Source organism: Pseudomonas sp. MIS38 (assembly GCF_019891575.1).
Classification (GTDB): domain Bacteria; phylum Pseudomonadota; class Gammaproteobacteria; order Pseudomonadales; family Pseudomonadaceae; genus Aquipseudomonas; species Aquipseudomonas putida_A.
In genome coordinates, this window is record NZ_JAFLXF010000023.1 from 57,672 (window position 1) to 112,936 (window position 55,265).

Genomic DNA, 55,265 nt, shown 5'->3' on the forward strand with positions numbered 1-55,265 from the left:
CCGGCGTCGGTCTGCTGCTGGTGGCGCAACAGGCATGGCTGGGCCTGCCGTGGCTGACCTACTTTGCCATGGCGGTGGTCTGCGGGTTCTTCTCCTATCACGCCATCGGCAAAGGTGGTTACACCGCCCTGCTCTCGGCGATCACCGTGTTCATCGTTGCCGGACATGGCGACAACCCGATCACCGATGGCTTGTGGCGCGGGGTCGACATCCTGATCGGCATCGCCCTGGCCCTGGCATTTTCCTTCGCCCTGCCGCTGTACGCGGTGTATTCGTGGCGCTACAACCTGGCCGACGCCTTGCGCGACTGCGCCACGTTGTACGGGCGGATCATCAGCGGTCAACCGGTCAGTGCCGATGAACATCTGAAGCTGATGGGCCGGGTGACCACAGTGATGGTGCAACTGCGCTCGCTGATGCCTTCGGTGTCCAAGGAAGTGAAAATCTCCATGACCGAGCTGGACGCGATTCAACGCAACCTGCGGATGTGCGTCAGTACCCTGGAGATCCTCGGCAACACACGCCCGGATGCCAACGACCCCGAAGCCATGGCGCACCTGCAATCGGCACTGCGGGCCGAGCACCGGGTGATCCGCATACAGTTGATCGGCATGGCCCGGGCCTTGAAGTCCGGTGCCACGCAACGCCTGCAGCGCCCGCTGGAGTTGCCTGACGCGAGCCTCGACACACCGGTCTACAGCACGCTGGACGGTTATCGGTTACTGACCCGACAACTGGCCGCAAACATTGGCGAGCTGCGCCAGCGTCTGGCGATGACTGCACCGCGCTGGAACATCTGAGCCGTCGGAAAAAACCCATGTAACAAAGCTGACATCATCACTACAATGCGCCGCACAACGGATGTGACATGGACGCATAAATGCAATTCAGGAAGAGTATCAACGCCCTGCGGGCACTGGCCGTGCTTTCGGTCGTGCTGTTTCATTTCAAGGTGCCAGGGTTCGAGGGCGGGTTCGTCGGCGTAGACGTGTTCTTCGTCATCTCCGGCTTCCTGATGACCGGCATCATCGTCCATGGCGTGCAGCAGCAGAACTTTTCCCTCCTCGGTTTCTACGCCTCCCGCGCCCGCCGCATCATTCCCGCCCTGCTGGTCCTGTGCGTTGCGCTGCTGATCTTCGGCTACTTTTATCTGCCGCTGGATGACTTGCGCGAAACCATCCGTACGATCAAGAGCAGTCTGCTGTTCAGCTCGAACTTCAGCTTTGCCCAAAGCGGCAATTACTTCGCGGCGCCGCTGCATGAAAACTGGTTGCTGCATACCTGGTCGCTGTCGGTCGAATGGCAGTTCTACCTGCTTTACCCCGTGCTGATCATGGGGCTGCACCGGTTCTTCGGCACCGATAAAACCCGCGTTGCCTTGCTGGCCGTGGCGCTGATTTCGCTGCTGGCGTCCATCATCGTGACCCGCGTCAACCCGACGTTCGCCTTCTACATGCTGCCCACCCGCGCCTGGGAAATGATCGCTGGCGGCCTGGTTTTTCTGTTTCCCCTGCGATTGAGCCAGCGCGGCGGCGCGATTTGCGAAGGGCTCGGTCTGCTGGCGATTGCCGTCAGCGTGCTGGTTTTTTCTGAGGCGGATCTGTGGCCGGGCTACCTGGCACTGGTGCCGGTGCTGGGGACGATGCTGGTGATTCACGGCAACACCCGGTCGATGTTCAGCGGCAATCCTGCGCTGCAGTTTGTCGGGAGCATTTCCTACTCGGTGTACCTGTGGCATTGGCCGCTGGTGGTAATGCTTTACCTGTGCGGGCTGTTGAGCAGCTGGCCGCACGTGATCGGCGCAATCATCGCCTCGTTCGCTCTCGGCACCCTGTCGTTCTACCTGGTGGAAACTAAGGTGAAGAAAGGTACGAGCGCTACTCGAACAGTGATCAAGTTCGCGTCACTGACGGTAGCGGTGGTGGCCGTGTCGGCAACGACGTCGTCGCTGGTCAAGCAACATCCCGACTGGCGCCCGGCACTGGTCGAACTTGGCCAGCCGGAATACACCAGCAAGCTGTATCCGCAGGAGTGCTACCCGAATGCCTATGCGGCGGCGGATTGCAAACTGGGCACGGGTGATGTGTCGGTAATTCTGTACGGCGACAGTCATGCGCAATCCACCGCAGCGGCGGTGCAGATGGACAACCCGCAAGCGGCGCTGTCATGGTCACGGGGCGGTTGCCCGACCCTGACGCACTTCGCCATGCACGACAAGACCGTCGAAAGCCAGTGCCGGGGCTTCAATCAGGAAAAGCTGCAACAACTGAAAACCGCGTACGCCGGCGTGCCGGTGGTGCTGTTCAGCCGTGCGGCGCTGTATGCGGATTCGGGCCGGGAAAACAGCTACCGGATTTCCTTTCCCGAGCGCCAGGCCACGTTTGCCGAAGCGTATACCGAAGAGTACGTCAGCACGGTCTGCTCGATCGCGGAAAACCATCCGGTGTACATCGTCAAACCGATCCCGGAGATGCCTTTCAGCGTCTACAAGGGCTTGAATCTGAATCAGCGTCTGTTCCGGCAAAACACAGACATTTCCTTGCCGTTGCAGGTCTATGAGAAGCGCAACCGCATCGCCATCGCAACCATCGAAGCCGCCGCCAGCCGCTGCAACGCGACGGTGATCGACCCGACGCCGTACCTGTGCCCCGACGGCAACTGCATGGGCTCCATGGACGGCGTGCCGCTGTACTTTGACGATAATCATCTGGTGGATGCCGGCAATCAGCAGCTCAAAGGCCTGTTCAAGGATCTGATCAAGCCGATTTGAGCTGGCGCCGGGCTTTCAGGCCCCAGCCCTGTTGCATCCCGGCGGCGGCCAGCAGAATTGCTGCCACCCCGATCCATTGCAGGATCTGCAGGCGATGGCCGAAGGCGAACCAGTCGACGAAAATCGCCGCAATCGGGTAGATGAAGGACAGCGCACCGGTCAGGGCAGTCGGCAGTTTCTGGATCGCGCCGTACAGCAGCACGTACATCAGGCCGGTGTGGACGATGCCCAGCGTCACCAGACTGGCCCAGGCTCCGTTGGTTTGCGGCAGGCCGTTGAAGTGCGCGAACGGCGCGAGCAACAGCACTCCGGTGCAGACCTGGATCAGCGCGATCAGATGCGGCGGCGTGCCGGTCAGGCGCTTGATGATCAGCGCCGCCATCGCGTAGAGCAACGCCGCCCCCAACGCCAGCGCAATCCCCAGCAGATATTCGCTACCGCCCTCGCCCTGCCCGCCATGGGCACTGACGATCGCCAGCATGCCGAGAAAGGAAATCGCCAGCCAGAACAGCTTTTGCAAGGTGATTTTCTCGCCGAGAAACAGCGCCGCCAAACCGACCAGCATGAACGGCTGCACGTTGTAGACCGCCGTGCCGATGGCAATCGAGGCGCGGGAATACGAGCCGAACAACAACACCCAGTTGCCGACAATCGCCACCCCACTGAGCACCGCGAGCAGGAACGTGGTGCGGGTCAGAATGCCCGGACGCAAGAAGCCGAACGCCGCGCATATCAGCAGCAAGGTGCCGGCGCCGAATACGCAACGCCAGAACACCACATCCAGCACCGGTTGCCCGGAGATCAGCACGAACCAACCGATGGTCCCGGAAATCAGCATGGCGGCGGTCATTTCCAATGAACCAGGGCGGATTGTGTTGTCCATCATCGATCTCCCTAAGCGTTTGACGAAAGCGTGGCGAAAGTATGCCAAGCCGACCACGAGCGCCTCCAGCGCAAAAAGCAGGCTAAACTCGATTTCTGCCTTTTTTATCGTGGGTGGTTTCCCTTAAACGCCTAATACCGGAGTTGCCCCATGACCGACGATATCGACCAGATCCTCATCAGCGCCTTGATGGACGACTCGCGTCGCTCGCTCAAGGCATTGGCGCAAATCAGCGGCCTGTCCTCACCCAGCGTGGCCGAACGCCTGCGCCGCCTGGAGGAGCGCGGCGTGCTCAAGGGCTACACCGTCGAGATCGACCCCAAATGCTTCGGCTATCAGCTCCAGGCGATCGTCCGGGTGCGACCACTGCCGGGTCAACTGCAAGAAGTGGAACGGCAGATCATGTCGATCCCGGAGTTCACCGAGTGCGACAAGGTCACTGGGGAAGATTGCTTCATCGCCCGCCTGCACGTGCGCTCGATGGAACAGCTGGACACCCTGCTCGACCGCCTAAATACGCTGGCCGAAACCAACACCGCGATCGTCAAGAAAACCCCGGTCAAGCGCCGGTTACCGCCGATGGCGTGAGTGCTTTTTGCGCCTGCTCGGCGTAGATTGAGGTTTTCCCGGCGAAAGGATTGGGCGGTAATGAGAATTCAGGCAGTGATGCTGACGGTGTTGATGCTCGGCGGGTGCGGGACGGTGCAGACCGTCGTGCTCAGCGACAAGGCTTCTGTGGACCAGCTGAAGACCAAGAAGAGCTACTGCGGCGCTGTTCCGCGCATTTACAGCGGTGCAACCTACGACTTCTGCATGCTGCACGCCGAAAAGCCGGATGACGTCGACGCGTTCAATTACAACAACGCCTCCCTTGGCCTGGTGGTCGATGCAGCAGTTTCGGGTGTGCTGGACACATTCTTGCTGCCCTACACGATTTACAAGCAACAGGCCGATGGCAGCATCGTGATCAACTGATTGAAAACCTCCAGACGCCGAGACGTCTGGAGGCTGCTGCACTTTACTCGAGCAATTGCTGCAAGCTTGGGTCACGCATGACTTTTTGCTGAGGCTGCGAATTGTCGTCGCCTGTCTTGAGCATTTTCAACTTGAGGTTCTGAACCTTGGCGCAGGCGTTCTTGCCATCGGCGTAGATCCCGCTCATGTCACATTTCCATTCGAAATAATTAACCAGACCGCCTGACAGTTGCAGACTGTAGTCCGTGCTCTTGGTCCCTGGCGTGAACGGATGACCCGCCGGAATATTCTGGAACCACTTCATCCATTCCGCAGAACCCGGGCTCGGTATTTTGTCCTTGGGCTGGAAGGTGGGATTCATGATCGCCACCTGTGGCGACTCCCCCGTGGCGTGGCAGCTCAGGCAGGAACTGTTGGGGTTGTCTACAGGCCCGTTGAGGCGACCGTTCCAGCCCAAGTGGGTGGGCGGCAGTTCTTTGGTGTTGGCGTTGATTGCCGTCTGCTGCAATGCCGGGTTGATTCTGGTTTCAGTCGGCGTCGGATTGGTGAAGTCATTGCCAGTTTCTTTCGGATCGTTACCCCACATGATCCCGACCGGAACGAGATTGTCCCAACCGGGTTTGCCGGTTTTAGCCCCGTTGTACTGGAAGGTGCCGAAAATCCAGCCTGTGTCGCTCATACGGGTATCACGCACGGCGATGTCCATCTGAATGAGCGCAACATCTTTGATCTTGCGATTTGCGGACGTGAAAGTTTCAGTGATATAGCCTTGCCACAACACCGGGTTGACGAGGAACGGTACGGTGGTGCGATCAATATCGGCAAACAATGCCTTGCAGACTACGGTGCCATTGGCAAAGCTTTTGGGTTGCGAAGTGAAGCCAGGATCCGGGTTGTTCGGATCTTTCCAGACCTCGCCAATGGTGTAGGCGCCAATGTCGTTGTAAATGCCCACGGCGTAGGTCTGGCCACTGGCGATCTGCGTCTGTGCCAGTTGTTTGACCGGAATCTGCGCTTCCTTGGTCAGACCATGAATACCTTCACGCCCCAGCGGGCCATAGTGCTGCCAAGGCATGTGGTACCACTGACGCAGCTTGTTCTTCTGTACATTCCAATCAACCTCGACATTGCCTTCCAGGCAATAGTGCTTCACCTCCTCCATGTAGGCACGCCAGGTTTCAAAGTTGTTGTCGGGTTTGGCCGGGAGTTTTTTGAAAAAATCCGGCAGCGCTCCTTGGGGAGCTTGGGTCGGGTAACTCTGGCTAAGTTCGAACAACGGGCCTGAATATTGGCTGGCGGGTGGCTGATAGCCAAAATCGGGGTAGACACCGGCAAGAGTCGAGGCACTGAACAGTGCTGTCGCGATAGCCAATACGGCACGCTTTCCTTGGGGCTGGTTCATCGATGATCTCCTTGATTGGGACAACGCCTGCAGCGACCCATGAATCGAGTCCGACCACCAGGGCCTCCATTATTTTTTTGATAATCAGGGACTCGGCTTGCGGGCCGAGAGCAACTCACGGTTGAATCTGGGTAGGCTGGTTTGGAGGACCTCCTGTTTTCCGGATGAACGAATACGACAACCCGGGCGACGCTCCGGGCTTGAACAGAAGAAGAAAAATGGGATGCGGGGGCTGTAGAAGGTGTTACTGCATGCCGACTCCTGTCGACCGCCTGCCGTTCTTCCTTGTCTTAGGTGTAGGCCAATTCCATAAAGGCGCCATGATTTCTTGAAAAAATGTCGGCGAAAGGCCACTACGTTTTCGCACGGGCAACAAAAAACCCGCCGAAGCGGGTTTTTTGTTGATTCACAAACAGCGATCAGTCGTCGCGGCTCATGATGCCGAAGATCTGCAACAAGCTGATGAACAGGTTGTAGATCGATACATACAGGCTAATGGTTGCCATGATGTAGTTGCGCTCGCCACCGTGGATGATCGCGCTGGTCTGGAACAGAATGCACACCGACGAGAACAGCACGAAACCGGCGCTGATCGCCAGTTGCAGGCCGCTGATCTGGAAGAACATGCTCGCCAGCGTTGCACCCAGCAACACGAAGAAACCGGCGGTGATGAAACCACCGAGGAAGCTCATGTCCTTGCGGGTGATCAGCACGTAGGCCGAGAGACCACCGAACACCAGCGCGGTCATCGCGAATGCCGAACTGACCACTTCAGCGCCGCCCTGCATGCCCAGGTAACGGTTGAGGATCGGGCCGAGCAGGAAACCCATGAAACCGGTCAGCGCAAAGGCGGACACCAGGCCCCACGCAGAATCACGGAGTTTGTTGGTGAGGAAGAACAGCCCGTAGAAACCGATCAGCACCACGAAAATGTTCGGATAGCCGACGCGCATCTGCTGGGCCACGAAAGCCATCACACCGCTGAATGCGAGGGTGAGCGCCAGTAGACCGTAAGTGTTGCGCAGGACGCGGCTAACCTCTAGCTGCTCAGCCTGCACGCTGTTGTGAACTGCGTAATCCTGTTCGCGCATGGCGACACTCCTGTTGGTTTGAAACGTTCAGTGGCAAAGATCATAACAGACGCTCTGTAACAAGCCATGCACAGAGTTTGACAGTGTGTTTCATTCAGGTATTATGGCGCCCGCAACGCAAACGGAGGTGTGGCCGAGTGGTTTAAGGCAACGGTCTTGAAAACCGTCGACTGTAACAGGTCCATGAGTTCGAATCCCATCGCCTCCGCCATCTTATGTACGACAAAGCCCTGATTATTCAGGGCTTTGTCGTTTCTGGGGGTTGAGGAAATCAATCGGCCGTCTCGTTTGGCACGGAAGCATTCTCTGGGAGGCGTAAATGCCCTCCCGCCAAGCTTAACCAGCAAATAAAGATCTGCCGAATTAAGCGGCATACGGAAAAACACGGATGACTTCTTTCAGAAATGCTGGTTTCTGGGGCAAAGTTTGGGCTTGTGCCTGGGCAATGTTTCTGCTGCTGACTTCCGGTGATTCCGGCGCTAACTGGATGGATATAAGCTCATCCGGCCGCAAACGCGTCTTCAGTCCTGGCTTTCTCGTGCTGTGCGTTTTTGTAGCTGTGATTGAGTTGATACTGCTCAACCACTTCTACGGTGCGCAAATGAACTGAAGACGAGATAGAGCATTCTTTCCACGCGGCTCGGCGTCATCACGCGGTGTTGCCTTCCTGATGCGGCAGATTTATCAGGCTTCAGTTCTTCCTGTTTTCACAGCAGCGTGAAAAACTGTGCGTTCTTTGTCACCCATTTTTTTGCCTGCATTGATGGAACGGCCGATGGACATCATGGATACCCAGCAAGAAAACACCCTCGAAAAGTCACTCAGACTGGCGGCGGATGAACCCGCCCACCGACCTGATTTTTTCAAGACACTGCTGAATTCGGATATCTACGTCCTAGGCACCACCGGCACTGGCGAAGGGCAAGTCAATCTTGAGGCAGGCAGCAACATCAGCATTGCGCACTGGCAAAAGCCCGACGGCTCCGCTGTCATCCCGTTTTTCACTTCGTTGCATACACTACGAAGATCCATAAACAGCGAGGAGTCCTATATAGAGATCCCGGCCAGATCGCTGTTTGAAATCACGCTGGGCACTCCTCTTTTCCTCAATCCGAAGTCTCCCTACGGGAAAGAGTTTTTCCCCGAGGAAGTGCGCTACCTGCTCTCCGATGAGATCGGCCAGAGACCAGTGCAGCGCACGGTCGAAAAGGACACTCAGGTACTGCTCGGGCAGCCGTCGCAATATCCCTCGAAGATGGTCCATTCGCTCAAGCAACTACTCGCCAGACATCGCAATGTGAAGCGCGCGTTTCTGGCATTGATGCATGACGCTTCGTCTGACCAAAAGCCTCATCTGATCATCGGGATCGAAGCGGACGGCGATTTTGAACAGGTCATGCGCGAAGCGGGCAGCGTTGCCGCGGACTTGGCTCCGGATGGCGAACCCGTTGACCTGTACCGCGTTCATGACGCAGATTCAGGCCTTAGCGATTACTTGCTCAAGCAAACCACGCCCTTCTATGAACGGAAGTCGGCAGGCTGGCTGCGTTCATTGTTTGGTTTTGACAAAGCATGAAGGAAGTCCAATTGCACGACTCCAAATATCTGGAAGACCTCCGTTCCCGCTTCAACGCTGGTGAGGAGCTGAACTATGTCTTTTTCTGGGGACACCAGCGAAGCAGGCACGGAGTCAGCGCATCGTGCTTCAGCCAGTGGTTCGAAGCCGAATTTGTTGTCGACGGGCAACGCTACGCGACTGCCGAACATTTCATGATGGCAGAGAAAGCAGCCTTGTTCGGCGATCAGGACATTCGCGCTCAAGTGCTAACGGCGCCTACGCCCAACGCGGCCAAGGCGCTTGGCCGCAACGTGCGTGGATTCAACGAACACGATTGGTTGCAACACCGGTATGCAATTGTCGTCCGGGCCAACCAAGCCAAGTTCTCGCAAAACCCGGAGTTGAATGCATTCCTCAAGAATACCGGTTCTCGCATCATCGTTGAGGCCAGCCCGGTTGACAGCATCTGGGGCATCGGACTCGCCCAGGATCACGTAAACGCGAATAACCCCAACCTGTGGCGAGGCCTGAATCTGCTGGGGTTCGCGCTGATGCAGGTCCGCGACGAAACATGATTCGCCCACGTCGCGGTGGCGAACACCGCGACGGGCGTACCGCACAGAAGCCGGGCAACTTACGCGACCGCCCTCTCATGCTCGCTTTTCCTTCGGGACGCTCTAACAATGAATGGGGGCGGACGCAGTTCCTGACGCGAAGAGTGCACCCTTTAACCAAACAGCAGAGCCACATCACATGCATTTCGTCCGCCACGGAGAGTACCTTGCCGCTTCACGTACTACTGGGCCTCGGCATAATCTCCTGCAACTGCGCCTAGGAGTTGGTGAGCAGCATGAGCCGATCTGTGAGTGTCTCCCGCCGCAGGGGGCATGTAATCACGAACCATTAGTTGAGGCTGTTATCGTTGCAAGCGTACTCGAAGGAACATCGGAGGCGAATCGACGCTTTGGCACCTCACATGTCGTTACCCACATCCGGTACGCCCGAAATGACACCAAGCCTGAAGTAGTCTATGGCCTCTTGGCTCTCAAAATACTTGAGCAGTTGCATGTCGGCGGCACATTCGTTGAGGGCAGCAATACTATTTAGTCCTTACCTCAAGCAGACTTCTGGGCAGGTAGTTAAGAGGACGAGTACAGCGCGGCCCTAGAGTGGGGTTGCATTGAGTCGTCCCCAATTTCAGAGAGCCTCTCAGGCCTCAAGAATGTCTATCAAGATACTGTGAGAATGTCAGCTTGTGGCCGATTGCTGCCGTTCGCGACCGTCGGCTTTCGGCCAAAAGCGGACATTGGCACGCGACTGCTGACGGCCAAAAGCGAGACTTTGCGAATACTTTAAATAAATCTGTGCCCTTATCGCTGTTTCGACGTCGACGCTCGAAGGGTTAGCAAACTGCCTAGTGCGCACCTGCTCGTCGTGTTTACGCAGCGCCTCGGTATCGAGCTTAGCCGTCCGGGCATTGACACGTTGATTTGACTCCATCTGCTCAGCTACGTGATACAGCAACCGACGGCATTCCTGCCCCGACGAGCATAGCCCTCTCCAGGTAACGATATTCCCAGCGTTGCAATGAACTCTCGAAGGCCTGTCACTAGATCTGGCTTCATCCCATCACTTTATCCATGGCAAAAGTGAATTCGCGTCCTTCACGCATTATTGGTTTTTTTGAGAGTTCTACTAGACAACCAGCATTCACCCATCTAGCTTCTAGGTAGTGGCTTTTTGCCAAAAAAATTTGCTACAACGTCATTTGATCAATCGAATTAACTGCCTCAATTTCAGATAATAGAGGCATTTTGCCAAGCTGGATTTTTTTGTATTTGAGGAGCGAAGATTGAAAAAAATTGACCTCCATATGCATACTATCTCCACAATCAGCGACTCATACTTCGAATTCTCACTAGAGAAACTTAAAGAATATGTTGAAATAGCAGAGTTAGACGCTATCGCCATAACGAATCATGATATTTTTGATCTTGCTCAGTTTAATGAAATTTGTGAAGCAATAAACTGTGCTGTCTTTCCCGGTATTGAGATAAACTTAGACGCCGGGCACCTGCTTCTAATTTCAGAAAACCATGACCTTGAAGGCTTTCAACTTAAGGCGAATGAAGTAGCCAAGAACGTGGTAGCAATCGGCGACTCAATCAATGTCGATGATTTGATACGAATTTTTGGTGATCTTAACAATTATTTGCTGATCCCCCATTATGAAAAGAAGCCAAGTCTTCACGCAGAAACTATTAAAAGACTTAAGGACGTAATCTCTGCAGGTGAGGTCGACAGTCCTAAAAAATTTGTTCGTATGTCAAAAGATGAAACCGAACTTACACCAGTAATCTTCAGCGACATGCGATTTCACGTGGGGATGACTAAATTCCCAACAAGGCAGACTTACATAGATTGCGGGGATATATCATTAAAATCGTTGAAGTTTGCCTTGCGCGATAGGAACAAGGTGTCTCTTTCAAAGCTTGAAGGTAATTCAATTTTCCAAGTATTTGAGGATGGGCAATGTCTCTCAACTGGCTTAAATGTAATTCTTGGCGCTAGATCTTCGGGAAAAACCGAAACCTTAACCCAGATAAACAATAGCTGCGAAAACGTAAAATACATCCCTCAATTCTCTCTTGTACAAAGAGACGATGCCAACTATGAAAAAGAATTCAATGCAGATGTAACACGCAAGAAAAGTATTTTTTCAGACAAGCACCTGGCTCCCTTCAAAACGGTATTAGACGACGTATTGAGCATCGATACTGAAACCAACAAACGAAGAGTCGCAGATTACTTAGACACTCTAATGAAATCGGCCGAAGAGGCACAGAAATTTGATTCATTTTCCAAAGCTTCGTTATTCAATGAAACCTTATTCGATCTAGGTGAACACACATTGCTCAACGATCTTGTCGGCTCAGTAAGGCAGTTGATAGAAAATATTGAATTTAGAGATGTCATAGATAGGTATATCGATACAAACGCCCTAAAGGCACTGGCCTGCGAATTAATAGTCATCTTGTGGTCCAAAACCTACGAGAGAAAAAAGAAAAGCTTGGTGAATGATATTATTCGCGAGATTAAAAGCAAACTCCAACTAAAGACCTCAGCAACTCAAATCAAAGATGTTGACCTTTATCGAGTCATGTTCGAGCACAAGAAACTTCTGAAGTTTAGCGAAGTCGCCAAGCTGCTTCAGGAAGAGAAAACAATATATCAAGAAAACTTTCAAGGGTTTAAGATCGTCTGTAAACAACGTGCGTTTCAAGGTCCAGGTGAAATCAAAAATGTTAGCGGCCAAAAGGTTGCTTTTAGTGATGCATTCAGAGATTACGCACATCCGGCAAAATACCTCTCCAGCTTGAAAGCAAACGAAGCATTCACTCCTTCAGAATTTTATAAGTATTTTGCATGCATTGAGTATGAAATTTTGAATAAAGATGGCTTTAGGGTTTCTGGCGGAGAGCGCTCTGAATTTAGACTATTGCAAGAAATAAAGGATGCTCAAAACTTTGACTATTTACTTATCGACGAGCCAGAGTCTTCATTTGACAACCTCTTCCTAAAGGGTGAAGTCAATCAGATGCTCAAAGAAATATCAAAAAGCATGCCGGTAGTTATTGTAACTCATAATAGTGTCGTAGGTGCATCCATCAAAGCCGACTACATAATCTACACTGCCAAAGAACTTGAAGAGGAAAAGATAATATACAGAAGATATTCTGGACATCCTTCGAGCAGAGAGTTAATTTCAACCGACGGTAAAACAATTAATAACTTTAAAGTCACCATGGACTCTCTGGAAGCAGGTGAATCCGCTTACATGGAAAGGAAGGCAGGATATGAAAATATTAAAAATTGAAAACAGCCAAGGATACTATCTAGACGCCGAAGGAAGTTACGAAGCCATTGATAAAATTGATAAGCCTGTCTTATTATCACTCGTCAACCTAGCTCTTTCCGACGATTTTGAAATTGATGAGTACAATGAAGAAAATCTAAAAAACCAAGCTCATCAAATAATTTACAAAAGCATTAGCAGTAAACTAATAGATTTGCATCAAAGGCGAAATCAATTTCGCGACGAGTCCGAGCGACTATATCTAGAAGAGTACGAAAAATACAAGGCTTAATCGCGCCAGATTTGTCTCATTGCAAAGTTATCTCATTTTTTACAAAGCGCGGCGCTATGCGCCGCCACTCCAATAGAGGCATTGCAGTAAAATTACAGGTTTGTATCTTCTGGCTATAAAGAGCAAGCTCCATGTTTAGGACTTATTTTGTTCTTCGCCTATATCTTGGCCCACCCGCTGCCTCGCAAGCTCATGCAATACCTCACCAAGGAGGTTCTGGATCGCACCGAAGATAGCCCTCTTGCGCCTCTTCGGAATTAGGACGACGTGACACTTACTGTCCCACTTCGTGTAAGCAAGGCTCCATTTCGTTTAACCGATCTCTCAGTAGTGACAGAAGGTTTCCGATGACCGCATCACACGATCAAATCTCAAGAAGTACCGCGGCTTGGCCGGGGGATTTTTATGAGTTTGCAGTTCGCTTCTGGCCGATTGCTGCTGCAACTGACCATCAGCAGAAGGGCGGCGTCCGACTCTCGTCTCTTCCCTCGCACACGGTATTTTTTCATTGCGTCGCTAGAGAATGCCTTCTCCAGTGTCCGCATATCAGTGGCGACCAAGTCTCACATTCTGTCAGTTGAATATCACCACGCTTAAGAATTCTGCCTTACAGATTGGCAGTTAATTTGCTCTATGCGGAAAAGTGAACTACAAAAGAAGGAGACACATTCCGAGAATGATCATACGGCCGCGATGGCGCTGGAATTAATGTTTTCGAATATGAAACACCATAAGAGTCATAGGTATGGATCACAGTTACGGTGGACTGCATGCAGCAATTCGCAATAATGGCTATGTTTCTTTAAATGCTAGACCTTCCATGTCAATTTCACAGACTATGCAGGAGCTCGCCTTGTACATGGGAGGTTCGGTTGTAGCCGGGCGAAATAGAAAGGTTTTAGAAACGTTGAAGACGCTGAGAGCCGATGAAGCTCCTCTAAGCTCGTTAAGTCGCTTTTCTGGAGCAGATGCTCAGCCTTGGCATGTTGATGGATCACATCTGCTGATACCACCACGGTATTTGATTTTAGGCTGTCACTCGATTAGCGGAGGTGGAGCACCTCCAACGCAGCTTTTGAAAGTCAAAGATGCAGGGTTACCACTTCTCGCAAGTCGCCGCGAAACTTTCACAGTAAAGAATGGACGTTCAAGCTTTTATTCCACGATAGCCAATACTGATCGAACGTGGATTCGTTTCGATCCAGCTTGCATGACTGCACATACAGAAGAGGGGCGTACTATATTCGAGGGATTAGAGTCACATTCAATTCAAACGTCTTTGAATCTGGAGTGGACAGTCGGTGTAATTCTTATCGTTGACAATTGGACGGTACTTCACCGCCGGGGTAATGCCTCTGGTATCGGTCATCGCACCCTTTTGCGCATATCATTGAAGGATTGGATATGAATACAACTAGACGTGGAGCGACACGAACGATTCCGCCTGCACTTTCAGATGATGCGCTTTATGGCAAAGCAGCGCTGTACGCTCGGCGCGCGCTTGAGGCTAAGGAAGTTGACGCGGAGGATGCATACCAACTATGGGCAACTTTGGCTCTTGAGTTTCTTGGTAAGTTCGCACTGGCAAGGATCCACCCGAGCCTGGTCGTGGACCCTAAAAACTCTAATAGCATGTTGGAAGCTTGCGGTATATCGACGGCTACGGCTGTTCGAACCATTGATGCCAATGAAGTGTTTCTGCGCCTTAAACATGTCATTCCAGGATTCAACTCCTTAGCTTATAACTCATGCAAAGATTTGGCCGATCGCCGCAATTCCGAACTTCATTCAGGGCACGCTGCATATATTGGGATTAGCTTGGAAGTGTGGGAGGGGAAGTTGTGGCATGCAGTGCGATTAATTTTACAGGCAGCAAATAAAGATCTTGAAGATTTCATTGGCGGCGCGGCTGCCGAGAAAGAAGAACTCATAAACCATTTGTCTCATCTCAAGTGTCAATCTGCATTGCAAAAAATTGAGCATGCGCGAGACAAATTTAGCAAAGACGCCGATGGCAAAAGGCGGGCTCCAAAAACATTGGAAGATCAAAGATCTCAATCCGGGGAGCGCTCTTGGTGGCATCTTTATCGCCTAACAAGTGGAAGGTACGCTCGATATTGGACTCGCCAATGTCCAGCTTGCCAATGCACTGCAGTGTTGGGCGGGGACAAAGACTATGAAGAGCTGACGGATGATCAGGAGGAAGTGAGTCCTGGTTATGAAGAGGTTGAGACAACTTATTCTCCAGTTGAATTCATTTGTGATCAATGCAATTTGCACCTTGTGGGCACTGATGAGCTTTCAGCTGCCGGTTTGAGTGAGGAAATTGTTGAAGTTGACGAGCGTGAGATTAGCTACGAACCAGACTATGGAAATGACTGACGCTTGTCTCCTGCGTCTACTGGGAGCGGTAACCATGAACGGCTGCTTTTGGCCGAAAGCCGACGGTCGCGAACGGCAGCAATCGGCCAGAAGTAGTCATTCGATGTATCTATGAAAACTCAGGGCAATTCATCAAGCGAGTCAGGTGCGTATCAACTCTGCGTCAAACCAAACGTCTTCAAAATTATTGCCGTCGATGTAAAAACGATAGCCTGGCGGCAAATCGAGATATCCGACAACTTCCGGTAGATAGTCCGTGATGTGCGCTACATGAAGGGGTGAAAAAAAATCGTCAGCCTCAGACCACTCCATACCGCACCACAGGTACCAACCATTCGTACCGTTTTCCGGATTAACCCTTAACCCATTTATGGGCTGAAGCCCCAGGGTCCCCAACGCTATTCCGATTTTTGACCCCGATTGTGGTCGATCTGGGGTAACTCCCTGCCATTCACAAATGCTTTGCTCCTTCCTTACTCGCATGGCGATTTTCTCCAAAGATTGAGGTGCCATACAGTTCGCACTCTCATGGCTGGGGTGTTGGGTATGGGCCGATTACTAACTGTAACGACTGGCCCGAAGGAGTCGATGTCGGTCAATCATAACAGGCAGAAATCCACCATTTTCAGTCTTTAGCGAACGGCTGCAATGGGTCGGAAGCGGTCACTCATGAGCGTCCGCTTCTGGCCGTTTCCTGCCTCTCGCGAGGGGCAGAATACAACCCACGGCAGACATAAAATCATGAACCACTCGTCTGGATAAACCAGGCTATGAACACTGCGAATGGCGAGAGCAAAATCAGCCCTCCGACGACAACGGCCCATCCCCAAGCAAAACCACTATCTCCCTTGAAACGGCCGCCACTCAGCAAGCCCAGTACAAAAACTCCAATACGATGAGCTATCAAATCGATGATGAAGTCCATGACCCTTTCTCGCTGTCGTTTTTCCCTAGGAACGTCAGTATGTCCGCTATTGGCCAACAGCGGTCGCTTGCCGATGTCCGCTTCTGGCCGATTTTTGTCTGTCGCCACCGTCAGCTTTGGGTCGAAAGTCGTCGTTCACTACTGTGAGTAAGGCGCGTTATCTGCCGACTGATGCCAAATAGATCCATGGGCTCGGCAGAGCTCAACGGAATATCTGTCGCACAACATTTCGATGGCGGCTTTATCAAGTGCCTGATCTGAAGAGGAGATTGACCCACCACAGGTCAGGTACAAGTACAACGCAGCCAGGGCGTCCAGCCTCGACGAGTCGGACTGCACGGTAAACCTTGAGACATCTACCTCGCTCGCATGGATTTCGATGTAAGGGTCATCGCTCTCTCTGTCCTTCACATACAGGTATGTCCAAGAGCGGCTGTTCACAGGGTATGAATCACCATCCGTGTCTACGTTTCGCCCAGGGCCATAGAGCAAATCCAGAAAACATCTGAAGTCGGGCCGTTCGCTAACGACGGTCACTGTGTACATAGGTTCTCCGTATTGTCCGCTTTGGGTCGATTTTTGCCTGTCGGAACGGGATTAATCGGCCAAACCTGGCGGTGGTAGGTGGCCGAAAATGGCAGATCCAGGCAGGCGCCCTGTAGTGAGAACTTAATGCACGGATAGAACGGACTATTTCGACAGAAATTGTGAGGTGTCGTCCGCTACGTAGTAGAGAATGTACCCGGAATACACTAGAGAACCGGCAGCAACTTCCGCTTTGAAGCACTCTGTGAGTGCATCCTCATCAGCAAAACCGTATTCCGACAACTTGTCACCTGCGAAACTAGCAAGTCGCCACGCGTCGAAGCCACCGACCTCACCATGAGCCCCAAAGTCAAAGTCTACTGTACCTGTGGGGAGACTAACCGCGCAGCCATAGCCGTGCTTGAAGTAACGAACTCCGCCTTCTAACTCTCCGCGCTGAGGAATGTCAGTGCCCACCCAATCCATATTGGTCAAGGGCCGCGGAATACCAGACCGATGCATCATGTCCACAGCGGTGCCAACACTTGCTTGGTAGTCGCTGATCAAAATGGCGAGTTGGTTATTCATAAAGTCTCACGTTATAAGCAGCACTGAGTCCAGAGACCGCAGAGAGTAGCAGTCGACGCAACTGATGGGCAGCTCTTGGCCGTTTTCTGCCCTCCACGAATGCCACAGATCGGCCATTAGCCGCCACTCACAAGCAAACTCGCTTTTTTGTAGCAATCAAACCAATAGCGATCTCCTTCAACAGTGCGGCCATGGCCTGGGACGCCTTCGCCGCCTGCCTCAGTTATACCCTCCTGTCCACTGGAACCAACTGGCGATTCAAGGATGCTGATGTCCCGATTTCCGAACGACTGCGTGTCAACTCGCCTGAGGCGATACGTGAGTATCGTCAATGCAGGGTTGGGCATCGCGCAGGGGTCGGGGGCGAGCGAAGAAGAAATCAGTCAGCGCCTGCATCCTTCACGTCGATTTGCGTAATACCCACCAGACTGGCCTGCTCCAGTATCTCTTCAGCAGTCGAGTCATCTGTTGGCATGATCAGACTGTTCTCAGCATCCCCAAAATGCAGTTCCAGCAGATGCATGGCAGCGTCGTGAATGGAGAGCTTCGACTGCTGCAACGCGAGTTGATGCGTACGGGACTCGCCGTTGAACAGATACTCGATGGTGTAGTTGCGCATTGATAACCTCAAAATCAGAGTGGCAGATAACTACCCTGACTTACCGGTCAATCGTTAGTTCAAGCGGATAAATGTTCTGCAGCTCAACTGCGAGAAAGCGTTTTCAGCCGCTCGACCAAAGCCGCTTCAAAAATGACGTACAGCCTTTCAGCATCGCCGGCACGCAGAACCTCGCTGGTTTCCAGCCCAAGCACGAAGCCATCCGCACGAGCCCCCGCCTTCACGGCGATGATCATCGAGTCTGCCCGGACAATCTGCGCCAGGAGCCGATCAGCTTCACGTTGCATCTTTTCGCTCAACACTACGCCTTCCACTTTCCTCACCTTTCATTCAATGCGACATCCAACATTTATGAGATCAAAGCTACGCCGCCGATAACGGCGCCTCAAGCCGCACGCCAATGACGCTTCGCTATTGCAGCCATCAGGAACCTTTGATGTGAACGAATCCATTTTGTTTAGTATCAAAATGGGCAGTTTCAAAAGCGTTTAGCAGTCGCCAACTTAAAAAATCATGACCGGAGAACAATGCATGCCCCTCAGTGACACCATTGACAGAGCGTTGCTAAGCGCAGAGGAACGTTCCTCTATCGCTGAAATTGAAGCTACAACCAATATTCTGCAGCTTGTTACACGCATGACCGGGACGCGGTTCGCGGCGATCGCGAAATTCACCGAGACTGACTGGATCGTCTGTTCCGCCTACGATCCGATCGAACTTGGGATCAACTCCGGCGACACGCTGGAATTGGAAACCACGCTGTGCAGTGAGTTTCGCAGAGACCCTCAGGTGCTTTTCGTGCCGCAGATAAGTCGCGACGGCAGGTTTTCCACACGTCCCGTGGTGAAGCAATATTTGATTGAAAGCTACGCAGGCGCGCCCATTTTCCTTCCTGACGGACAACTTTGGGGCGCGCTGTGTGCGTTGGACTCCAGGGCGGTGATTTTCGATGACCCGGATCTGGCAGACACGTTAGGCCTGTTCGCGAGACTGATCGGCTGTATCTTTTACGCGAATCTGACGGAGGCCGGCAGCGGCTACAGCAAGAACGTTTCAAGCGTTATCGGATAAACAAGAAACAGCCCTGAATATTCAGGGCTGTTTCATTTGTGGCCTGTGAGAATTTTGCTCCACCCTGCTACAAGGTGTAGGAAACGCCGACCTGCACGGTTCGCGGCGCCCCCGGGTAGGCATAGACGTTGCCGAATGCGCCCTCTTCATAATCTCGGTCAAAGAGGTTTTTCACGTCGAGATTAAGCCGCACCTTGTCATTGATCTTGTAGAAGCTGAGCAAGTCGACAACGGTATAGCTGCCCATCGAAAACGCGGTGTTGGCAGTTTGACCAGCGCGCTCGTCGACGTACTTGAGGCCAGTGCCCAGGCCCAGTCCCTTGAAGGTGCCGTCCTGGAACTCATACATGTTCAGCAGGCTGAAGCTGTTCTTCGGGATGTTCATCAGCCGCGTGCCAGAGCGCAGCACATTGTCCTTGGTCACTTCGGCATCGACATAGGCGTAGCCACCCATCACCCGCCATTCGGGCGTCAGGTTGCCGGCCACGTTGACGTCGAATCCACGGCTGCGCACCTCGCCGGCCGCAACGCTGAAGGTCGAGTCAACCGGGTCGGTGGTCAGCACGTTACGTTTTTCGATCTGATAGATCGCCGCGTCGACGCTCAACTGCTGATCCAGCGCTTCCCACTTGAGTCCCATTTCATAGGACTTGCCCTTCTCTGGCTCGAACCCTCCGCCCTGGCGACTGGCGCCGGTGTTCGGCTTGAAAGAGCGCGCCGTGTCGGCATAGATCGCCAATGTCTCGGTCAGGTCATAGGTCACGCCGATGCGCGGAGTCACCGCGTTGTCACTGGCCTGCCAGCTCTTGCCACCGGGCACGTAAGTTTCGTAGTCATGTTCGAAGCGCTCGAAACGCGCCCCGGCCAACACCTTGAGTTTATCGGTCAACGCCACCTGATCCTGCACGAACGCGGCATACGTCTTGAGGTTTTCCTTGTCGTGCGTCGGCGTGCGGGTGAGTGCCGGGCGCGGCTGGCCGTAGACCGGGTCGAAGATGTCGATCGGGTACGCACCGACGGCGCCGCTGGAGCGCTGGATGATCGACTTGTAGTCGTAATCCTCGTACTCGATGCCGGTGAGCAACGTGTGCTGCAAACCCGCGGTATCGAAATGCCCGGTCAGGTTGAGCTGGGTATCCTTGTCGGTCCACTCCAGCTTGCGGTAGTTGAAATTGCGCCCGAGGGTGCGGCCGTCATCGGCAATGCCATTGGCCTCGATTGCGTTGCCCTTGAGCGAACCGTCGAGCCACTGGAAACCGCCGCCCAGGGTCCAGTCGTCATTGAGCATGTGCTCGAAACGCATTTGCGCCATGTTGTTGTCGTTATGCAGTTTGCCAGCGTCTTTTTCGCCGAAAAAACTGTCGCGCGAAGCGGTTCCCGTCTGTTTTGCGTAACGGGTAAGGCCGCGATCCAGCGGCGCGTTGTTGCGCATGAAATCGCCTTCGAAAATCAGCTTGGTCGCGTCGGTTGCCTGCCAGGTGAGCACCGGTGCGATGCCGTAGCGCTCGGTTTCGACATGATCGCGGAAGGTGTCGCCGCCCTCGCCCACAACGTTCAAGCGATAGGCCAGACGCCCTTCTTCGTCGAGCGGGCCGGAAGCGTCCAGCGTGCCGCGTTTCATGCCCTGATCGTTGAGTTGGCTGCCAAGGGTGACGCTGCTTTCAGGCAACGGCTGCTTGGACACCACGTTGAAGGTGCCGCCAGGATCACCCCGACCGTAGAGCATGGTGGCCGGGCCGCGCAGCACTTCGAGGCGTTCGATTGTGTTGGCATCCGGCATGTTCGGATAGCCGCGGTTGATCGGGAAACCGTTGCGATAGAACTCGCCGGTGGTGAAGCCACGCACGGTAAACGTGGTCAGGCCCTGACCACCAAAGTTGTTCGCCCGCCCCACGCCGCCGGCGTAGTCCAGCGCGTCCTGCAAACGGGTGGCGCCCAGATCTTCGACCGCATCCTTCGAGACCACGCTGATCGATTGCGCAGTTTCGTGGATCGAGGTGTCGGTGCGCGTGGCGCTGGCCGAGCGCGTCGCGCGATAACCCTGCACCGGGCCGTCCGCCCTTTCGTAATTCGCCGTACCGATGACATCGGTTGCGTCCAGCTCCAGCGTTGAGGGAGATGCCCCCGTTTGATCAGCCCATGAGGCAGGCGACAATGCTTGCAGCACACAAATGGAAAGCAGGGTTCGACGCATGGAGAGGGAAACCTTTACGAATAGGCCAATGCAGGGGGTGAATCCGCCAAAAAACTCCCGCGCATGCTATACAAAATTATTCGCAATTAATACATATTCCCATTAACGGCGTTATCCCTGGTAAGGGAGACACCGTCGCTCTGCACCCTGCCCCGCGAATTTTTATGTTCCGCCCGAAAGCCCCTCGGTGGCCTGGACGAACCTCGCCCCGGCCTTGCGCACCAACTGGCGCCATTCAGTTGCTGTAATCAGCCTTTGCTGTTCCATGCTATCGGCCATTTTCAGCAACTCGTCGTATTGATCCTCGGCGTCCATACGGATCGCTGGCTCTTCCAGTAATTTTCGCCAGGCGGCCAACGCCTGCTCTTTCCCATCGTCGCTCATGGTCATTACCCCGGGTGACTTGTAAGTCGGTAGAGGGCTGCGGTTCTAGAGTGTTCAGCGGCGGCTACTGATGGCGCGACGGATGGTTTTCGTTGCGGCCTCGACAAATGAAGCGGCCAGTCGGACTCGACGACGCCCGGGCACACCACCGTGACGCGGATCTTGTCCGTTTTCTGGCGCAAATCATCCGAGATAGCGCGGGCTGCGAGCTCGGCGAAGGGCTGGATGTGGCGAGTGCCTGCCATCGAGTGGGCTACGAAAGCCCGTCGCAATTCAGTCGCCAGTTTGGGGGGCCGCCATCAAAAGACACCCAGCGGGTTCCCGCCCGGCATGAAAGTCAGCCTGACGGCGATCTATCGGATTAACGCCCACCGATCACTTCACAAACCGGTTACGCCCCAGCGTCTTGGCGTTATACAGCGCCTGATCGGCGACCTCGATCAACCCTTGCAAGGATTGCAGTTGCGCCCCCGAGGCCGTAGCGATGCCGATACTCACACTCAGCCGGCCGAATGGGCTGGACGGGTGTGCGATGTTCGCTTGCTCCAAGCGTTCGAGGATCAACTGCGCGACCACTGCAGCACCGTCACTGTCGGTGGCCGGCATGATCACGCTCAGCTCCTCGCCGCCGTAACGCGCTACCAGATCCGACGGGCGCCGCACACAACCTTCGAGGATTGTGCCGACCTTCTGCAGGCAGGCATCGCCGGCGACATGCCCGAACGAATCGTTGAACAGCTTGAAGTAATCGATATCGATCATCAGCAACGCCAGCGTCGTGCCGTCACGTTGCGCGCGCCGGGCTTCCATGGCGAGGCTCTCATCGAAGCAGCGCCGGTTGGCCAGACCGGTCAAGGCGTCCTTCATCGCCAGTAACTCAAGCTGACGATTGGAGGAAAGCAACTGCTGCTGCGTCCCGCGCAATTGATCTTCAGCCCTGGTACGCCTGCGAATATCGAGAATCAGAAACCAGCCGATGAGCCCGGTAAGCCCCAGCAGCCCCGTGACCACCACTGCCGACAGCCAGGCTTCCATGCGCCACGCAGCAAGGGCTTCGCGTTTGCCGAGGGCGACGGTGGTGATCAGCGGCAGCCGGTCACTCTTGCGGAAAGCGTAGAGCCGCTCGACGCCATCGAGGCTGGAGGTAAACGAAGCGGTACCGACGGATCGATCGACCAAATACTTCGCATAGATGGGCGACTTGGAAAAGTTGCGCCCCATGTCCTGCTCACGGAAGGGATAGCGCACCAGCAACGTGCCGTCGGTGTAGGACAAGCCGATGGCCCCCTCCTGCCCGACGTCGATCTTGCCGAACAGGCGCAGGAAGTTTTCGATTCCCAGGGTCACCGCCACCACACCGGCAAACTCGCCGTGCGCGTCATTGAAACGGCGACTGACGGTGATCACCCACTCCTGATTGGAGCGGCTCTGGATCGGCGGACCGATAAAGGTCTCGCGGCTCGGGTCGTCACGATGATGGGTGAAGTAGACGCGATCACTGCTGTTGGCCCCGGCCGGAATCGGTCGGTTGGACGACATCAGCCAACGGCCCTGGTTGTCGTAGATGGTGATGCCGCTGAGCTGCGGCATCAGCGGTTCCTGACGATTGACCAGTGCGCTCAGACGCTGGATCTGCGCGGGGCCACTGCCTTCGGTTTCCAGACGTTCGACGATCCCGAGCAGCAGCAACGAACTCTGGCGAACGATCCCTTCGGAATAAGTCGCCAGCGCCTGGGTCAGGTTCAAGCCATGAACGTTGACTTCCTCCAGTGCGCGCTCTCGAGAGGCCAATACTTTCCACACCGTCAGTGACCCGAGGGAACAACCGATCACCAACAACAAAAGCACAACCAGGCGGGTATCACGCTTCACATTACTACCTTTGGGAAAGTCCGGTTTCCGTTCCTGCGGCGGGTCGACCGACTCGATGACTGCAGCCGCGTGTCCTTGTCGCGCGCAAGGATACAAGCAGCACTGGCTTGCTGCAGCAACAGATTATGTCGCGCAAAAAAGACATACTTCCGATTTGCGCTGCGTCGTCCGGAAAAAGCGTGCTAAAGACTTCAGGACAGGATTTGCGCTTGGCGAAACAGCGACAAGAATGCCAGACCAAACCATCGCCAGGCTTTCAGAATCCGCTTGGCGCCACACGCCTGAAGCCAACTTTCTGACGCCTGTTTCACGACCCTTTCGTGATGTGTTGCCAAGCATAAAATTTTGGCACTTTTGCACAACAAGTTGACATCCAAAAGCATGCCACGGGCCACCGATATCATTAGAGTATGCGCCCTTAAAAAGGAAAGGACTCTTGATGACTCAGTCACTCTCACGGCGCGTTGTGGCGATTACCGGCGCCCTGGGGAATCTCGGCGAGACCCTGGCGGACATGGCCGCAGCCCAGGGCGCGGATCTGGTGCTGATCGATCAGGCGACGATGGCGATGCCCAGTTCCCACAATCGACTGGTCCTGTCCGGCATCGATCTGACCTCCCTTGCCGATTGCCAGGCAGTCGCCCACCAGATCAATCGCTATTTCGGACGCCTCGACGCCCTGGTCAACGGCGCCGGAGGCTATGCGTGGGAGCCGTTGCTGGGCAGTGCGATAGAGGCCTGGGATCGGCTCTACTCGCTGAACCTTCGAACCGCATTGAACGCCAGCAAAGCCTTGCTGCCATTGCTGCTGCAATCCTCGGCGGGACGCATCGTCAATATCGGATCGAGCATGGCGGCGAAGGCCGGGCTGGGCATGGGCGCTTACGCCGCGTCGAAATCCAGCGTTTTGCGCCTGACCGAAAGCCTCGCCGAAGAACTCAAGGACATGAGCATCACGGTCAATGCCGTGTTACCGAGCGTGCTCGACACCCCGCAAAACCGTGAAGCCATGCCCGACGCCGAGCATCAGCGCTGGGTGACGCCCGCTCAACTGGCGGCGGTCATTCTGTTTCTGATCTCGGAACAAGCGTCGGCCGTCACTGGCACCGGTATTCCGGTGATCGGGCGCATGTAGGGTCTATCGACGCCGCGCGCCTTGGCGACGTCGCTTTCTTCACCTTTCGGAAAAGCAAGATCACCGGATTACCGGACTTCCCCTCCCCCCATGCGACCCGCCACTTCCAGCGCTGCCTTCGTGAACCACGTCCTTGATGTCGCCGAACAATACGGCTGCGATGGCGACTGGCTGTTGCAGCAGACCGGACTCTCACGCGAGCAGTTGTCCGACTCGATCGTGCGCATTCCCATGCGCCAACTGCGTGCCTTGCTGGAACTGGCGGCGCTCAGCAGCAACCTGCCGCATTTCGGCCTGCTGGTCGGCGCCGCCGTACGCCCGGGCACCTACGGCGTGCTGGGTTATGTGCTGATGACCAGCGCGACACTGGGCGAGTCGCTGAACATGATTCTGCGTTTCGGCAAGATCGTTTACGACAGTCCGTCCAGCCAGACCCGAATCGTCATCGGCGACGGCCGCGTGACTCTCGAAGATCAACGTATCAGTGAACTGGAGCCCTATTGCGCCCTGCATCAGGAAGCGCTGATGGTCGGCTGGGCAGCGTTCGGCCGCTGGTTGATCGCGAGTCATCAGCCGATGCTGGAAGTCCGGATGATGCATTCGGCGGTGGGCGAACCGGCGCTGTATGAACACTTCTTTGGCTGTCCGGTGCAGTTCGAGGCCGGTTGCAATGCACTGGTGTTTGCCGAGTCGACGCTCTCGACGCGGATCCAGGGCGCCGACCCGCGCATGCATCGCAGCATGCTGCTGGAGGCGGACTGGCAGTTGTGCCTGTCGTATCCGGCGTTTTCGGTCACAGATCGATTGCGCGCGCTGCTCACCGAGCAATTGCCGACCGGTGATTTCAGCCTGAAAAGCCTGGCCCGACAATTGGCGATTTCGCCGCGCACCTTGCAGCGCAAACTGGCCGCCGAAGGGGAAAACTTCAATCAGGTGCTGGAAACCATGCGCATGGAACTGGCCGACCATTACCTGCGCCGCACCGAGACCAGCATCATGAACATCGCCCTGATGCTGGGTTACTCGCAGGCCAGTTCTTTCAGCCATTCCTTCCGTCAGGCCCGCGGGATTTCGCCGGTGGATTACCGCAAGTTGCTGCGCGCCCGATGATGCGGGACTGGCCTATAGCTTGATTGGCCTGCGCTAAGCCAGTGGCTCTGACACCACCCAATTAAACCTGTGGGAGCGGGCTTGCTCGCGAAGGGGCCGCGTCAGCCAATTCATATGCTGACTGACACACCGCCTTCGCGAGCAAGCCCGCTCCCACATTAGCCTGCGCTGAGCCAGTGGTTCTGACACCAACCAATTAAACCTGTGGGAGCGGGCTTGCTCGCGAAGAGGCCGTGTCAGCCAATTCATATGCTGACTGACACACCGCCTTCGCGAGCAAGCCCGCTCCCACATTAGTCTGTGCTAAGCCAGTGGTTCTGACACCAACCACAGGGGTCGGTCTGTGGCTGGCAGTAGAAACAGCGCGGGTTATTTGACCAGGCGTTTTTCCTTGGACGGTCGGTAGCCAAAGAACGCGCTGTAGCACTTGCTGAAATGGCTCGGCGAAACGAAACCGCAGGCCACCAGCACTTCCATCTGCGACAGCTCGGTGTGTTGCAGCAGGCGCCGGGCTTCGGTGATGCGCAATTCCAGATAATAGCGCTGCGGTGTGGTGCCGAGTTGCTCCTTGAACAAACGCTCCAGCTGCCGCCGCGAGCGACCGGCATACACTGCCAGTTGCTCCAGCTCCAGCGGCTCCTCGAGGTTGGCGTCCATCAGTTTGACCACCTCGCGCAACGGCGCGCTGACGCAGAGGTTTTCATCCGGTTTGATCCGCCGGTACCGCGACTCCTCGAACGCCAGAATGTCCTCGATGCCTTCGACCAGCGCCTTGCCGTGCAGGCTCTTGATCCAGTCCAGCGCCATATGGAAAGCCCCGGACGGGCTCGATGCCGTGAGCCGGTCGCGATCGATCACATAAGGTTCGCTGCTGACCTGAGTGGCTTTGGCAATTTCCGTGAGTGCGGGACGGTGTTCCGGGTGGATCGCGCAACGATAACCATCGAGCAGTCCGGCGCGGCCGAGAAACCACGCACCGTTCCACAAACCGGCCAGACTGACCCCGCGCTCCGCCGCCGAGCGCAGCAGGCTGTTCAACTCCTCGCTGGCCTTCAGCTCAGTGCGGTAGCCGCCGCACACCACCAGCAAGTCCAGATCCGCAAGGCTGGCGGCGTCAATCCGCGCATCCGGGCGAATCACCAGCCCCAGATCGCTGATCACTTCACCCTCACCCAGCCCGAACGTGCGCGAGCTGAACAGTCCGGCGCGCAACAGGTTGGCGGTGATGATCGTGTCCAGCGCCTGAGTGAAGGCCGGCAGTGAGAAGTGTTCCAGCAACAGGAAACCGGTGCGGGTGATGCGGGTCTCGGCGGCTTGCTCATTCAGATAGCGGAGGTTTTTGCCCTTCATGCCTCCGCTGAATTGACGTCGTTCGATCAAGGTCTGGCCCATCGGTCATGTTGTTATGCGCCGATAGTTGGCTTGCCGGGCCAAAGAGTCAATCACGCTTGCGGCTGATGACTGGTCACGCAGTGAATCCCGCCGCCGCCGGCAGCGATCGCATCGATGTTCAGCAGCTCGACTTTGCGCTCCGGGTACAGCTTCGACAGCAGGTAATAAGCCTTTTTATCCGCCTCCTTGTCGCCGAACTCCGGAGCGATGATCGCGCCGTTGATCACGAAGTAGTTGATGTAACCCGCAGCGAAGTCCGGGTTGTTCTGGTTGAACTTGCTCTTGCGCGGCTTGAGTGGCGGCGAAATCGTGTGGATCTGCAGCGGGCGACCATCAGCGTCGGTGGCTTTCTTGAGAATTTCCAGGTGCGCCAGCGTGACCTGGTGATCGTAGGATTCAGGGTCGCTGTCGAGGTTGGCGATCACCACACCGGGCTTGATGAACCGTGCATAGAAATCGACGTGGGCGTCGGTGATGTCCTTGTCCTTGATCCCCGGCAGCCAGATGATTTTGCGCAGGCCCAGACGTTCCTTCAATTCAGCCTCGACATCGGCCTTGCTCCAGCCGGGATTGCGGTTGCTGTTGATCCAGCTGCTTTCGGTCATGATCCCGGTGCCGTGGCCATCGACTTCGATGCCGCCGCCCTCGCCCACCAGTTCACTGCGCAGGTACGTCGCCTGTGCATCGGCGGCCACCCGTGCGGCGATTTTCGCATCCTTGCTGTGCCGCTGTTTGTCGCCCCACCCGTTGAAATTGAAGTCCACCGCGCCGAGGCCGCCCTTGTCGTCGATGACAAAATTGGCGCCGATATCGCGCATCCAGATGTCGTCGAGCGCGGCGGTCACGTAGGTGACGTTGCGGGTGCCGCAATATTCTTCGGCGAGGCTGCGTTCGCCACTGCGACACAACACCGTGACTGGCTCATAGCGGGCGATGGTGCGGGCGATGCGACCCAGTGCTGCCTGCACATCGGCGGTGAAATCTTCCCAGATCGCATCCTGTGCGCCGAAAGCAATGAAGGCGCGTTCGTGCCTGTCACCCTCGTCAGGCATGAACCAATCTCCCGTGCTGGCCGCCAGAAGTCTGCCGGGTGCCAGGCCCAGCCCCACGAACGCAGCACCGACACCTGCAGCGACCGATACCTGTTTGATGAATTCACGACGTGTCGACATCTCTGGTTTTCCTGAAAAGGGCCGGCGACCGGGCGCCGGCCGTTGAATCATGGGTGGGTGGCGGTTTTGAATTTGGTCCAGGTGCGCATCCGTGCGCGCATGTCGGCCTGGGGGATGTCCTTGCCCGGGATCAATCGAGCATAGGTCGCCTCGTCGAGGTAGATGTCCGGGTTATTGCGCATCGCGGCATCGACGCCGGCCCGCGCCTTGGCGTTGGAAGTCGGGTAACCGGTGAAGTTACTGATCGCCGCCATGTTCTGCGGGCGCATCACGAAATTGATGAACGCGTAGGCGTACTCCGGGTGTTTCGCATCGACCGGGATCGCCATGGTGTCCATCCACACCGTGGTGCCTTCGCGGGGGATGCGGTACTCAAATTTCGTGGTCTTGCCGGCGCTGTCCGAGGTGCGCTGGGCCTGGGTCATATCGCCGCTGTAACCCAGCGACAGGCACAGGTTGCCGTTGACCAGATCGGTCACCGGTTGCGACTGAAACTTGCGCACGTACGGCCGCAGCTTCATCAGCACCTCACTGGCCGCCGCCAGATCCGCCGGTTTCGCGCTGCGCGGATCGCGGCCCAGATAATTGAGCACCACCGCCAGCACTTCATCCGGCGAGTCGATCAGCGAAATGCCACAGTCGGCGAACTTCGCCGCCAACTCCGGTTTGAACAGCATGTCCAGGCTGTTGACCGGCGCGTCGGCCATGCGTTGCTTGATCTGCGCCGCGTTGTAGGTCAGGCCGATGGTGCCCCAGGTGTAAGGCACGGTGGCCTGGCTGGAGTGTTCGTAATGGCTGCGCAATTTCTGCAAGCCGGGTTCGATGTCGGCCAGCGCCGTCAGCTTCGATGGGTCCAGCGGCAACAGGCTGCCGGCGCGCATCAGGCGCTCGGCCACGGTGTCGCCGGGGAAGATCAGGTCATAGCCGCTGCCACCTGAAAGCATCTTCGCTTCGAGGGTTTCGCTGCCGTCCATGACGTCGTAGATCACCTTGATCCCGGTTTCGGCGGTGAAGCGGCTCAGGGTGTCTTCGGCAAAGTAATCGGCCCAGTTGTACAGCCGCAGAGTTTTGTCCTCGGCATGCAGCGCCGGAATCACGCAGGTCAGCGCCAGGCCCAGAACGCCGAGCAGTCGTTTGTGATGCGTAGCCATATCAAACCCCTTGAGCGTTCCAGCGTGAATGAAGGTGGCGACCATCCTGACTGAGCAGCGCGCCGTACATGTCCGGCCGGCGGTCGCGGTAAATGCCCCAGCTCAGGCGTTCTTCGCGCATCGCGTCGAGATCGAGGCGGTGCACCAGCACGCCCGTGCTGTCGCGGTCGGCTTCGGCGAGCAACTGGCCTTTGTGATCGCTGATAAATGACGAGCCGTAGAAGCTCATTTGCAGCGACGAATCAGTGGTTGCCACTTCACGACCGACCCGGTTAGCGGCTACCACCGGCAGCAGATTGGCGGCAGCATGGCCGCGCATGGTCATCTGCCAGTGATCGCGCGAATCCAGCGCCGCGCAACCCGGCTCAGAGCCGATGGCCGTGGGAAACAGCAACACTTCAGCGCCCATCAGCGCCAGACAACGCGCGGTCTCGGGAAACCACTGATCCCAGCAGATACCCACACCGAGGCGGCCGAACGCGGTTTCCCAGACTTTGAAGCCGCTGTCGCCGGGGCTGAAATATTCCTTCTCCTGATAACCGATGGCGTTGGGGATGTGGGTCTTGCGATACACCCCCGACAGACGCCCGTCGGCATCGGCCACGCTCAACGAATTGAAGAAGGCGTTGCCGGCCCTCTCGAACCAGCTCAGCGGCAACACTACGCCCAGCTCTTTTGCCAGCGCAGCGAAACGCTGCAGCACGCGGCTGTCGCGATACTCCTCGGCCAGCGCCAGATGTTTGTGGCTCTGTTCGATGCAGAAATACGGCGTGGCGAACAACTCCTGCAACAGGATCACCTGCGCGCCCTTCTCGGCGGCCTCACGCACCAGTTGCTCGGCCTGATCGAGGTTGCGCGGCAGATCCCAGGTGCACGGCATCTGGGTGGTGGCGATGGTCAGATGGCTCATCACTCAACCCTCCACCGGCCAGGCGGGTTGCTGCTGGGTGATGCAATGCACCCCTCCGCCGCCATGGGCCAGATGATTGATGCGCACCGGCACCACTTCGCGTCCGGGGAACGCCTGCGCCAGCACTTTGGCCGCCACCTCGTCGGCCTCGATGCCGTAGGCCGGCATGATGATCGCGCCGTTGGCGATGTAGAAATTGGTGTACGAGGCGCAGAACACTTCGGCGTCGCTGTCCACCGCTTCGCTGGCTTCAAACAGTTCAATCAGCTCGAACCGGCGGCCTTGGGCGTCGGTCGCCAACTCCAGCGCACGACGGTTTTCGCGGACCACTTCGGCGTACACCGAGCTTTGGTCGTGGGTCGCATCCACCAGCAACACGCCGGGACGGGCGAAGGCGCAGACGCCATCAACGTGACCGTCAGTCATGTCGCCGGTGACGTAGTCCGGGTCGCCCGGCAGCCAGATGGTTTTCTTCACGCCGAGCAAACGGCTGAAAATCTCCTCCATTTCGGCCTTGCCAATGCCCGGGTTGCGATTGGGGTTGAGCAGCACCGACTCGGTGGTGATCAGCGTGCCCTCGCCGTCGACATGAATCGCCCCGCCCTCGTTGCTCAACGGCGTGCCGAAGCATTCCAGCCCCAGATGATTGAGTGCGCGCCGCGCGAGGCTTTCGTCCAGCTCATGCGCCGACTTGCCGCCCCAGGCATTGAAGCGCCAGCTGACACCGGCCAGCCCTTGTTGCGGGTGGCAGACAAAGCTCGGGCCAGAGTCGCGGCACCAGCTGTCGTTGACCGCCAGCGGGATCAGCTCGATGTTCGGCCCGCACAGGGCTTTGGCGCTCGCTAGCGCCGACGGATCGACGACCATTTTCACCGGTTCGAAGCGGGCGATGGCGTTGGCGACCCGGGCGAAATCCTCCTGCACCAGCGGCAAAGTCACGCGCCAGCCTGACTCCCACAGCGCCTTGTTGTGCGGCCAGACCATCCAGGTCGCGGCATGCGTCACCCATTCAGCAGGCATCATCCAAGCGTTGTTGTTATTCTCGTTGCGCGGCATGACAAGCACCTCTCGATTAAGCCATTGTGTTCAATGGAAATTGCCGTGATTTGGCTTGAGGTGAATGCTACGGCGCTGAAATCGCAGCAACAAACGATGGATTTAGCGCACAACTGATTAGAGGAACTTATCGATATGCTCAAGCACTGGCCGCCGCTCAGCTCCCTGCGCGGCTTCGAAGCGGCTGCGCGCCTCGGCAGTTTTCACAAGGCGGCCGATGAGTTGAGCCTTACTCAATCGGCGATCAGCCAGCAGATTCGCAGCCTCGAGGCGTACCTCGAACAGCCACTGTTCTTTCGCAACGGTCGCAGTGTCGCGCTGACCGATGCCGGCCACGATCTGCTCAGCACCACCCAGGCGATGCTGCAGCAACTGGCGGTCGGCATCCGCCGTCTGGGGCAATATCAGAAGCCCAATCAACTGGTGCTCAACACCACGCCGGCGTTTGCCCGGCACTGGTTGCTGCCGCGTCTGGCGGATTTTCGGCGCCAGCATCCGCAAGTCGATCTGTGGATTTTCAGCACCGATGAAGTACCGGACATGGCCACGCAAACCATCGATCTGGCGGTGCGCGACGACATCAGCTCCCAGGCTGAATGCAGCTTCAAGGTGCTGCATGCCGACCGCCTGTTTCCGGCGTGTCATCCCAGCGTTTTGGCGCAACCTGCCGCGCAGCGCACCACCCTGCACGGTGAGCGGGAAATGGACTGGAGCCACTGGGCGGTGGAGGCAGGCGTCGATGTCGGGCAACAGGAACAGGGGCTGAATTTTTCCGATCCGGGCTTGTTGCTCGATGCCGCTGCGGCGGGGCTGGGGATTGCGCTGGTCAGTCAGTTGCTCAGCCATCAGGCGCAGGAAAACGGGCTGTTGCAGCCCTTGGTGGAGCAAACCATTCGTGGCCCGAACTGGGCGCTGCTGACCCATCGCGACAGCGAGAATGACCCGATGGCGCGATGCTTCAGTGAATGGCTTTCAAGCCAACTGGCGGGACCTGATCCGCACGGTCAGACGACCGTGAGATAACCCGCACCGAGCCGGCCTTCCAGACGACCGAACAGCACGTAATGCTGATAACCGCTGGTGAACGCGCCCGTGGAAATCGCGTTTTTGACGTCCTGGTTCATATGCAGGTATTGCGCTTCGTCGAAGTTCTCCGCACTGACTTCGCCGATTCGCCCAAGCTTTTCGCTTTCGACCGGCAGCCCCATGATCGTGCGCCGCTGGAAGTCGATAATGCGGTTGACAGCGTGACTTTCCAGCGGCCCCCGATTGGATTGGGTCGAGTAGATGTGCAAGCCGTTTTTTGCGCAGCGACTGCACATGTCGACGCAATTTTTCTGCGTGGACTTCAGGCCGGTCAATTGGGCCAGAGGCATGTCCAGATACTTGCCGACCTGGTATTCGGTCTGATTGAAAACGGAACAGCACAAAACGGTATTGCCGTTGCAGTCGAGCACCAGCCAGTCATCCTTGAGCGAGCACGCTTGCTTGGGATATTGACGGACCAGATTGACCAGATCGTCGAAGGGCGGCAGCGCCAGCCTTTTCAGGGTTTCATGATCGGTATCCGTCACCGAAGGGTCGCGCTCGATCAGCGCCAGCGTTTTCTCCAGCGGCATCATCACTGAATACCCGGTGGAGAACTCGAAACCCAGACTCTGGCTGAATTCGCGCATCAGCCCTTCTTCTTCCATGTTGTCCAGATAACGGTGGTAGTAAACCTCGATGCGCGTACTCAAGCCATGTTGCTGCTTGAGTTCATGCAGTTTGATCATGTTGGCTTTGACCACTTCAATGTCGCCGCCCACGTGCCCCTGCCGGTAAGTCTCCTGGTAAAACCCGGACAACGAAATACGGAAGAACCACGGGTTGGCAAGCATGGCGGTTTCCATGTTCTTGGCCAGGTTCAAGTTGGAACTGATACCGCTCTGCAAACCGGCGGCATTGATGATCTCGACAAACTCACCGATTCGCGGGTGGATCAACGGCTCGGTCCAGTTGTACAGAAAGATCGTCTCGACCCCTTCGTTGCGGGCCTTCTCGACGATCTTGCGGAACATGTCGACTTGCATGGCTTTCTTGAAGTTGACGTTTTCCGAGTTGCCCATCGGGCACGAAGGGCAGCTTAAATTGCACGCACCGACAATATCGATATACATATTCATGACGGGTGACGCTCCTTGAGTGAATAGCGGTGCATCCAGAGCAAGCGACTGTCATGGTTGGCGTTATTCGTTAGTTATTTGACAGTCCCGGAGCGCGGCTCAGCAAGTTCCGGGCCATTGCCATGGTGCGCCATCAATTCCACGATCCAATTGATAAATACCCTTAGCTTTTGGCTGATATGCCGGTTCGGCGGGTACGCCACGTAGAGCGGCATCGGCTCGAGTTGCCAGTCCTCGAACAGCGCCACCAACTCGCCCCGAGCCTGATGCGCGTGCGACATGTACCTGGGCAACCACAGCACACCCATGCCGGCCAGACCTGCCGCAAGGTAAGCGTTGCCGTCATCGACGGCGAGCACGTGGCGGCCCTTGATCTGCAGGTGTTCGCTGCCATTGTGCAAGGCGTAAGGCACGGGTTTGCCGGTGCGCGCCCAGAGAAAACCGACCACCCGATGATGCGAGTCCTCCAGCTCGCGTGGATGCTGCGGCGTGCCGGCGCGGGCCAGATAATCCGGCGCGGCGAAAACCCCGAGCTGAAGATCGGCCACCCGCCGCGCCATCAGTGACTGATCAAGCAATTCGCCGCCGCGCACCACGCAGTCAACGTTCTCATCGATGATGTCGACGATGCGGTCGCTGACACCCATGTCGATCTGAATGTCCGGATAACGCGCATGAAACTCAGGCAATGCTGGCACCAGAATCAGCCTCGCCAGCGGGCTCGGCACATCTACGCGCAAGCGTCCTCTGGGCAATGCCGACGCGCCGGACAGACCGGTTTCAGCGTCGTCCATATCGGCCAACAGCTTGATCACTCGCTCGTAGTAAATCGCGCCATCGGCAGTGACGTTGACCTTGCGTGTGGTGCGGTTGAGCAACCTGACCCGCAGCCGTGCCTCCAGTTGCTGCACGAGTTGGGTCACGGTGGTCTTGCTCATGTGCAAGGTCTCGGCGGCCTTGGTAAAACTGCCCGCCTCGACCACCCGGGCGAACGCCTGCATTGCATCGAAACGGTCCACTTTGCGCCCTCGGATTGTTTGGAATCTGCAAACAGTGAGCGCCAAGCTTGCGCGTTTATCGCCACTGCGCAAGTCCCTACAGTCACTCCTTCAACAACCACCAAACAATGATGGAGACACCCATGACCCAGCGCGACGTCGTGTTCCCGCCAGCCCGCCATGCGCTTTACGAGCGCCATCGTTATTCGCCAGCGATTCGTTCCAACGGTTTTCTGTTCGTCTCGGGGCAAGTCGGCAGCCGTGAAGACGGTTCGCCCGAACCGGATCTGCAGAACCAGGTGCGCCTGGCGTTCAATAACCTCAATGCGATTCTCGACGCCGCCGGTTGCAGCTTCGCCGATGCGGTGGACGTCACGGTGTTCATGATCGATCCACAATCGACCTTCGAAACCATCTGGGAAGTGGTGCCGGAGTACTGGGGCAGTGCGCCGTATCCGACGATCACTGCGGTGGGCGTGACCTGGCTGGCCGGGTTTCAGTTCGAGATCAAGGTGATTGCCAAACTGCGCGAAACGGCCTGATCGTCTGGCGGATTTGCACCGGGGGTCGGCAGTCTTCAGACTGTCCGGCCCGCTTGCCTTTGCTCGACAACCGCCATGTCAGACCTGTTATTGAAGCCCGCCCTGCCCGGTATCGCCCTGCGACGCTGGCGCCTGTTGCATCGCGTCAAACAGACTCACGCGGCGCAGTTGTTCAACGTCACCCAGTCGACCATTTCCCGCTGGGAAAGCGTTGTGCAGGCGATGGAACCTGCCGCGCAACTGCAACTGGAGCGTTTGCTGACTGCGCGCCTGGACAGCGCCGCCGATCAGGTATTGGCGCGTCTGATCGGGGAAAGTCAGCGGCCGATGCACCTGATCTGCGACCTCACCCATCGCCTGCTGGCCTGCTCTCCTGCGCGTGCTGCCGAGTTCACCCGACCCTTGAGTACGTTGCTGGGACAATCGCTGTGGCGCTTCGCAACGCCGGAAATTGTGCTCAGAGAGTCGGCCCTGGCAACCAGCGGTTGGCACGAAATTCAGGCGCCGCCAGCCGTGGAATTCAGCACCGGCAGCAATGCCTCCGACCTCGTGCCGATCCGCGCCGGCCGATGCCGCTGGACGCGCATTCCACTCTCCGACGGCAGCGCCGCGCGGCTGGTGGAAACCCTCTGAACGCATATTTTATGCGTGGACGCCAAGCCCCTACGGTTCCAGGCTGAGCTTTTCGGCGTAATCAGCCAGGCAGACACATGAACCTCGAAATGATCAAAGGCCGCCTCGAATTCCTGCGCGAAGCAGAAAAACTCAAGGACGTGCTGCGCAGCGCGCACACCTCCAGCGGCCGCACCGAAAGCACCGCCGAACACAGCTGGCGCCTGTGCCTGATGGCGATTGTATTCGCCGATCAACTGGCCGGCCTCGACCTGCTCAAGGTCCTGAAGATGTGCGTGATTCACGATTTGGGCGAAGCCATCAATGGTGACATTCCAGCGGTCAATCAGGCCGCGTTCCCCGACAAGGGTGAACAGGAACGCAACGACCTTCTGCTGCTGACCGGTGCGCTCGATGAGGCGCTGCGCAGCGAAATTCTGGCGCTGTGGGACGACTACGAAAATGCTCAGTCCGCCGAAGCCAAAGCGGTCAAGGCACTGGATAAACTGGAGACGCTGCTGCAACACAACCAGGGGCTGAACCCGGCGGATTTCGATTACGGTTTCAATCTGGGCTACGGCAAGAAATACACCAGTGCCGACCCGGTCTTCGCCACCCTGCGTGAGCTGATCGACCAAGACACGCGACAGCGCATCAGCGACGGCCAAAACGGCAACGAGCGATCCTGAATCGGCCGATTCATCTCGGATCAATCCACTGGCAAGAAACGTGGAGCAAAACATCACCGAGCACCCGCGCTGGTCATTGACAGCGCGGCTGCGTATAACCTCGCCGTTTCGTCTAACCTGATTGAGCGTCCGCGCGCGACACCGCGCCCGGTGGCGCTTAGAATGCGACGCTCATGAAACGGAGATTTCCATGCTCAAACGAACCCTGGCACTGACTGCTGCTCTGGCCCTGTCTTTTTCTGCTCTGGTGGCGCATGCCGCCGATGTGTTGCGGGTCAGCGCGATTCCCGACGAAGCCCCGACCGAATTGCTGCGCAAGTTCGAGCCGCTCGGTGCGTACCTGGAGCAGCAGTTGGGCATGAAGGTGCAGTTCGTTCCCGTGGCCGACTATCCGGCGGTGGTTGAAGCGCTGGCGACCGACCGCCTCGACATGGCCTGGCTGGGCGGTTTCACCTTTGTTCAGGCACGCCTGAAGACCGACGCCACCACCCCGGTGATCCCGCTGGTGCAGCGCGAGCAGGATGCGCAGTTCACCAGCAAATTCATCACCGCCGACCCGAACGTCAAGAGCCTGGCCGACCTCAAGGGCAAGACCTTTGCCTTCGGCTCGGTGTCGTCCACCTCCGGCAGCCTGATGCCGCGTTACTTCATGCTGAAGAACGACAACATCAAGCCTGAAGCCTATTTCAGCCGCGTTGCCTATTCCGGCGCGCACGATGCCACCGTGGCTTGGGTTCAGGCGGGCAAGGTCGATGCCGGTGTGCTGAACGCCAGCGTCTGGCAGAAACTGGTAGACGCCGGCAAGGTCGACACCAGCAAGGTCCACGTGTTCGCCACCACCCCGGCCTACTTCGATTACAACTGGACCGTGCGTGGCACCCTCGACCCGGCGCTGGCGGCGAAGATCAAGAAAGCTTTCCTTGACCTCGACCCGGCCAACCCCGAGCAAAAGAAGATTCTTGATCTGCAGGCTGCCAGCCGCTTCATCGACACCAAGCCCGAAAACTACAAGGGTATCGAGGAAGCTGCTCGCGCTGCCGATCTGTTGAAATGACCCTGAGCCTCAAACAAGCCCGCCTGCACCACGCCAACGGGGTCGATGCGCTACGCGGCGTCGACCTGCAGATTGGCGCGGGTGAGCAGGTGGCGATCATCGGCCCGTCCGGCGCCGGAAAATCCAGTCTGCTGAACTTGCTGGCCACCGCGTTGCGCCCCAGCAGCGGCGAAATCGAGGTGCTGGGCGAACGTCCCTGGCACCTCTCCACTCGTCAACGGCAACGCCTGCGTGCGCGCATCGGCCTGGTGCATCAAGCCCCACCGCTGCCGCCGCGCCAGCGCGTGGTAACGGCGGTGCTGGCCGGTAAACTCGGCCAATGGAGTTTGGGCAAGAGCCTGCTGAATCTGCTGCATCCCACGGATATTCCCGGCGCCCGTGCGGCCCTCGCCCGCCTGGATCTGGGCGACAAACTCTTCGCTTACTGCCAGCAATTGTCCGGCGGCCAATTGCAGCGCGTAGGCATTGCCCGGGTGCTGTATCAGGCGCCGGAGATTCTGCTGGCGGACGAACCGGTGTCGGCGATGGACCCAGTACTCGCCGGGCACACCCTGTCGATCCTCTCGCAGCATGCCCGGGCGCATAACGTCACGCTGGTGGCGAGCCTGCACGCGGTGGAACTGGCGCTGGCACACTTTCCGCGCATCATCGGCCTGCGCGACGGCCAGATCCTGTTTGACAGCCCAGCCGGACAGGTCAGCCGCGAAATGCTCGACACGCTGTACGCCAACGAGCAATTGCAAAGCCCGACGACGCCCAGTGCGCCGCTGATTGTGCAGATCCCGCGATGCTGAGGGCCGATTCACGCGACCCGGCGGCCGCGCCGCGATTACTGCTGACCCTGCTGGCACTTGCCCTGCTGTGGCCGGGCATCCAGCTCAGCGAACTGGACCTTGGCGTGCTGCTGCACAGCGACAGCCAGACCGAAATGGGCCGCTTCATCTCCGGATTCTGGCCACCGGCGCATGACCACGACTTTCTTCAGTTACTGTTCAAAGCGACCCTGCAAACACTGGCCATCGCCACCGCCGGTATGGCTCTGGCGCTGCTGCTGGCGGTGCCGGCGAGCCTGATTGCCAGCCGCGCGCTGTCGTTGTCCGCCGCGTCCCGCGGCGGCATTCCCAGTCGGGTCGGGCGCTTGCTGCGCTGGCCGGTACGCGGGCTGCTGATCTTCTTGCGCAGCGTGCCGGAGATCGTCTGGGCACTGCTGTTTGTGCGTGCCGTGGGCCTAGGCCCGGCAGCCGGTGTGCTGGCGATCGCCATCACCTACAGCGGCATGCTCGGCAAGGTCTACGCGGAAATTTTCGAATCCACCGACCAACGCCCGGCGCACGCCTTGATGCAGGCCGGCAGCGGACGACTCGCGGCGTTTGCCTACGGGATTCTGCCGAATGTCGCGGCCGAGCTGCTGTCGTACACGGTGTATCGCTGGGAGTGCGCGATTCGTGCGTCGGTGGTGATGGGATTTGTCGGCGCCGGAGGCCTCGGCCAACAGATCGACCTGTCATTGCGCATGTTCGCCAGCGGTGAAGTGGCGAGCATGTTGCTGACGTTCCTGATTCTGGTGCTCGGTGCCGACCAACTCAGCCGCCTGCTGCGCTGGAGGCTGACATGAATCGCCTGATCAATCTGTTGCTGATCGTCGGCATTGGCGTCTCGGTCATCGCCTCGTTCGGCTACCTCGAACTCGACCTCGGTGAACTCGGCAGCGCCACCAGCCTCAAGCAGATGGGTGCCTACGCGCAGCGCTTTCTCAGCCCGGACCTGAGCGCCACGCATTTGCAGGCGATCCTCAAGGGCTCGCTGGAAACCCTCGCCATGTCGGCCCTCGGCACCCTGCTCGCGGCGGTGTTCGGCATCCTCCTCGCGCTGCCCGCCGCCGGACGCTTCGGCTGGCCGCTGCAAAGCGCTTCGCGGCTGCTGCTTAACGGTCTGCGGGCGATTCCGGAACTGGTGTGGGCGGCACTGATGGTGCTCGCCGCCGGCCTCGGCCCGAATGCCGGCACCCTGGCGCTGGCCTTGCACACCACCGGCGTGCTCGGCCGGTTGTTCGCTGAAGCGCTGGAAAACACCCCGCCGGAACCGGCCGAAGCGATCCGCTTGCAGGGTGGCAACCCGGTGCTCGCGTTCTGCTACGGCACCCTGCCCAACCTTGCCCCGCAATTGCTCGCGTATTGCCTGTATCGCTGGGAAAACAACATTCGCATGGCCAGCGTGCTGGGCTTTGTCGGTGCCGGCGGTTTGGGGCAGATGTTGTATGTCAGCCTCAGCCTGTTTCAGGAAGCGCAGGCGAGCACGGTGATTCTGGCGATGCTGATTCTGGTGCTGGGCGTGGATTCGCTGAGTGCCTGGAGCCGGCAGCGTTGGGTCAAGGCCTGACGGGCAAGCCTCACTACCCCGTCGCCAACCGATACTGCCGCGGGGTAAATCCGGTCGACGCCTTGAACTGCCGGGTGAACGCGCTGTGGTCGGTATAGCCGCACTGCAGCGCCACTTCGGTTATCGGCAAGTCGCCGTGCAACAGCCGATGCGCATGCTCAAGGCGGACTTTCTGGATCATCTGCCGCGGCGTCAGGTGGAACACGCGCTTGCAGTAACGCTCCAGTTGCGCCACGGAAATCCCGGCGATGCGCGTCAGCTCGCTCAGGCTGACGCGCTGATTGAAGTTTGCCCGGATGTACTCGTCCACCGCCGCCAGCCGCTGATACGCCGGATGGGTTTCGCTGGCGGTCTGCAAGTCGACGGAAATTCCCGCCAGGCCGATGATCCGATTGTTGCGGTCGTACAACGGACGCTTGTGCGTCAGGCACCAGCCCGGTTCGCGGCTGCCGTACAGATGCAGCTCCAGCTGATCTTCCAGCACAAACCCCTCTTCCAGCACGCGCCGATCCTGCTCGGTGTAGCCCGGTCCCAGTTGCACCGGAAACACCTCGGCGCTGGTCTTGCCCAGTAACGGTCGCAGGTCTTTCAAACCGCAGCGCTGCACCAGCGTCTGGTTGGCCATGACATAGCGCGCCTGCAGATCCTTGATGAAGATCGCCGCGTTGGGAATCACGTCGAGCATGGGCAACAGCAGCGCCATGCTGGCGAGCAGATCGTCGAGGCTCTGCGGTCGACTCGCCTCGTTCTGCTGGCTCAGGATCGCAAACGCGTTCTGCGTCATGACTGTCACTCCCCACGGTGCGCATTGGCTTGCGCGCAGATTGCCCGATGGCCGACAGCCTGTCGAGCCGGGCCTTTGCCGTTGGCCATTGTGCTGATTTCGTCATCGCCACCGGCAAAAAACATCAATCGCCCATCGCCCGATGAGTTCACTGTAGCGCCACTGCACGCCCCTCCAACAACCAACAAGAAGGCGACGCTATGACAGGCCAAGGCAAGTTCAAGAAACAACTTTCACTGATAGACCTCACGTTCATCGGACTGGGGGCGATCTTCGGTTCGGGCTGGTTGTTCGCGGCCAGTCACGTGTCGGCCATCGCCGGCCCGGCAGGGATTTTTTCCTGGCTGCTCGGTGGTTTCGCCGTGTTGCTGCTGGGCATCGTCTACTGCGAATTGGGCGCCGCGTTGCCGCGTGCCGGTGGCGTGGTGCGTTACCCGGTTTACTCCCACGGCCCGCTGCTCGGGTACCTGATGGGTTTCATCACGCTGATCGCGTTTTCCAGTCTGGTGGCGATCGAAGTGGTCGCCTCGCGGCAATATGCGGCAGCGTGGTTTCCCGAGTTGACCAAGGTCGGCTCCAGCGACCCGACCGTGCTCGGCTGGTTCGTGCAGTTCGGGCTGTTGTGCCTGTTTTTCCTGCTCAACTACCGCAGCGTGAAGACCTTCGCCATGGCCAACAATCTGGTCAGCGTGTTCAAGTTCATCGTGCCGCTGCTGGTGATCGGCGTGCTGTTCACCTTCTTCAAACCGGCGAATTTCGAAGTGCATGGCTTTGCGCCGTTCGGTCTGTCCGGCATCGAAATGGCCGTGTCGGCCGGCGGGGTGATCTTCGCTTATCTGGGCCTGACGCCGATCATCTCCGTGGCCAGTGAAGTGAAGAATCCGCAACGCACGATCCCGATTGCGCTGATCCTGTCAGTGCTGCTGTCCACCGCGATTTACGTGTTGCTGCAAACCGCTTTCCTCGGCGGCATCCCGACCGAAATGCTCGCCAATGGCTGGGCCGGCGTCGCCAAGGAACTGGCCCTGCCGTACCGCGACATCGCTCTGGCACTGGGTGTCGGCTGGCTGGCGTATCTGGTGGTGGCCGATGCGGTGATCTCGCCTAGCGGCTGCGGCAACATCTACATGAACGCCACGCCACGGGTGATCTACGGCTGGGCGCAGACCGGGACCTTCTTCAAGATTTTCACCCGCATCGACGAAAAATCCGGCATCCCGCGCCCGGCGCTGTGGCTGACCTTTGGCCTGTCGGTGTTCTGGACCCTGCCGTTCCCGTCGTGGGAAGCGCTGATCAACGTGGTCTCCGCCGCGCTGGTATTGAGCTATGCGGTGGCTCCGGTGACGGTGGCCGCACTGCGCCGTAACGCGCCGGACATGCCGCGTCCGTTCCGGGTCAAGGGCATGAGCGTGCTTGGGCCGCTGTCGTTCATCATCGCCGCGCTGATTGTCTACTGGTCGGGCTGGGGCACCGTGTCGTGGTTGCTCGGCCTGCAAATCCTGATGTTTGTCATCTACCTGCTGTGCGGGCGCATGGTGCCGACCGCGCACCTGAATCTCGGCCAGCAAGTGCGCTCGTCGGCGTGGCTGATCGGCTTCTACGCCGTGACCATCGTCCTCTCCAAGCTCGGCAGTTTCGGCGGCATCGGCGTGCTCAGTCATCCGTTCGACACGGTGATCGTCGCGGTCTGCGCGCTGGGCATCTACTACTGGGGCGCCGCCACCGGCGTACCGGCACGCCTGATTCGTCTGGAAACCGAGGACGACGAAAGCGAAGCCGCTGAATCCTCCACCCATTCGGCAACGGGCCAGCGCCCTGCTCACGCCTGACCTTCACTCAAGGGACGAACCATGAAACGACTGCACATCATCGATTCCCATACCGGCGGCGAACCCACGCGTCTGGTGATGAAGGGCTTCCCCGAGCTGCCCGGCAACAGCATGGCCGAGAAGCGCGATGCCTTGCGCGAAGGCCACGATCAATGGCGCCGCGCCTGCCTGCTGGAACCGCGTGGCAACGACGTACTGGTCGGCGCGCTGTATTGCGCGCCGGTGTCGCCGGACGCCACTTGCGGGGTGATTTTCTTCAACAACGCCGGATACCTCGGCATGTGCGGCCACGGCACCATCGGCCTGGTCAACTCGCTGCATTACCTGGGGCAGATCGAACCGGGCGTGCACAAGATCGACACCCCGGTCGGCCCGGTCAGCGCCACCCTGCACGAGGACGGCGCGGTGACCCTTGGCAACGTCCCCGCCTGGCGCTACCGCAAACAGGTGCCGGTCGATGTGCCCGGTTACGGTCGCGTGTCCGGCGATATCGCTTGGGGCGGCAACTGGTTTTTCCTGGTTTCCGAACACGGCCAGGACCTGCAGATGAGCAACGTCGAAGCCCTCACCGAGTACACCTGGGCGATGCTCAAGGCCCTGGAGGCCCAAGGCATCCACGGTGAGGACGGCGCGCTGATCGACCACGTCGAACTGTTTGCCGACGACGCCCACGCCGACAGCCGCAACTTCGTCATGTGCCCGGGGAAGGCCTACGACCGCTCGCCCTGCGGCACCGGCACCAGCGCCAAACTGGCCTGCCTGGCCGCCGACGGCAAACTCGCCGAAGGCCAGGTCTGGACGCAAGCGAGCATCACCGGCAGCCAGTTCGAAGGGCGCTTCGAATGGCAAGGCGAACGCGTACGCCCATTCATTACCGGCCGCGCCTACATGACCGCCGACGCCACCCTGCTGATCGACGAGCAGGATCCTTTCGCCTGGGGCATCTGAGTGCCCCGCTTTTCTAACGATCCGAATGAATGTCCCGAGGAGCTACAACAATGAGCGATAACATCTTCACTGGCTGCATTCCCGCGCTGATGACTCCGTGCACCGCCGCGCGTAAACCCGACTTCGACGCCCTGGTGGCCAAGGGTCGCGAGCTGATCGATATCGGCATGAGCGCGGTGGTTTACTGCGGCTCGATGGGCGACTGGCCGCTGCTGACCGAGGCTGAGCGTCAGGAAGGCGTAGCGCGTCTGGTGGCCGCCGGGGTTCCGACCATCGTCGGCACTGGCGCGGTCAACAGCCGTGAAGCGGTGTCCCACGCTGCACATGCGGCGAAAGTCGGTGCCCATGGCCTGATGGTGATTCCGCGCGTCTTGTCCCGTGGTGCTTCGGCCACCGCGCAAAAAGCCCACTTCGCCGCGATCCTCAACGCCGCGCCGAACCTGCCGGCGGTGATCTACAACAGTCCCTACTACGGCTTCGCCACCCGCGCCGACCTGTTCTTCGAACTGCGCCGTGAACACCCGAACCTGATCGGCTTCAAGGAGTTCGGCGGTGGCGCCGACTTGCGCTACGCCGCCGAAAACATCACCTCGCAGGACGATGCCGTGACCCTGATGGTCGGTGTCGATACCCAAGTGGTGCACGGTTTCGTCAACTGCAACGCCACCGGCGCGATCACCGGTATCGGCAACGCCCTGCCCCGCGAAGTGCTGCAACTGGTGGCGCTGAGCAAGCAAGCGGCCAAGGGCGATGCCAAGGCCCGACGTCTGGCGCGCGAACTGGAAGCGGCGCTGGCAGTGCTGTCGTCGTTCGACGAAGGCTGCGACCTGGTGCTCTATTACAAGCACCTGATGGTGCTCAACGGCGACCGCGAATACGCCTTGCACTTCAACGAAACCGACGCCTTGAGCGATGCCCAGCGCCGTTACGCCGAGACCCAGTACGCGCTGTTCCGCCAGTGGTACAAAAACTGGTCCGCCGAACAGAACCTCGCCTGATCGCAGTCCCTGCCCCGGTGTGATGCCGGGGCTTCACCTCTTTTATCAAGGAAGCGTCATGACTCTGACAGGCCACATGCTGATCGGCGGCCAAGCCATTGCCGGCAGCCGTGAAGCGATCCATGCGATCAACCCCGCCACCGACGCAGTGCTGGAACCGGCCTATGCCGGTGGCACTGCAGAACATGTCGAACAGGCCTGCGCACTGGCGTGGCAAGCCTTTGATCGTTATCGCGAGACCTCCCTGGAGGCGCGCGCCAAATTTCTCGAAACCATCGCCAATGAGATCGAAGCCCTTGGCGATGCGCTGATCGACCGTGCCGTGGCCGAAACCGGCCTGCCACGCGCCCGTATCCAGGGCGAACGCGGACGCACTTGCGGGCAATTGCGCACCTTTGCCCGCACCGTGCGTGCTGGCGAGTGGCTGGACGTTCGCGTCGATCAATCACAACCACAGCGCCAGCCGCTGCCACGTTCTGATTTGCGCCAGCGGCAGATTGCGCTGGGGCCAGTGGCGGTGTTCGGCGCCAGCAACTTTCCGCTGGCGTTCTCGGTGGCCGGCGGCGACACCGCTTCGGCGCTGGCCGCCGGTTGCCCAGTGATCGTCAAGGCGCATAGCGCACATCCCGGCACCAGTGAACTGGTCGGCCAGGCGCTGGCTCGCGCGGTGAAAAAATGCGGTTTGCCTGAAGGCGTGTTTTCGCTGCTGTTCGGTTCGGGCAATGAAGTGGGCATTGCGTTGGTCAGCGATTGGCGCATCAAGGCTGCGGGCTTCACCGGCTCGCGCAGTGGCGGCCTCGCCCTGAGCCAAGCGGCGCAGGCACGGCCGGAGCCGATTCCGGTGTACGCGGAAATGAGCTCGATCAATCCGGTGCTGCTGTTTCCCGCAGCGCTTGCCGCTCGCGGTGAGGCGTTGGCGCAGGGTTTTGTCGCCTCGCTGACTCAGGGTGCCGGGCAGTTCTGTACCAATCCCGGGCTGGTCATCGCTCACCAAGGGCCGGCGCTGGACAGTTTCATCGCCACCGCCGCCGAAGGGGTCCAGCGCAGCCCGGCGCAGACCATGCTCACGCCGGGGATTTTCCGCGCCTATGCAAGCGCCGTCGCCGCGTTGGCCGAACATCCGCAGGCGCAACACGTGGCGAGCGGTCTAGCGGCTGAAGGCCCGAACCAGTGCCAGACGCAATTGTTCATGACTCAGGCGCAGGACTTCCTCGCCGACGCACGCCTGCAAGGTGAAATCTTTGGTGCCGCATCACTGTTCGTACAGTGCGCCAACGACGATGAAATCCGTCAGGTCTGCGAACACCTCGAAGGCCAGTTGACCGCCACCCTGCACCTGGATGACGCCGATCTGGATCAAGCCCGGGCCTTGTTGCCGACACTGGAACGCAAGGCCGGACGTCTGCTGGTCAACGGCTGGCCGACGGGGGTCGAGGTGTGTGACGCGATGGTGCATGGCGGGCCGTTCCCGGCCACCTCGGATTCGCGCAGCACCTCGGTCGGTACGGCGGCGATCCTGCGTTTCCTGCGTCCGGTGTGTTATCAGGATTTTCCCGACAGCCTGCTGCCGCCGCCGCTGAAACAGGCGAATCCGCTGCAGTTACGACGCTTGCTCGACGGCCAGAGGGAAGCCTGAACATGCCCGACAACCTCACAACGGACAACGCCGACATCGCGGTGATCGGCGCCGGCATCATCGGTGTCGCCTGCGCCCTGCAACTGGCGCGTCAGGGTAAACGGGTGGTGGTCATCGACAAGCAGCCGCCCGGTCATGGCGCCTCGTTCGGCAACGCCGGGCATCTGGCCACCGAGCAGGTGTTTCCGATTGCCGATGCGTCGATCCTCAAGCGCCTGCCGGCAATGCTGATGGACCCGATGGGGCCGCTGCGCCTGGACTGGAAGTACCTGCCGCGCGCTTTGCCGTGGTTCAGCCGATTACTGCTGAACCTGCGCCCGGCGCCGTTTCAGCGCACCGTGGCCGGTTTGCGCGCGCTCAACGAAAGCAGCCTCGACGCCTGGAAGCGCCTGCTGCACAGCATCGCCCACCCCGACCTGCTCAAGGAGGACGGCTCGCTGTTAGTGTTCGAGCGCGCCGAATCGCGACCCGCCGTCGAAGCCTTGCAGGCGCGCATGCGTCAGCAACAGGTGCCGGTGGATTTCTGGTCGGCCAGCGCCGTGCGAGAAAGCGCGCCGCAGCTCAGCGAACAGATTCAGGGCGGATTGTTCTACCCGCGCACCGGGCATTTTCTCGACCCGTATCAGGTGGTATGTGAACTGGTGAGCGCGGCCAAAACGGCCGGCGTGCAGTTCTTCCAGCAGGAGGTTCAGGGCGGCCAGTTGCAGGCGCATGGCGTGTCGCTGATCACCGATCAGGGACGTTTCACCGCGCGGCAGGTGCTGATCGCCTGTGGCGCGCATTCGGCGAAGCTCACCACTGCACTGACCGGTAAACGCGTGCCGCTGGACACCGAACGCGGCTATCACCTGATGTTGCCGCATGAGCAAGGACGCCTGCCGTTCGCCGTCACGTCGCTGGAGCGCAAGTTCATCATGACGCCGATGGCCGGCGGCTTGCGCCTGGCCGGCACCGTTGAGTTCGCCGGTCTGGAGCGCCCGCCGTTTATGGAACGCGCCTGGCAGTTACACCGTTTGAGCAAGGGCTTATTCCGCCGTGATTTGAACGCTGAAGACGCGACGCCGTGGATGGGCTTTCGTCCGTCGCTGCCGGACTCGCTGCCGATCATCGACAAGGTCTGCGACGGCAAGGTACTGCTCGCGTTCGGTCATCAGCATCTGGGGCTGACTCAAGCTGCGATTACCGCAGAGATGGTCGCGCATCTGGTGTCACCCTCAGCGAACTCCGGCTTGCCGGCACTGGATGCCTATCGACTCGGTCGCTTCTGAGATATCGATGAAACGTTTTTGGTTTCATACTGAGCGCCGACCTTGGCCCCGCGCATATGGAACCGACTATGACTTCATCAATGGATACCCAGACACCCGAGCCACAAGCAATCTGCAACCCGATCACCAGCAGCGCGATTTTCATCGTCGCCACGCTGCTGCCTGGCAGCGACGCCGCCAGTCAGGTGCGCGGCTGGTGCGGCGACATCGCCGCCCTCACCCGTTCGGTCGGCAAACGCGTGCCCAACGGCAACTTGTCATGTGTCTGCGGTTTCAGCGCCAGCGCCTGGGACGCCCTGTTCGGCAGTCCACGTCCGGCCTCGCTGCATCCGTTCCGCGAGTTCGGTGTCGAGGGCCGTCGCGCCGTTGCGACGCCGGGCGACATCCTGCTGCACATCCGTGCCGACCAGATGGACCTGTGTTTCGAACTGGCGACCCAGTTGTGCAGCGCACTCAATGGCGCGATCACCGTGGTGGATGAGGTGCAGGGTTTCCGCTACTTCGACATGCGCAGCATCATCGGTTTCGTCGATGGCACCGAGAACCCGGTGGGCCGCAAGGCTGACCACTTCACCCTGATCGGCAACGAAGACCCCGCGTTCGAATCCGGCAGTTATGTGCTGGTGCAGAAGTATCTGCACAAGATGGAGGCGTGGAATGCATTGAGCGTCGAGGCTCAGGAGAAGGTGATCGGCCGCACCAAGCTGGCCGACATCGAACTCGGTGAAGAGGTCAAGCCGAGCAATTCCCACAGCGCCCTGACCACCATCACCAAGGACGGTCAGGAGCAGAAGATCCTGCGCGACAACATGCCGTTCGGTCGTCCGGGGGTTGGCGAGTTCGGCACCTATTTCATCGGTTACGCGCGCTCGCCGGAACCGATCGAGCAGATGCTGGAGAACATGTTTGTCGGCAAACCCGTCGGCAACTACGACCGTTTGCTGGACTTCAGCACGGCAGTCACCGGGGGGCTGTTCTTTGTGCCGTCAGCCGACTTGCTCGAAGAGCTGGCGGAGCGTGAGCCCGAGCAGGCGTGACACCGTAGCGCCACGCCCGCCCGTCACTCAGTGTGGCGCGCGCGGGATGGTTTTCAGCAGGTCTTCCGGGCTGATGTGGCCGACCACGCTGCCCGGTTGCGGCATGTTGAGGATGTGGCCTTTCATCTTGCCGATGATGTGCATCTCGCACGGCTTGCAGTCGAACTTCAAGGTCAGCACTTCGTCGCCGTGAATCAGCTGCATCGGCGCGACCTTGGTGCGCACGCCGGTCACGCCTTTGGCCTGTTTCGGGCACAGGTTGAACGAGAAACGCAGGCAGTGCTTGGTGATCATCACCGGCACTTCACCGGCCTCTTCGTGCGCCTCGTAGGCCGCATCGATCAGTTTCACGCCGTGACGGTGATAGAAGTCGCGCGCCTTTTGGTTGTAGACGTTGGCCAGGAACGATAGGTGCGACTCCGGGTACACCGGCGGTGGCGTGGTTTCAGCCTTGCGGCTGCCACGCGGATGCGCCGCGACACGGGCGGCCGTCAGGGCTTCGATGACTTCACGGCGCAAGGCCTTGAGCTGCGAGTTCGGAATGAAGAACGCCTGCGGTGCATCGAGCTTGATGTCGGTGGCGTGGTACTGGGTGGTACCGAGCTGACCGAGCAGATCCTGCAATTGCTCCAGCGCCTGTTCCGGCTTGTTGGCCACACCGAACGGACCGTTGAGGGTCACGCTGGCACTGATCCCCTCTTCACTGGTCGCGGTCACTTCCAGCTGTTCTTCACGCAGACGCGCGACCCAGCTCAATGCGATACGACGCTCGGCAGAGGTCTTCTGCAGCGCCTGTTGCCAGTTGTGGTCGAGATTGCGGTTCAGCGGATGATTCGGCCGCAGCTTGTACAGGCCTTCGGGCATTTCGTTCGGCTCGACGCGGTAGCGATAGCGCTTCTCGCCGTCTTCTTCGAACTCGCCCTTTGGCTCGGCGATGTTGGCGCGGAAACCCACGACTTCACGCTTGACCAGCACGTTGAGGCCATCGCCGTTGGACAGCGGTTCCTGCGTCACCACCTGGATGTCACGCTTGCCGACTTTCTCGACGGTGCCCACTGGCAGACCGGTGAAGGTCGGCGAATCGAACGCGCCGATGTCGATCTTGCGATCGGTGACGAAGTAGTCGGTGCTGCCACGGTGGAAAGTCTTTTCCGGGTCCGGCAGGAAGAAGTGCGCGGTACGGCCGCTGGAGGCGCGAGCCAGGTCCGGGCGGTCTTCGAGCACGTCGTCAAGGCGCTGGCGGTAATAGGCGGTGATGTTCTTCACATAGCCCATGTCCTTGTAGCGACCTTCGATCTTGAACGAGCGCACACCGGCTTCGACCAGCGCGCGAATGTTGGCGCTCTGGTTGTTGTCCTTCATCGACAGCAGGTGTTTTTCGTAGGCGATCACCCCACCCTTTTCGTCTTTCAGGGTGTACGGCAAACGGCAGGCCTGCGAGCAGTCGCCACGGTTGGCGCTGCGCCCGGTCTGCGCGTGGGAGATGTTGCACTGCCCGGAGAACGCCACGCACAGTGCGCCGTGAATGAAGAACTCGATGGCGGCATCGGTTTCGTCGGCGATGGCACGAATTTCTTTCAGGTTCAGCTCACGGGCCAGTACCAGTTGCGAGAAACCGGCCTGATCGAGGAATTTCGCCCGCTCCAGCGTGCGGATGTCAGTCTGGGTACTGGCATGCAGCTCGATCGGCGGAATGTCCAGTTCCATCACGCCCAGATCCTGGACGATCAGCGCGTCGACACCGGCGTCGTACAACTGGTGGATCAGCTTGCGCGCCGGCTCCAGTTCGTTGTCGTGCAGGATGGTGTTGATGGTGGTGAAAATGCGCGCGTGATAACGGCGGGCAAACTCCACCAGCTCGGCGATTTCGCTCACCTCGTTGCAGGCGTTGTGGCGCGCGCCGAAGCTCGGGCCACCGATGTACACGGCATCGGCGCCGTGCAGGATCGCCTCGCGGGCAATCGCCACGTCACGGGCGGGGCTGAGCAATTCCAGATGATGCTTGGGCAAGGACATAGTTTTTTTAGTCAGGCTGTCACGGTTAAGGCGCGCATTGTAGCCGCGAAACGCCCGAGCGGCACGCCTGTGCTGCCAAGTGGCAGATGACCTCGCTCCAATCCGACACGAGAGTCTCCTGTAGGAGTGAGCCTGCTCGCGATGATGGTGGCACAGTCAACGTTGATGGTGGCTGATTTACCGCTATCGCGAGCAGGCTCACTCCTACAGGGGGCGGTCAGGCCTTGGCGGCCATTGCGGTGACTTCCACGCGCATGCCTTCCACCGCCAGCGACGCCACGCCCACCGCGGCGCGCACCGGCCATGGCTTGGCGAAGAAGCGCTTGTAGACTTCGTTGAACGCCGCACGGTCGGCCATATCGGTGAGGTAGATGGTCAAGTGCATGACGCGATCCATCGAACTGCCGGCCCGCTCCAGCGCCACTTTCAGCGCCTGCAGGGTGCATTCGCTTTGCTGGGTGATGTCGCCCAGCTCCAGACTGCCGTCGGCGCGGGTCGGGATCTGGGTCGAAACCAGAATGCCGTTGAAACCGACGACGTCGGAGGAAATCGAATCTGCATCCGGATCAGGGGTGAAGCTGAGGTCTTGATTAGCCATGAAAGTCTCTTGTCTGGAGAGATTGAGGGTCGCCGGCCAACAACGCGCCGGGACTTTCGCGCGGGCAGTTTACATCAGTCCCCCGCTCCGGCTCAGGCAACTGTCAGCCCCAGCCACAAATCGCGCGCATAAAAAAACGCCAGCCCTTTCGGACTGGCGTTTTTTCTGAATATGGCAGGGGCGGCTGGATTCGAACCAACGCATGGCAGGATCAAAACCTGCTGCCTTACCGCTTGGCGACGCCCCTGTATCTCAAGCTCTGTAACAAGCTCTTCGAGAATGGGCCGCAATTTACCAACCTTTTTTTAATCTGGGAAGCCCTGAGTGCAAAAAAATTTGTTTTAAAACAGCCAGTTATTTCTGAGCCGAGGCAAACGGCGCGATTCACTTCGACAAATTCAGCGCAATCGCCTCGCGAATCAGCGCTTGCAAGGCCCGCTCATCGACCGGGTCGCCCTCGTGAAAATCAATCGCCCGGCGGGTGTTGCCCTCAAGGCTGGCGTTGAACAACCCCGCAGGATCAGCCAGCGCCGCGCCCTTGGCGAAGGTCATCTTCACCGCCGCCTTGTAAGTCTCCCCGGTGCAAATGATCCCGCCCCGCGACCACACCGGAACGCCCCGCCACTTCCACTCCTCCACCACCTCGGGATCGGCCTGGCGAATGACCTTGCGAATCTCGCCGAGGATCGCTCCGCGCCAATCGTCCAGTTCAGCGATTCGAGCGTCGATGAGTGCCGAGGCGTCGGTGTCGGTTTTTTCGGGTTTCATGGCGAGCGTCCTCCTCGGCGATTTGACTGCATCAATCGTAGCTGGCCAACCGAGAAACGCTGGACGCATGATTTACCCGCTCGCGATCAATGCCTCATGCAATTCCCGATATGCCGCTACCAGTTGCTTAAGGGAGAACGCCCGATTGCGCCCACTGGGATTGGGCAACACCCACACGTGCGCGCCGCCGAAGGTCTTCGCCTGCGACCCCCACGCCACCACCTTCTGCCCCGTCAACGCCGCATACGCAGCCTTGCCGAGAAACGCCACAAAGCGCGGCGCATGGCGGCTGATCTTCTGCTCAAAGCCCTGGGCGGCAGCGGCGAACTCTTGCGCCGCCAATTGATCCGCCCGCGCCGTCGGCCGCTCGACCACCGCCGTCAAGCCGCAGCCAAATTGCAGGATGCTTCGATCCTCCTCCGCCGGCACCTCATGCGGGGTGAACCCGGCCAAGTGCAAGGTGCGCCAGAAGCGATTACTGCGCCCGGCAAAATGATGCCCCTGCGCCGCCGCGAGCAATCCCGGATTGATCCCGCAGAACACCACCGAAAGCCCCGGCGCCAGAATGTCTTCAAGCCCTTCACCCGCCATGCGCCCGCCCTCATTCGCAAACATTTGCACCACCACCCACGGCAAACCCTAGAATGGCCATCCCAGCCACAGAGCCAAGCACAACGATGGACGTTATTCAGACCCTGCGCTGCTTCGTCGCCGTGGCCCAGAGCGGCAGCTTCACCGCTGCGGCCGACGTGCTCGACACCACCACGACCAACGTCTCCAAAGCCGTCTCCAGCCTCGAAGCCCGGTTGCACACGCGCCTGATCAACCGCACCACTCGCCGCCTCGCCCTGACCGAAGCCGGCGTGCGTTATTTGCAGCGCGCCGAAAAAATCCTCGATGACCTGCGCGAAGCCGATGAAGAAGCCGGCACCGCCCAGACCTTGCCGGTCGGGCGTCTGAAGATCCACGCCATGGCCGCCATCGGCAACCACTACGTGATCAATGCAATCGCCCGTTACCGCGAGATTCACCCCACGGTGATGTTCGATCTGACCCTGAGCAATCGCCTGCCCGACCTGCTGGAAGAAAGCTACGACATGTCCATCGTGCTAGCCCGCGACCTGCCGGATTCCGGTTTCGTCGCGCAACGCCTGGGCAGCACTTACAGCATCCTCTGCGCCTCGCCGGCGTACCTGGCCAAACGCGGCCACCCCGCCACACCCGCCGACCTCGCAGCGCACGACTGCCTGCGCATCGTCAACACGGTGATGCCCGCAGACAACTGGGTGTTCGAAGGCCCGCAAGGCATGGAAACGCAGAATATCCCCGACTCCCCTTTCCACATCAACACCGCCGACGGCATGGCCACGGCGATCAGAAATGGCATGGGCATCGGCATTCAGCCGCTGGCATCAGCCGTCGAAGGATTGGTCGGAGGCACACTGGTGCGGGTACTGCCGCAGTACCGCCTGGAGGAATACAACCTGTTCGCGATCTACCCGTCGCGCAAATTCGTCGACGCCAAAATCAAGACCTGGGTGGAGTTCCTGAAAACCGCCATCCCGCAACTGTTGGCATCGGATGAAGACATGGCTGGGGCCAAGCAACTCGCTGATGCTTAGTGCCGCAGACCTGGAGTGTCGACCCTCCAGCACCGGCATCGACCATTAACCGTTAGAGCAACCGCTGCCCATCACTTGGTATTGCACGACGTGTTGCGCGCCGGTTGAGTCGTCATAAGTCATCTGCACCGGCACCGCGCCGCACTGATTGGCAGTGTCGGAGATCGACACCACGTGAGCGATGTCGAGTTGGCTGGCGGAGTTGTACGCCTCGACTTGTGCGGTTTCATCCGCCGCAAAGGCTTGCGCGCCGATACCGCCTAGGGCCAGAAGAAGAGCGATTTTTGCAAGTTTCATGATGTTCACCGTCTCGTGGGGAACCGTGTTTGTTCACGGAGTGGAGACGATGTTAGGGGTTCAAGCGCACGGCAAAAATCGGTCGGCTGGACAAACACTGTGTCCAGAATGGTGATGAATAAGTCCAGACACCGTGGGTGCCCTTTTCGCGAGCAGGCTCACTCCTACAGTGGATTTTGCAGTGCTCACGAATGTTGTGGCGGGCGCAAAACCTGTAGGAGTGAGCCTGCTCGCGATGGCGCCAGCCCAGTCAACAAAGAACCCGAGACGACCGCCAGCGACCAGACAACACAAAACCCATGGCGAGAGGTTTAGCGATACGTCGCACCGTCCCGATGGGCCGCGAATCGGCCCCAAACCCCAAACTCACCTACTCCAACCCAAGCCCCGCACGCCCCATCGAATTCAGACGCTCCACCGGAAAACGCTCCACCCACGCCCGCTCATAATCCTCCCGCGGAAAATCATCCGGCGACGCCCCCTGCTCAAACGCCCTGAACACATCCCGCGCATAGCGCAGATTCTTCGCACACATCGGCGCCGCCGGCACGTACATCACGTTGCCCCAGCCCTGCTGATTCTCCACCGGCGCGACGCTATGGATCACATCGCAATGCCACCAAACCGAATCGCCGGCCTGCACATCCGGAATCGGACTTAGCCCCTCGATCAGCAGCGGATGCCATTGCCGCGATACCGGCAGCACCTTGCCCGGCGCCACCCCACACAACTCGTCTTCGGGCACGTCATCGAGCAGCGGCCGCAGCAGCAGGTACGCCATCGCCGTGGGGATCGGCAGGGTGTGCAGCACGCCTTGATCGGCCTGCATGTCCGACAGCGCAGTCCAGCCCTGAAACGTGCGAAACGCCGAACACTTCACCGTGTCCTTGTAGGCGTATTCATCCACCTCGGTACGAAACGCCGCATCCCACGGGTCGTAGGCCGCGAAGTCGTTGCTGTAGATTTTGTCGAAGACCTTCAAATACGCCGGATGCAGCCAGCGCTCCAGCGCCCCGGAATCGGTGTGCGGGCCAAGGCCTTTCGAGTGCGTGCCCGGCGGACGCCGACGTACCCGATCCGGATACAGCGCGTTGATGTCCGGATTGAACCAGTCCTGACCGTGCGAATGAGTCTTCCACAACCGATTGAGAAACGCCTGCGCCGTGCCCATCCGCTCATGCTGGCGCAACTGCATTTGCGCCGCCGACCAATAGATCGGAAAAATCTCCGGCCGCGACGCCTCAAGATTGCCGAAAAACTGGTCGGCCGGCCCACGGTAAAACGCATCGAACCGGTTCTTGTCGAGGTAATCCAGTAACCCCTGGTCCCACTGCAACACCTGCTCGCGGGGGAAGTGATTGCGGATCACCACGCAACCGCGACGCTTGATCAACGCCAGTTGCTCGGCAGTCACTGTGCCAGCGGCGATGTCAGCGAACTCCAGCACCGGCCAGCCCGACCCGGTCTGCGCCTCCTGGGCTTTGATCGACGCAATCTCGCCGGCAATAAACTCACTGACCTCGGCAAACAGCCCCTGCACATCGCCGATCTGCGCGCGCAAGGTGCGTTTCATTTTGACGATACTTTCGCGGTAATTCTCCGGAAGCGTTGCGCTCTCGAATGCCTGGTATTTGCTCATCGGGGGACCTGCAGACCTTGTTGTTGGTGCAGGTATGGGACCACTTCCGATGGTGTCGGCGGCAGCCTGATTT

General features: G+C 58.6%; 55 protein-coding genes, 2 tRNA genes and 2 pseudogenes (1 of these 59 only partly in view). 31 read left to right on the forward strand and 28 right to left on the reverse strand.

All coding sequences use genetic code 11. The features are described 5' to 3' along the window. Together J1G18_RS22700 and J1G18_RS22705 are read left to right on the forward strand one after the other, a co-directional pair. Positions 1-800 carry the 3' portion of an FUSC family protein gene (locus J1G18_RS22700; RefSeq protein ID WP_223008610.1) on the forward strand. 241 nt of this gene lie to the left of the window's left edge, so only the last 800 of its 1,041 coding nucleotides appear in the window; the start codon falls outside the window, past its left edge; its stop codon occupies positions 798-800. An 80-nt stretch (positions 801-880) separates the two neighbouring features. After that, positions 881-2,770, forward strand: coding sequence for an acyltransferase family protein (locus J1G18_RS22705; protein WP_223008541.1), 1,890 nt, complete (start codon positions 881-883; stop codon positions 2,768-2,770). Here J1G18_RS22705 and J1G18_RS22710 read toward each other — a convergent pair. After that, a complete protein-coding gene (locus tag J1G18_RS22710; RefSeq protein WP_223008543.1) occupies positions 2,757-3,653 on the reverse strand; it encodes a DMT family transporter in 897 nt (298 codons plus the stop codon). The genes J1G18_RS22705 and J1G18_RS22710 overlap by 14 nt on opposite strands. 150 nt (positions 3,654-3,803) lie before the next feature. Between J1G18_RS22710 and J1G18_RS22715 the strand changes: the two genes are divergently transcribed. Both J1G18_RS22715 and J1G18_RS22720 read left to right on the forward strand, forming a co-directional pair. After that, positions 3,804-4,241: an Lrp/AsnC family transcriptional regulator gene (locus tag J1G18_RS22715; RefSeq protein WP_027613772.1), complete on the forward strand. Its 438-nt coding sequence runs from the start codon at positions 3,804-3,806 to the stop codon at positions 4,239-4,241. A gap of 60 nt (positions 4,242-4,301) precedes the next feature. Next, positions 4,302-4,628, forward strand: coding sequence for a YceK/YidQ family lipoprotein (locus J1G18_RS22720; RefSeq protein WP_027613773.1), 327 nt, complete (start codon positions 4,302-4,304; stop codon positions 4,626-4,628). A gap of 43 nt (positions 4,629-4,671) precedes the next feature. Here the strand turns inward: J1G18_RS22720 and J1G18_RS22725 are convergent, their stop codons facing one another. Continuing rightward, on the reverse strand, positions 4,672-6,030 hold the full coding sequence (locus tag J1G18_RS22725) for a hypothetical protein (RefSeq protein WP_223008545.1): 1,359 nt from the start codon (positions 6,028-6,030) through the stop codon (positions 4,672-4,674). Between the two features lie 419 nt (positions 6,031-6,449). Further along, a complete protein-coding gene (locus tag J1G18_RS22730; RefSeq protein ID WP_027613775.1) occupies positions 6,450-7,121 on the reverse strand; it encodes a Bax inhibitor-1/YccA family protein in 672 nt (223 codons plus the stop codon). Positions 7,122-7,244: 123 nt separating this feature from the next. On the opposite strand from J1G18_RS22730, the gene J1G18_RS22735 reads away from it, so the two are divergent. The 4 genes from J1G18_RS22735 (at position 7,245) to J1G18_RS22750 (ending at position 9,254) form a co-directional block, all read left to right on the forward strand. Further along, a tRNA-Ser gene (locus J1G18_RS22735) sits at positions 7,245-7,332 on the forward strand. Between the two features lie 177 nt (positions 7,333-7,509). Continuing rightward, positions 7,510-7,731 (forward strand): hypothetical protein, encoded by a 222-nt coding sequence (locus tag J1G18_RS22740; RefSeq protein WP_135295618.1) that lies wholly within the window; start codon positions 7,510-7,512, stop codon positions 7,729-7,731. Between the two features lie 165 nt (positions 7,732-7,896). Then, a complete protein-coding gene (gene sseB / locus J1G18_RS22745) occupies positions 7,897-8,697 on the forward strand; it encodes an enhanced serine sensitivity protein SseB (protein WP_135295617.1) in 801 nt (266 codons plus the stop codon). 11 nt (positions 8,698-8,708) lie between these two features. Then, on the forward strand, positions 8,709-9,254 hold the full coding sequence (locus J1G18_RS22750; RefSeq protein WP_210556962.1) for an NADAR family protein: 546 nt from the start codon (positions 8,709-8,711) through the stop codon (positions 9,252-9,254). A gap of 673 nt (positions 9,255-9,927) precedes the next feature. On the opposite strand, the gene J1G18_RS22755 is transcribed toward J1G18_RS22750, so the two are convergent. Then, entirely contained in the window at positions 9,928-10,203 is a 276-nt protein-coding gene (locus tag J1G18_RS22755) for a hypothetical protein (RefSeq protein ID WP_223008547.1), read from the reverse strand. 328 nt (positions 10,204-10,531) lie between these two features. Between J1G18_RS22755 and J1G18_RS22760 the strand changes: the two genes are divergently transcribed. From J1G18_RS22760 to J1G18_RS22775, 4 genes are all read left to right on the forward strand, one after another. Beyond that, a complete protein-coding gene (locus J1G18_RS22760) occupies positions 10,532-12,556 on the forward strand; it encodes a phosphotransferase (protein WP_223008549.1) in 2,025 nt (674 codons plus the stop codon). After that, positions 12,537-12,827, forward strand: coding sequence for a hypothetical protein (locus J1G18_RS22765; RefSeq protein WP_223008551.1), 291 nt, complete (start codon positions 12,537-12,539; stop codon positions 12,825-12,827). Before J1G18_RS22760 ends, J1G18_RS22765 begins: the two co-directional genes overlap by 20 nt. 745 nt (positions 12,828-13,572) lie before the next feature. Further along, entirely contained in the window at positions 13,573-14,235 is a 663-nt protein-coding gene (locus J1G18_RS22770; protein WP_223008554.1) for a TauD/TfdA family dioxygenase, read from the forward strand. Then, positions 14,232-15,209, forward strand: a complete 978-nt coding sequence (locus tag J1G18_RS22775) for a hypothetical protein (protein ID WP_223008556.1) — start codon at positions 14,232-14,234, stop codon at positions 15,207-15,209. The genes J1G18_RS22770 and J1G18_RS22775 overlap by 4 nt, the downstream gene beginning before the upstream one ends. 141 nt (positions 15,210-15,350) lie before the next feature. Here the strand turns inward: J1G18_RS22775 and J1G18_RS22780 are convergent, their stop codons facing one another. The 3 genes from J1G18_RS22780 to J1G18_RS22790 all read right to left on the reverse strand — a co-directional run bounded on the left by J1G18_RS22780 (position 15,351) and on the right by J1G18_RS22790 (position 17,247). Beyond that, positions 15,351-15,722 carry a hypothetical protein gene (locus J1G18_RS22780; protein WP_237403186.1) on the reverse strand — a complete coding sequence of 124 codons (372 nt, stop codon included), beginning with the start codon at positions 15,720-15,722 and terminating at the stop codon, positions 15,351-15,353. Between the two features lie 226 nt (positions 15,723-15,948). Next, positions 15,949-16,134: a hypothetical protein gene (locus J1G18_RS22785; RefSeq protein WP_202371249.1), complete on the reverse strand. Its 186-nt coding sequence runs from the start codon at positions 16,132-16,134 to the stop codon at positions 15,949-15,951. A gap of 690 nt (positions 16,135-16,824) precedes the next feature. Then, a complete protein-coding gene (locus tag J1G18_RS22790) occupies positions 16,825-17,247 on the reverse strand; it encodes a DUF6896 domain-containing protein (RefSeq protein WP_223008558.1) in 423 nt (140 codons plus the stop codon). 215 nt (positions 17,248-17,462) lie between these two features. Between J1G18_RS22790 and J1G18_RS28295 the strand changes: the two are divergent. Then, positions 17,463-17,604, forward strand: a pseudogene (locus J1G18_RS28295) (LysR family transcriptional regulator); the annotation flags it as partial. Between the two features lie 22 nt (positions 17,605-17,626). Here J1G18_RS28295 and J1G18_RS22795 read toward each other — a convergent pair. Both J1G18_RS22795 and J1G18_RS22800 read right to left on the reverse strand, forming a co-directional pair. Continuing rightward, the gene (locus J1G18_RS22795; RefSeq protein WP_223008560.1) at positions 17,627-17,866 is read right to left on the reverse strand and encodes a hypothetical protein; all 240 of its coding nucleotides are present in this window, start codon (positions 17,864-17,866) and stop codon (positions 17,627-17,629) included. A gap of 83 nt (positions 17,867-17,949) precedes the next feature. Further along, positions 17,950-18,180, reverse strand: a complete 231-nt coding sequence (locus tag J1G18_RS22800) for a hypothetical protein (RefSeq protein ID WP_096796848.1) — start codon at positions 18,178-18,180, stop codon at positions 17,950-17,952. Positions 18,181-18,397: 217 nt separating this feature from the next. Between J1G18_RS22800 and J1G18_RS22805 the strand changes: the two genes are divergently transcribed. Then, the gene (locus J1G18_RS22805; RefSeq protein WP_027613840.1) at positions 18,398-18,937 is read left to right on the forward strand and encodes a GAF domain-containing protein; all 540 of its coding nucleotides are present in this window, start codon (positions 18,398-18,400) and stop codon (positions 18,935-18,937) included. Between the two features lie 67 nt (positions 18,938-19,004). Here the strand turns inward: J1G18_RS22805 and J1G18_RS22810 are convergent, their stop codons facing one another. The 4 genes and pseudogenes from J1G18_RS22810 to J1G18_RS22820 all read right to left on the reverse strand — a co-directional run bounded on the left by J1G18_RS22810 (position 19,005) and on the right by J1G18_RS22820 (position 23,387). After that, complete coding sequence (locus J1G18_RS22810; protein WP_139054486.1) at positions 19,005-21,131, reverse strand: TonB-dependent siderophore receptor; 2,127 nt, start codon at positions 21,129-21,131, stop codon at positions 19,005-19,007. A gap of 162 nt (positions 21,132-21,293) precedes the next feature. After that, a complete protein-coding gene (locus tag J1G18_RS22815) occupies positions 21,294-21,515 on the reverse strand; it encodes a hypothetical protein (RefSeq protein ID WP_098968507.1) in 222 nt (73 codons plus the stop codon). A gap of 119 nt (positions 21,516-21,634) precedes the next feature. Next, a pseudogene (locus tag J1G18_RS28300) lies at positions 21,635-21,727 on the reverse strand (oxidoreductase); the annotation flags it as partial. 163 nt (positions 21,728-21,890) lie between these two features. Then, positions 21,891-23,387, reverse strand: a complete 1,497-nt coding sequence (locus tag J1G18_RS22820; RefSeq protein WP_098968397.1) for a sensor domain-containing diguanylate cyclase — start codon at positions 23,385-23,387, stop codon at positions 21,891-21,893. A 439-nt stretch (positions 23,388-23,826) separates the two neighbouring features. Here J1G18_RS22820 and J1G18_RS22825 point away from each other — a divergent pair, with 439 nt between their 5' ends. Next, on the forward strand, positions 23,827-24,522 hold the full coding sequence (locus J1G18_RS22825) for an SDR family NAD(P)-dependent oxidoreductase (protein ID WP_027613831.1): 696 nt from the start codon (positions 23,827-23,829) through the stop codon (positions 24,520-24,522). 120 nt (positions 24,523-24,642) lie between these two features. Beyond that, the gene (locus J1G18_RS22830; protein ID WP_316851794.1) at positions 24,643-25,632 is read left to right on the forward strand and encodes an AraC family transcriptional regulator; all 990 of its coding nucleotides are present in this window, start codon (positions 24,643-24,645) and stop codon (positions 25,630-25,632) included. Positions 25,633-26,001: 369 nt separating this feature from the next. Here the strand turns inward: J1G18_RS22830 and J1G18_RS22835 are convergent, their stop codons facing one another. From J1G18_RS22835 to J1G18_RS22855, 5 genes are read right to left on the reverse strand one after another with little or no spacing between them, the layout of a single operon-like run. Then, a complete protein-coding gene (locus J1G18_RS22835) occupies positions 26,002-27,024 on the reverse strand; it encodes a GlxA family transcriptional regulator (RefSeq protein WP_223008562.1) in 1,023 nt (340 codons plus the stop codon). A 50-nt stretch (positions 27,025-27,074) separates the two neighbouring features. Next, a complete protein-coding gene (locus J1G18_RS22840) occupies positions 27,075-28,196 on the reverse strand; it encodes an agmatine/peptidylarginine deiminase (RefSeq protein WP_223008570.1) in 1,122 nt (373 codons plus the stop codon). A 47-nt stretch (positions 28,197-28,243) separates the two neighbouring features. Further along, on the reverse strand, positions 28,244-29,347 hold the full coding sequence (locus tag J1G18_RS22845; RefSeq protein WP_223008572.1) for an extracellular solute-binding protein: 1,104 nt from the start codon (positions 29,345-29,347) through the stop codon (positions 28,244-28,246). A gap of 1 nt (position 29,348) precedes the next feature. After that, positions 29,349-30,257 (reverse strand): N-carbamoylputrescine amidase, encoded by a 909-nt coding sequence (gene aguB / locus J1G18_RS22850; RefSeq protein WP_223008574.1) that lies wholly within the window; start codon positions 30,255-30,257, stop codon positions 29,349-29,351. Positions 30,258-30,260: 3 nt separating this feature from the next. Next, complete coding sequence (locus J1G18_RS22855; RefSeq protein ID WP_134786188.1) at positions 30,261-31,313, reverse strand: agmatine/peptidylarginine deiminase; 1,053 nt, start codon at positions 31,311-31,313, stop codon at positions 30,261-30,263. A 135-nt stretch (positions 31,314-31,448) separates the two neighbouring features. On the opposite strand from J1G18_RS22855, the gene J1G18_RS22860 reads away from it, so the two are divergent. Beyond that, positions 31,449-32,336 carry a LysR substrate-binding domain-containing protein gene (locus J1G18_RS22860; protein ID WP_223008576.1) on the forward strand — a complete coding sequence of 296 codons (888 nt, stop codon included), beginning with the start codon at positions 31,449-31,451 and terminating at the stop codon, positions 32,334-32,336. Here J1G18_RS22860 and J1G18_RS22865 read toward each other — a convergent pair. Together J1G18_RS22865 and J1G18_RS22870 are read right to left on the reverse strand one after the other, a co-directional pair. Further along, positions 32,318-33,478 carry a radical SAM protein gene (locus tag J1G18_RS22865; RefSeq protein WP_223008578.1) on the reverse strand — a complete coding sequence of 387 codons (1,161 nt, stop codon included), beginning with the start codon at positions 33,476-33,478 and terminating at the stop codon, positions 32,318-32,320. The genes J1G18_RS22860 and J1G18_RS22865 overlap by 19 nt on opposite strands. 74 nt (positions 33,479-33,552) lie before the next feature. Next, complete coding sequence (locus J1G18_RS22870; RefSeq protein ID WP_139054479.1) at positions 33,553-34,497, reverse strand: LysR family transcriptional regulator; 945 nt, start codon at positions 34,495-34,497, stop codon at positions 33,553-33,555. Positions 34,498-34,619: 122 nt separating this feature from the next. On the opposite strand from J1G18_RS22870, the gene J1G18_RS22875 reads away from it, so the two are divergent. From J1G18_RS22875 to phnE, 7 genes are all read left to right on the forward strand, one after another. After that, positions 34,620-35,018, forward strand: a complete 399-nt coding sequence (locus tag J1G18_RS22875; RefSeq protein ID WP_134786185.1) for a RidA family protein — start codon at positions 34,620-34,622, stop codon at positions 35,016-35,018. Positions 35,019-35,093: 75 nt separating this feature from the next. Beyond that, entirely contained in the window at positions 35,094-35,651 is a 558-nt protein-coding gene (locus J1G18_RS22880) for a helix-turn-helix domain-containing protein (RefSeq protein ID WP_223008580.1), read from the forward strand. Positions 35,652-35,728: 77 nt separating this feature from the next. Further along, complete coding sequence (locus J1G18_RS22885; protein ID WP_095135366.1) at positions 35,729-36,319, forward strand: HD domain-containing protein; 591 nt, start codon at positions 35,729-35,731, stop codon at positions 36,317-36,319. Positions 36,320-36,509: 190 nt separating this feature from the next. Continuing rightward, positions 36,510-37,373: a putative selenate ABC transporter substrate-binding protein gene (locus J1G18_RS22890; RefSeq protein WP_223008582.1), complete on the forward strand. Its 864-nt coding sequence runs from the start codon at positions 36,510-36,512 to the stop codon at positions 37,371-37,373. Further along, positions 37,370-38,167 (forward strand): phosphonate ABC transporter ATP-binding protein, encoded by a 798-nt coding sequence (locus J1G18_RS22895; RefSeq protein WP_223008585.1) that lies wholly within the window; start codon positions 37,370-37,372, stop codon positions 38,165-38,167. Before J1G18_RS22890 ends, J1G18_RS22895 begins: the two co-directional genes overlap by 4 nt. After that, the gene (locus J1G18_RS22900) at positions 38,161-38,988 is read left to right on the forward strand and encodes a PhnE/PtxC family ABC transporter permease (protein ID WP_103485021.1); all 828 of its coding nucleotides are present in this window, start codon (positions 38,161-38,163) and stop codon (positions 38,986-38,988) included. The genes J1G18_RS22895 and J1G18_RS22900 overlap by 7 nt, the downstream gene beginning before the upstream one ends. After that, positions 38,985-39,752 carry a phosphonate ABC transporter, permease protein PhnE gene (phnE, locus tag J1G18_RS22905; RefSeq protein ID WP_223008587.1) on the forward strand — a complete coding sequence of 256 codons (768 nt, stop codon included), beginning with the start codon at positions 38,985-38,987 and terminating at the stop codon, positions 39,750-39,752. The genes J1G18_RS22900 and phnE overlap by 4 nt, the downstream gene beginning before the upstream one ends. A 13-nt stretch (positions 39,753-39,765) precedes the next feature. Here phnE and J1G18_RS22910 read toward each other — a convergent pair whose 3' ends face one another. Beyond that, positions 39,766-40,536 (reverse strand): AraC family transcriptional regulator, encoded by a 771-nt coding sequence (locus J1G18_RS22910; RefSeq protein ID WP_223008589.1) that lies wholly within the window; start codon positions 40,534-40,536, stop codon positions 39,766-39,768. A gap of 200 nt (positions 40,537-40,736) precedes the next feature. Here J1G18_RS22910 and J1G18_RS22915 point away from each other — a divergent pair, with 200 nt between their 5' ends. From J1G18_RS22915 to J1G18_RS22940, 6 genes are all read left to right on the forward strand, one after another. Further along, positions 40,737-42,365: an APC family permease gene (locus tag J1G18_RS22915; RefSeq protein ID WP_150367876.1), complete on the forward strand. Its 1,629-nt coding sequence runs from the start codon at positions 40,737-40,739 to the stop codon at positions 42,363-42,365. Between the two features lie 21 nt (positions 42,366-42,386). Next, positions 42,387-43,313, forward strand: a complete 927-nt coding sequence (locus J1G18_RS22920) for a 4-hydroxyproline epimerase (protein WP_098968380.1) — start codon at positions 42,387-42,389, stop codon at positions 43,311-43,313. A 50-nt stretch (positions 43,314-43,363) separates the two neighbouring features. Beyond that, complete coding sequence (locus J1G18_RS22925) at positions 43,364-44,311, forward strand: dihydrodipicolinate synthase family protein (protein ID WP_027613817.1); 948 nt, start codon at positions 43,364-43,366, stop codon at positions 44,309-44,311. Positions 44,312-44,369: 58 nt separating this feature from the next. After that, complete coding sequence (locus J1G18_RS22930; RefSeq protein ID WP_223008591.1) at positions 44,370-45,947, forward strand: aldehyde dehydrogenase (NADP(+)); 1,578 nt, start codon at positions 44,370-44,372, stop codon at positions 45,945-45,947. A gap of 2 nt (positions 45,948-45,949) precedes the next feature. After that, entirely contained in the window at positions 45,950-47,215 is a 1,266-nt protein-coding gene (locus tag J1G18_RS22935; RefSeq protein WP_223008593.1) for an FAD-dependent oxidoreductase, read from the forward strand. A 68-nt stretch (positions 47,216-47,283) separates the two neighbouring features. Beyond that, on the forward strand, positions 47,284-48,252 hold the full coding sequence (locus J1G18_RS22940) for a Dyp-type peroxidase (protein ID WP_223008595.1): 969 nt from the start codon (positions 47,284-47,286) through the stop codon (positions 48,250-48,252). A 27-nt stretch (positions 48,253-48,279) separates the two neighbouring features. Here J1G18_RS22940 and J1G18_RS22945 read toward each other — a convergent pair whose 3' ends face one another. From J1G18_RS22945 to mug, 5 genes are all read right to left on the reverse strand, one after another. Beyond that, the gene (locus J1G18_RS22945; RefSeq protein WP_098968376.1) at positions 48,280-50,268 is read right to left on the reverse strand and encodes a peptidase U32 family protein; all 1,989 of its coding nucleotides are present in this window, start codon (positions 50,266-50,268) and stop codon (positions 48,280-48,282) included. Positions 50,269-50,485: 217 nt separating this feature from the next. Continuing rightward, positions 50,486-50,866, reverse strand: coding sequence for a RidA family protein (locus tag J1G18_RS22950; RefSeq protein WP_007969250.1), 381 nt, complete (start codon positions 50,864-50,866; stop codon positions 50,486-50,488). A gap of 172 nt (positions 50,867-51,038) precedes the next feature. Further along, positions 51,039-51,113: transfer RNA gene (locus J1G18_RS22955), tRNA-Gln, on the reverse strand. Between the two features lie 137 nt (positions 51,114-51,250). Continuing rightward, entirely contained in the window at positions 51,251-51,634 is a 384-nt protein-coding gene (locus J1G18_RS22960; protein WP_223008597.1) for a DUF1801 domain-containing protein, read from the reverse strand. Positions 51,635-51,706: 72 nt separating this feature from the next. Then, positions 51,707-52,225 carry a G/U mismatch-specific DNA glycosylase gene (gene mug / locus J1G18_RS22965; RefSeq protein WP_223008619.1) on the reverse strand — a complete coding sequence of 173 codons (519 nt, stop codon included), beginning with the start codon at positions 52,223-52,225 and terminating at the stop codon, positions 51,707-51,709. Positions 52,226-52,311: 86 nt separating this feature from the next. On the opposite strand from mug, the gene J1G18_RS22970 reads away from it, so the two are divergent. Then, positions 52,312-53,256, forward strand: a complete 945-nt coding sequence (locus J1G18_RS22970) for a LysR family transcriptional regulator (RefSeq protein WP_223008606.1) — start codon at positions 52,312-52,314, stop codon at positions 53,254-53,256. 45 nt (positions 53,257-53,301) lie between these two features. On the opposite strand, the gene J1G18_RS22975 is transcribed toward J1G18_RS22970, so the two are convergent. Further along, positions 53,302-53,553 (reverse strand): DUF2790 domain-containing protein, encoded by a 252-nt coding sequence (locus J1G18_RS22975; RefSeq protein WP_098968370.1) that lies wholly within the window; start codon positions 53,551-53,553, stop codon positions 53,302-53,304. A 370-nt stretch (positions 53,554-53,923) separates the two neighbouring features. After that, complete coding sequence (locus J1G18_RS22980; protein WP_134786168.1) at positions 53,924-55,192, reverse strand: DUF1479 domain-containing protein; 1,269 nt, start codon at positions 55,190-55,192, stop codon at positions 53,924-53,926. Between the last annotated feature and the right edge of the window lie 73 nt (positions 55,193-55,265).

What these genes read in the sequence shown, in the direction of transcription:
- J1G18_RS22845 (WP_223008572.1), bottom strand. Translation starts at nt 29,347, where the DNA reads ATGGCTACGCATCACAAACGACTGCTCGGCGTTCTGGGCCTGGCGCTG.
- J1G18_RS22720 (WP_027613773.1), top strand. Translation starts at nt 4,302, where the DNA reads ATGAGAATTCAGGCAGTGATGCTGACGGTGTTGATGCTCGGCGGGTGC.
- J1G18_RS22960 (WP_223008597.1), bottom strand. Translation starts at nt 51,634, where the DNA reads ATGAAACCCGAAAAAACCGACACCGACGCCTCGGCACTCATCGACGCT.
- phnE (WP_223008587.1), top strand. Translation starts at nt 38,985, where the DNA reads ATGAATCGCCTGATCAATCTGTTGCTGATCGTCGGCATTGGCGTCTCG.
- J1G18_RS22945 (WP_098968376.1), bottom strand. Translation starts at nt 50,268, where the DNA reads ATGTCCTTGCCCAAGCATCATCTGGAATTGCTCAGCCCCGCCCGTGAC.
- J1G18_RS22740 (WP_135295618.1), top strand. Translation starts at nt 7,510, where the DNA reads ATGACTTCTTTCAGAAATGCTGGTTTCTGGGGCAAAGTTTGGGCTTGT.
- J1G18_RS22875 (WP_134786185.1), top strand. Translation starts at nt 34,620, where the DNA reads ATGACCCAGCGCGACGTCGTGTTCCCGCCAGCCCGCCATGCGCTTTAC.
- J1G18_RS22930 (WP_223008591.1), top strand. Translation starts at nt 44,370, where the DNA reads ATGACTCTGACAGGCCACATGCTGATCGGCGGCCAAGCCATTGCCGGC.
- J1G18_RS22775 (WP_223008556.1), top strand. Translation starts at nt 14,232, where the DNA reads ATGAATACAACTAGACGTGGAGCGACACGAACGATTCCGCCTGCACTT.
- J1G18_RS22790 (WP_223008558.1), bottom strand. Translation starts at nt 17,247, where the DNA reads ATGAATAACCAACTCGCCATTTTGATCAGCGACTACCAAGCAAGTGTT.
- J1G18_RS22840 (WP_223008570.1), bottom strand. Translation starts at nt 28,196, where the DNA reads ATGTCGACACGTCGTGAATTCATCAAACAGGTATCGGTCGCTGCAGGT.
- J1G18_RS22810 (WP_139054486.1), bottom strand. Translation starts at nt 21,131, where the DNA reads ATGCGTCGAACCCTGCTTTCCATTTGTGTGCTGCAAGCATTGTCGCCT.
- J1G18_RS22940 (WP_223008595.1), top strand. Translation starts at nt 47,284, where the DNA reads ATGACTTCATCAATGGATACCCAGACACCCGAGCCACAAGCAATCTGC.
- J1G18_RS22805 (WP_027613840.1), top strand. Translation starts at nt 18,398, where the DNA reads ATGCCCCTCAGTGACACCATTGACAGAGCGTTGCTAAGCGCAGAGGAA.
- J1G18_RS22925 (WP_027613817.1), top strand. Translation starts at nt 43,364, where the DNA reads ATGAGCGATAACATCTTCACTGGCTGCATTCCCGCGCTGATGACTCCG.
- J1G18_RS22730 (WP_027613775.1), bottom strand. Translation starts at nt 7,121, where the DNA reads ATGCGCGAACAGGATTACGCAGTTCACAACAGCGTGCAGGCTGAGCAG.
- J1G18_RS22935 (WP_223008593.1), top strand. Translation starts at nt 45,950, where the DNA reads ATGCCCGACAACCTCACAACGGACAACGCCGACATCGCGGTGATCGGC.
- J1G18_RS22795 (WP_223008560.1), bottom strand. Translation starts at nt 17,866, where the DNA reads ATGCGCAACTACACCATCGAGTATCTGTTCAACGGCGAGTCCCGTACG.
- J1G18_RS22815 (WP_098968507.1), bottom strand. Translation starts at nt 21,515, where the DNA reads ATGAGCGACGATGGGAAAGAGCAGGCGTTGGCCGCCTGGCGAAAATTA.
- J1G18_RS22895 (WP_223008585.1), top strand. Translation starts at nt 37,370, where the DNA reads ATGACCCTGAGCCTCAAACAAGCCCGCCTGCACCACGCCAACGGGGTC.
- J1G18_RS22715 (WP_027613772.1), top strand. Translation starts at nt 3,804, where the DNA reads ATGACCGACGATATCGACCAGATCCTCATCAGCGCCTTGATGGACGAC.
- J1G18_RS22865 (WP_223008578.1), bottom strand. Translation starts at nt 33,478, where the DNA reads ATGAATATGTATATCGATATTGTCGGTGCGTGCAATTTAAGCTGCCCT.
- J1G18_RS22785 (WP_202371249.1), bottom strand. Translation starts at nt 16,134, where the DNA reads ATGGACTTCATCATCGATTTGATAGCTCATCGTATTGGAGTTTTTGTA.
- J1G18_RS22980 (WP_134786168.1), bottom strand. Translation starts at nt 55,192, where the DNA reads ATGAGCAAATACCAGGCATTCGAGAGCGCAACGCTTCCGGAGAATTAC.
- J1G18_RS22855 (WP_134786188.1), bottom strand. Translation starts at nt 31,313, where the DNA reads ATGCCGCGCAACGAGAATAACAACAACGCTTGGATGATGCCTGCTGAA.
- J1G18_RS22725 (WP_223008545.1), bottom strand. Translation starts at nt 6,030, where the DNA reads ATGAACCAGCCCCAAGGAAAGCGTGCCGTATTGGCTATCGCGACAGCA.
- J1G18_RS22825 (WP_027613831.1), top strand. Translation starts at nt 23,827, where the DNA reads ATGACTCAGTCACTCTCACGGCGCGTTGTGGCGATTACCGGCGCCCTG.
- sseB (WP_135295617.1), top strand. Translation starts at nt 7,897, where the DNA reads ATGGACATCATGGATACCCAGCAAGAAAACACCCTCGAAAAGTCACTC.
- J1G18_RS22890 (WP_223008582.1), top strand. Translation starts at nt 36,510, where the DNA reads ATGCTCAAACGAACCCTGGCACTGACTGCTGCTCTGGCCCTGTCTTTT.
- J1G18_RS22975 (WP_098968370.1), bottom strand. Translation starts at nt 53,553, where the DNA reads ATGAAACTTGCAAAAATCGCTCTTCTTCTGGCCCTAGGCGGTATCGGC.
- J1G18_RS22705 (WP_223008541.1), top strand. Translation starts at nt 881, where the DNA reads ATGCAATTCAGGAAGAGTATCAACGCCCTGCGGGCACTGGCCGTGCTT.
- J1G18_RS22780 (WP_237403186.1), bottom strand. Translation starts at nt 15,722, where the DNA reads ATGGCACCTCAATCTTTGGAGAAAATCGCCATGCGAGTAAGGAAGGAG.
- J1G18_RS22920 (WP_098968380.1), top strand. Translation starts at nt 42,387, where the DNA reads ATGAAACGACTGCACATCATCGATTCCCATACCGGCGGCGAACCCACG.
- J1G18_RS22970 (WP_223008606.1), top strand. Translation starts at nt 52,312, where the DNA reads ATGGACGTTATTCAGACCCTGCGCTGCTTCGTCGCCGTGGCCCAGAGC.
- aguB (WP_223008574.1), bottom strand. Translation starts at nt 30,257, where the DNA reads ATGAGCCATCTGACCATCGCCACCACCCAGATGCCGTGCACCTGGGAT.
- J1G18_RS22770 (WP_223008554.1), top strand. Translation starts at nt 13,573, where the DNA reads ATGGATCACAGTTACGGTGGACTGCATGCAGCAATTCGCAATAATGGC.
- J1G18_RS22915 (WP_150367876.1), top strand. Translation starts at nt 40,737, where the DNA reads ATGACAGGCCAAGGCAAGTTCAAGAAACAACTTTCACTGATAGACCTC.
- J1G18_RS22900 (WP_103485021.1), top strand. Translation starts at nt 38,161, where the DNA reads ATGCTGAGGGCCGATTCACGCGACCCGGCGGCCGCGCCGCGATTACTG.
- J1G18_RS22880 (WP_223008580.1), top strand. Translation starts at nt 35,094, where the DNA reads ATGTCAGACCTGTTATTGAAGCCCGCCCTGCCCGGTATCGCCCTGCGA.
- J1G18_RS22835 (WP_223008562.1), bottom strand. Translation starts at nt 27,024, where the DNA reads ATGGGCCAGACCTTGATCGAACGACGTCAATTCAGCGGAGGCATGAAG.
- mug (WP_223008619.1), bottom strand. Translation starts at nt 52,225, where the DNA reads ATGGCGGGTGAAGGGCTTGAAGACATTCTGGCGCCGGGGCTTTCGGTG.
- J1G18_RS22885 (WP_095135366.1), top strand. Translation starts at nt 35,729, where the DNA reads ATGAACCTCGAAATGATCAAAGGCCGCCTCGAATTCCTGCGCGAAGCA.
- J1G18_RS22710 (WP_223008543.1), bottom strand. Translation starts at nt 3,653, where the DNA reads ATGGACAACACAATCCGCCCTGGTTCATTGGAAATGACCGCCGCCATG.
- J1G18_RS22910 (WP_223008589.1), bottom strand. Translation starts at nt 40,536, where the DNA reads ATGACGCAGAACGCGTTTGCGATCCTGAGCCAGCAGAACGAGGCGAGT.
- J1G18_RS22765 (WP_223008551.1), top strand. Translation starts at nt 12,537, where the DNA reads ATGAAAATATTAAAAATTGAAAACAGCCAAGGATACTATCTAGACGCC.
- J1G18_RS22860 (WP_223008576.1), top strand. Translation starts at nt 31,449, where the DNA reads ATGCTCAAGCACTGGCCGCCGCTCAGCTCCCTGCGCGGCTTCGAAGCG.
- J1G18_RS22950 (WP_007969250.1), bottom strand. Translation starts at nt 50,866, where the DNA reads ATGGCTAATCAAGACCTCAGCTTCACCCCTGATCCGGATGCAGATTCG.